This window comes from Terracoccus luteus, from assembly GCF_003635045.1.
GTDB lineage: Bacteria > Actinomycetota > Actinomycetes > Actinomycetales > Dermatophilaceae > Terracoccus > Terracoccus luteus.
Genome location: NZ_RBXT01000001.1, coordinates 2,054,497 through 2,112,167 on the forward strand (window position 1 = coordinate 2,054,497; position 57,671 = coordinate 2,112,167).

Sequence of the window (57,671 nt, forward strand, 5' to 3'; positions counted from 1 at the left end):
TCGACCATGCGCAGGGCGATGCGGTCCTTCACCGACCCGCCGGGGTTGAAGTACTCCACCTTCGCCAAGATGGTCGCCTTGACGCCGGCGTCCTCGACGACCTTCGACAGCTTGACGAGCGGGGTGTTGCCCACGAGGTCGGCCACGTTCTCCACGTACTTCATGGCGCCAGTCTCGCAGACCCCGGACCCCCTCCCGACGCCCCCGGACCTCGGCGGGCGTCGCCCGATGCCCCTGATACCCCGCAGGCGGCCGGATGCCGTGCGGTGGCCGGTCGCCCTCCGTGCACAGGGTGGTCGGTGGCCGGGCACGCACCGTCAGGCGTGCGCGTTACCGTGGTGACGGCAGCACGAGACGCAGGAGGCACGGGGGCATGGGTCGGGCACGACGGGCGAGGCGGATCGCCCAGCGGGCGGCGTACGGCGGCGGGGTCGGCGCGGCCGGCATCGGCGCCCTCGGCCTGCTCGGCTGGGGCCTGCTCAAGGTCGAGGCGCGCATCACGCGCCGCCTCGTGGGCCCGTCCACGGGTGACGCCCCCGACGACGACGGCCTCTACGGCTCGGGCGCCGGCACCCCGCTCCGCCTCCTCGTCCTCGGCGACTCGACGGCGGCCGGGCTCGGGGCCGAGCACCCGCACCAGACCATCGGGGCGACCATCGCGAGCGGGGTCGCCGCGTTCAGCGGTCGCCCCGTCGAGCTGACCAACGTCGCCGTCAGCGGCGCCGAGTCGACCGGTCTCGACGAGCAGGTCGAGCGCGGTCTCGCGGCCGTCACGGCGCCCGACGTCGCGCTCGTGCTCATCGGCGCCAACGACGTCACCCACCGGATCGAGCGCTCGGTCGCGGTGCGTCACCTCGAGATGGCCGTGCGCCGGCTGCGCGAGTCGGGCTCCGAGGTCGTCGTCGGCACCTGCCCCGACCTCGGCGCCATCGAGCCGCTGCAGCAGCCCCTCCGCTCGCTCGCGCGGCGCTGGTCGCGCGACCTCGCGGCGGCCCAGACCGTGGCCGTCGTCGAGGCCGGGGGGCGGGCGGTCTCCATCGGCGACCTGCTCAGCGCCGTCTTCAGCGCCGAACCCAAGGTCATGTTCAGCTCGGACCGGTTCCACCCCAGCCCTGCCGGCTACGCGCGCGTGGCGGCGGCGCTCATGCCGACCGTCAGCGCCGCCCTCGACCTGTTCGGCGAGCGCTCCGCCCCGACCCCGCCCAACGTCCGCCGCGGCGAGGGCGTCGACCCGGTCGCCGTCGCGGCCACCCGGGCGGTCGCCAACCCGGGCACCGAGGTCGCCCCGACCGAGGTCGGCGGCCAGTCGCGCGGCCCGCGCGGACGCTGGGCCATGCTGCTGCACCGGGTGCGCCCCGTCGCGGTGCCGTCGAGCGACCCGAGGCCGAGGCCCGACGACCACGACGAGACCGCCACCGACGAGCGCGGGTCCGTCGACGCCGCGCCTGGCACCGCGACCAGCGACCCGGACCGCGACCCGAACCGCGACTCGGACCGCGACTCGGACCGCGACCCGGAGAGGGACTCGTCCGTCACGAGCGACGCCCGCGTCTGATCCGGCCCCACGCCCGTCCGGCCCGCTCCGGACACGGCAGCGCCCGGCATCCCATCGAGGATGCCGGGCGATGCAGGTCCGTACGGGGCGTCAGCCGCCGAGGGACATGACCTGCGAGGCGGGCGGGGCCTTGATGCCGAGGTCCTCGTTCCACTTCGAGAAGTTGAGCTCGCCCGGCGTCTTCTTCGTGCCGGTGAAGCGGACGACCTCGTTGGCGTCCTTGCTCACGTAGAGCGCGCCGTTCTCCTTGCCGCTGCGGTCGGTGAGCACCCAGCAGTCGATCCCGTCGACGCTCTCCTCGGCCACGTCGGACGCGAGCTGCGAGCTGTTGACCGACCCGAAGGCCTTGTCGGCGAAGGTCTTGAGGCTGAGGCTCTTGACCATCGAGGCGGCGCTCGAGGGCGCCTTGATGAACTTGTCGCCCGCCTTCTGCACCGAGGCGGGGGCGCCCTGGCGCTTCCAGAACGTCGCGTCGGCCTGGATGTAGACGGCGTCGTCGACCGAGATGACCCGGGCCTTGCCCTGCTTGTCGGTCTCGATGCTCACGTCGGCGGTCTTGCCGTCGCTCGTGCCCTTGTAGTCGATCTTCATCGTCTCGCCGTTCTGCTCGATCTCGCCCGAGAAGGCGGCCGAGGTGGCCTTGAGGGCGTTGTCCTTGGCCTTCTCGAGGATCTGCGCGGCCTCCGAGCTGTCGCCGCCCATGTCGCCGGCGTCGGAGCTCGACGACATGGTCTCGCTCGGCGTCGCGCCCGGGTCGCTCGTCATGGTCGGCATGGCCGAGCCGGCGCTCGACGCGGCGGCCGCGGGCGTGCTCGGCGTGTCGGTCTTGCCGCAGGCGGCCGCCCCGAAGGTCAGCGCGACGGCGCCTGCGAGCGCCGCGATGCGCGTGCTGGTGGTTCTCATCTCTCCCCCGTCAGTGTGTGTCGGTGTGCCGGTGGGCACCGCGCCCGGGGGTACCGGGCACCGGGCGGCTGGCCGCCCTCGGCGTCTTACCCTGCCACGACCGACGGCGCACCGTGGGCAGGTTCACCGGGTCGGCGGATGGTCGACCCCACCGGAGACTCGCGTCAGCCGCCGAGCGAGCCTCGCGTCAGCCGCCGAGCGTGATGACCTGCGAGGCGGGAGGTGCAGCCACGGTGAGGGGGGCGTTCCACCCGCTGAAGTCGAGCTGGGTGCCGCCGCGCTCGGTGAAGCGGACGATCTGGTTGCCGTCCTTCGAGACGTAGAGCGCCCCCTGCGCCTCGCCGTCCGGGCCGGTGACGACGAGGCAGTCGACGCCGTTGACCGTCTTCTCGGTGACGTCCGGGGCGAGGTCGTTCGCGTCGAGCCCGTCGAACGCCTTCACCGCGAGCGAGGTGAAGGAGAAGCTGCGGGCGAGCGAGGTCGCGTCACCCGGCGCCTTGACGAACTTGGACCCCGCCTTCTGCACCGAGGCGGGGGCGCCGGACGACTTCCAGAACGCGGCGTCGGCCTGCACGAAGTTGCCCGAGGGCACGATGATGATGCGCGCCTTCCCCTGCTTGGGGGACGACACGGAGATGTCGGCGGTGGAGGCGTCGACGGCGCCCGTCGACGTGATCTCGATGCGGCCCCCGTCATCGGGCACGCCGCCCTTGAAGGTCACCGTCCGGGCCGCCAGGGCGTTGGCCTTGGCCTTCTCGAGCACCTGGGCCGCGGCCGACGTGCTCGACCCGCCGCCGGCGGTCGAGCCCGACGTCGAGGTCGCGCTCGAGGGCGCGGTCGAGGGCGCGGCCGTGCTCGTCGTCGCGCCGGCCGCCGGGTCGCTCGTGCCCGCGCTCGCGCTGCCGACGGCGGGCGACGGCGCGCCCGCGGACGGCGTGGTCTCGCCGCTGCAGGCGGTGAGGGCGACGGCGACGGCGGCCGAGCCGACGGCAGCCACCACCCAGGTCGAGAAAGACGACATTGGTTCTCCACTGTGAGAAGGCGCCGACCGGTCGCGGCAGGGCGGGCGACCGGCCGCGTGTCGCGGCCGGCGTGCACCGGTTGTCGGCCCAGCCTAGGCAGCGCCCCACGCGGCGGCCGGAGCCGGCGGACGTGACCCCGTGACGCCGACCGCGTACGATCCTGCTGACTAAGCGAGCGCTTACCTGCGCTCGACGTGACCCGTGGCCGGCGACGTCGCCGACCGTCCGCAGGAGGACCTGATGCCCGAAGCCGTCATCGTCTCGACCGCCCGCTCCCCCTTCGGTCGGGCCTTCAAGGGCTCGCTCAGGGACGTGCGCCCCGACGACCTCGCCGCCACCGTCGTCCAGGCGGCCCTCGACAAGGTGCCGGCCCTCGACCCGTCGCTCGTCGAGGACGTGTACCTCGGCTGCGCGGAGCCCTCCGGCAAGCACGGGTCGAACATGGCGCGCGTCGTCGCCACCCTGCTGGGGCTCGACCGCACACCGGCGGCGACGGTCAACCGCTTCTGCGCCAGCTCGGCCCAGACCACGCGCATGGCCTTCCACGCCATCAGGGCCGGCGAGGGCGACGTCTTCGTGTCCGCCGGTGTCGAGTGCGTGTCGCAGTACACCGACTGGGCCGGGGCCGGTGGGGCCAAGGCCGATGCGCAGAACCCCCGCTTCGCGGAGGCGCAGGAGCGCACGAAGCGCACCGCCGAGAGCAACGACACCTGGACCGACCCTCGCGAGCGGGGCGAGCTGCCCGACGTCTACATCGCCATGGGCCAGACCGCCGAGAACGTCGCCACGTCGTGCGGCATCGGCCGCGACCGGCAGGACGAGTGGGGCGTCACCTCGCAGAACCGCGCTGAGGCCGCCATCGCCCGCGGCTTCTTCGACTGGGAGATCACGCCCGTCACGACCCCTGACGGGACCGTCGTCACGAAGGACGACGGGCCCCGCGCGGGCGTCACCCTCGAGGGCGTGCAGGGCCTGAACCCCGTCTTCCGCCCGGAGGGCACCGTGACGGCCGGCAACTGCTGCCCCCTCAACGACGGCGCCGCGGCGCTCGTCGTCATGAGCGACACGCGTGCCAAGGAGCTCGGGCTCGACCCGCTCGCGCGGGTCGTCTCGACCGCCGCGACAGGTCTCTCGCCCGAGGTCATGGGGCTCGGCCCCGTCGAGGCCAGCCGCCTGGCCCTGCAGCGGGCGGGCCTGACCATCGGCGACCTCGACCTCTACGAGATCAACGAGGCGTTCGCGGTGCAGGTGCTGGCCTCGGCCGACCGGCTCGGCATGGACTACGACCGACTCAACGTCAACGGCGGCGCCATCGCCATCGGCCACCCGTTCGGGGCGACCGGGGCCCGCATCACGGGCACGATCATCAACGCGCTGCGCGAGCGCGACGGGCAGTTCGGCCTCGAGACGATGTGCGTCGGTGGCGGCCAGGGCATGGCCGTCGTCTTCGAACGACTCTCCTGAGCCCTCGGGGGCTCAGCCCACGGCGTGACGGATGCCGGTCAGCAGGGCGGCCACGTCGGCATCCTCACGTCGTGGCGAGAGCGCGCACACGTCGTGGACCACGACGGTGAGCTGGTCCATGAGGACGGCCGGACCGAGGTCGGGCACGGGAGGTGCACCGTCGGGGTGGCCGCCCGCCACGGCCGCCCGGTCGGCGAGGCGCTGGACCGCCTCGCACACGGCCGGGGAACGCGAGAGCGCGTGGTCGAGCGGCAGCTGCTGCCACCGCTCGACCATGCGCCTCAGCTCGACGGCCACCCCGGGCGGGATCGGCGAGTCGCCCGAGGGGACCGTCACGGGGGTCAGTCGCGCAGGCGGGCGAACAGACGGACGAACTCGATGTAGAGCCACACGAGCGTGACGATGAGCCCGTGGGCCAGCAGCCACGAGTACTTCGACGGGGCACCGACGCGCACGGCGTTGTCGATGGAGTCGAAGTCGATGGCGAGGGAGTAGGCCGCGAGGGCCACACCGACGACCGAGAGGATGACGCCGAAGCCGCTGCTGCCGCCGAAGCCCCAGCCGTCGAGGACGCCGGTCATGAGCAGGACGACCTGGAGCAGCGAGAAGATGCCGTAGCCGACGATGGCGAAGAAGAACATGCGCCGCGTCTTGCTCGTCACCTTGACGAAGCCGGTCGCGTAGCCGGCGTACATGGCCACGAAGGTGCAGGCCGTGGCGAGGACGGCCGTCATGACGACGCCCTCGTACCTCGGGATGGAGTTGATGTACTGGCTGAACGCGCCGACGAAGGCACCCTGCAGCACGGCGTAGACCATGATGAGCGGGACCGACACCTTCTTCATGAAGGCGATGGCGAACCCGAGGGCGAGCGTGCCGAACATGCCGCCCAGCCACAGCGGCAGGGTCAGGCCGGGGCTGCCGCTCGTGAGCACCCACGACGCGGCGGCGACACCGACCGTGACGACGAAGAGCACGAGGCTCTTGACGATGACGTCGTCGAGGGTCACGCGGCCGGTGTCGACCGACCCGGCGGTGTCACGCGCGTACATCTCGTCGAGCTGCTGGGCGCTCATCGCGTCCTGCGCGGCGTAGCCGGCGCTCGCCTGCTGCATGCCCTGCTGGGCGCCCTGGCCCTGCCGGCCCTGCTGCGGCTGGCCGAAGCCGGCGTAGCGCTCCTTCTCGATCTGTTTGTTGAGCCGGTCGAAGACCGGGTTGGTACCTGCCATGAGTGAGTGCCTCCCCGACACTGGTGGCCGCGGGTGCGGCGTCTGTCACCAGACTAAGCGAACGGGGGGTCTCGGTTGGTTCCCGCACGCGCGCGCGAGGCCGCGTGTCCACCACGCCCGACCCCCGGCATCCGGCCTCGGCATACTGTCGGTGCTGCGACACGCCCCCGTGGCCCAACTGGCAGAGGCAGGCGACTTAAAATCGCCACAGGTGAGGGTTCGACCCCCTCCGGGGGTACGACAGGCGCGACCGGAGGGCGGCTCGCGCCACGCACCGACGGTGCCGGGCGGGGCATCGTACCCATCCGTCGCCGCGGTGGGCGGCGTGGGAATCGTCGTTTTCGGGCACTCCCCCGTAGAATCGGGGGGACAGAGGACCACCCGGGGCCTGATGACGTGCCGGCGGGACACTTCCGGTCGCGCCCGCGCGGACGGACGACACCGAAGGAGCCGCGTGCCGAAGCAGCAGGCCGACGCGCTCGGACGGGGTGCGGTGGCGACACCCGCCCTCCCGAGCAGCCGACTCGCCGATCTCGTGCTGCGCTGGTACGCCGTCGTCCTGCGGGTGCTGCGCGACGAGCTGCCGGCCGGTGTGGCCCAGGCCTGGGGCGACCAGCTCGTGCGCCGCGGCATGCTCGGCATGGCCCTCATCGGCGTCGGCTCGCTCACCCCGGCCTTCCTGCCCCCCGACGCCCCGATCGTGCGCACGCTGCACCTGCAGTGGCTCAGCACGGGTGCCGGCCGCTTCTCGGCCACCCTCGTGCTCGTCGCCGGCATGGCCCTGCTCGTCGACGCCTGGCTGCGCATGCGCCCCCGCGAGGGGTCGGCGCGGCTGCACCGCTACACGTGGCTGCTGTGGAGCCTGCCGGTGCTGCTCGCGCCGCCGCTCTTCAGCCGTGACGCCTACAGCTACGCCGCCCAGGGGCGCATCGTCGGGCTGGGCCTGAACCCCTACGAGGTCGGCCCGGTGTACGTCACCGGCGAGTTCCAGCAGTACCGCGACCAGGTCGACCCGATGTGGCTGTTCACGCCGGCGCCGTACGGCCCGCTCGCCCTGCAGCTGCAGCACGCCATCGTCTTCGTCACCGGCGACAACGCCTACCTCGCGGCGCTCGCCATGCGCCTGCCGGCCCTCGCGTCCGTCGCCCTGCTCGCCTTCACCCTGCCGCGCCTCGCCCGCCGCTTCGGCGTCAGCGCCGACCGCGCGCTGTGGCTCGGCGTCTTCAACCCGCTCGTCATGATGCACCTCGTCGGCGGCGCCCACGGCGACGCCATGATGATCGCGCTCGTCTCGCTCGCACTCCTGCTCGCCGCCCGCGGCCAGCTCTTCTGGGCCAGCGCTACCATCGCCCTGTCGGCCAACTTCAAGCAGACCGCCGTACTCGCGCTCATCGGGGTCGTGGGCCTGGCCATGCAGGCCGACACCGGGCCACGCTCGAAGGCGGCCAAGTTCGTCCGGGCCGGCGTCGTGCACGGCGGCGTCGCCGCGGCCACGTTCACCCTGCTCACGGCGGTGTCCGGCCTCGGGTGGGGCTGGATCCCCAACCTCGCGGTGCCGGCGTCGCTGCGCTCCCTGCTCAGCCCGCCCACCCTGCTCGGCACGGCCCTCGAGGGCCTGCTGCGCATCTCCGGCGTGCCCGACTCGTGGGTCGCGGCCGCGGTGCCGCGCGTGCAGACCCTCGGCATGCTCGTGGGCCTCGTCGTCATCGCCCTCATCGCCTGGCGGGTGGGACCCCGCCGGCCGGTGTTCGCCAGCGCGGCCGTGCTGCTCGTCCTCTGCGCCTCCGGGCCGGTCGTGCACCCGTGGTACCTCCTCTGGGGCGGCGTCCTGCTCGCGGCCTGCCGCATCGGCGAGCGCACCGTCGAGGCGATGGTGTGGGTGACGCTGTTCTTCGCGTGCTACGGCACGGTCGACGCGACGGTCTCGAACGGCACGTGGGCCCTCGGGGTCACCGCCGCCGCGTGGTTGCTCGTCAAGATGGTGCGCCGCCACCGCGAGGGTGACACCGGCGACGCCGACGGCGACGGGCCGGGCGAGAACCGAGGCCTGCTCGACGGCTTCGGCCGCCTGTCCGGCCTCGACGACCGCCGCACCCCGAGCCGGTCCCGCACCGCGCACACGATCATCTCCTGACGGTCGGCGACCGCGGTGTCGTCGGTGTCGTCGGCGTCGTCGGTCGGTGACCGCTCGTCCTGCCCGTCGGCGCCCCCGACCTTGCTCTCGCTACGATGCCGCGCGTGGTCAGGGTGAGCAGGGCGGGTCGGATGGACCCGCGCGCAGTCGGTCGGTGGGTGCTGCGCCGGCCACCGGTCGAGTGGGGCACCGCCCTCGTCGTGCTCGTGCTGCTCGCGTCCGGGCTGTTCGGCGGCCTGCGCGAGGTCGACACCGACCCCGTCCGGCCCCTCGTGCTCGGTGCGCCCGTCACCGCCGAACCGGTGCAGCTCACCGTCGAGGCCGTCTACACGGTGACGCAGTTCCCCGGCATCCCCGCCTCCGGCGACACCCCGGAGGCCTACCCCGACGACCCGAGCGGCGGGCGGTTCGTCGTCGTCGAGGGCACGGTGACGAACACGAGCGACGCGACGCTTCGCTCCGACGTGCTCTACCGGCTCATCGGCCTCGACGGCGACGAGGGTGGGGATGGCGACGGGGGCGCCGGCGGGTTCGTCTCGCGCACCCGTCCCGGCGAGCTCGTGCCGGCGGCCGACGCCCGACCCGCCCTCGCCTACACGATGCCCGAGAAGCGCGCCCTCACCTCGGCCCAGCCCGGACTCACCTACCGCGTGGCGTGGCTCTTCGACCAGTCGAGCAGCCGGCCCGCCCCCACCCGTCTACAGGTCGCCGTCAACGAGCACACCTGGCGCCAGGACACCCTCGACTTCAGCTACGGCTGGAAGGACCCCGAGCCGCGTGCCCGGGCCGAGGTGCCGGTCGGGACGGGGAGACCGTCGTGACCGGACGCAGACTGCCCAGACCGCAGCGCTCGACCCTCGGGGTGGGCGCCCTCGTCGTGGCCGGGCTCTCGGTGTCGCAGGCCCTGTCGACCGTCGTCCCCTCCCCCACCGACGGAGGCGCCGGCGAGGGCTCGCAGCGCCCCTTCGTGCGCGAGGCCACCGTCGGGCAGCCGACCTCGCTGCGTACCGGCGAGCTGCTCGTGACCGACGTCGAGGGGGCCACGACGGTGACGGCCCCCTTCGCGCAGCCGGCCACGACGCAGGGGGTCTTCGTCGTGCTGCGCTTCTCGTGGACGCCGACGCACGAGCGCTCGACCGTCACGACCGTCACCCTCACCGACGCCCGTGACCGCACCTACCGCGTCGGGCTGGTCGGCTCGGGCCGCGACGGGGTCGCCTGCCTCGGCCCGCCCCCGGGCGTCACCGCCCTGTGCACCGCCGCCGTCGAGGTGCCACGCGACGCCCTGCCCGGCGCCACCGTGCGCCTCGAGACCAACGGCTTCGACCCCGGCTGGGACGACGTCGCCGAGCTCGCCCTGCCGGTCGACGACGCTAGCGCGGCCACCCTCGGCAGCGGGCGCACCGCCGCCGTCGACTCGACCTACCGGGGGCTCACGTGAGCCAGCCGACGCCGACGTCACCGACCGCGAATGCCGGCCGCCCGGCATCCGTCGCCCCCTCGCGCACGTCGTGGTGGCGGCGCAACGCCGTGGGCCTGGCCCTGCTGCCCGTCGCGGTCGCGGCCGCGCTGGCCGGGAACGGCCAGCGGCTGCAGACCCTGTGGTGGGAGGGTGACCTGCACGCCGTGCAGCGCCCCGGTGACGACGGGATCGTGCGCTTCGTCGACGAGTACGACGACGGGCACCACCGGTGGGCCATCGAGCCCGCCGTGTCACTCGTCGGCGTCGTGCCCGCGACGACGCTCCCGGGCTACGACGGCAGCCCCCAGGAGGTGCAGCTGCCCACGGGGGCCCGCCTCTGGAGGGTGACGCTGCACGTCGACGCACCCAGCGACATGATCCTCAGCGGCTGCCGGCTCGCCCTGGCCGACGCCGACGGCACCCGGTGGGAGGCGGGCTCGAACGCGCTGCAGTCGTCGGCGATCGAGCCGGCCTCACCCTGCACCCCACCGGGGCAGGTCGGCCCGACGTGGCTGCCCGGAGCGCCGCGACCGACGACCGACGACGGCGCCGAGCGGCCGCCCGCCTACGACGTCGACAGCTACGTCGTCACCTCGGGCGACGCCGCGCCGACCGAGGTGTGGCTGTGGTGGAACCCGCCGGAGTTCGCGGCCCTGCCGCTCAGCGGTCCGGGCGGCGCGGGCGGCGAGGTCAGTAGCGGGGGCTGAGGGGGGCGACGGCCGGCTGGGGCGTCACGTCGACGGCGCCGCCGGGCAGCCGGGTGATGATGCGGTCGACCGCGGCGGCGATGAGCCCGACGAGCAGCAGCGTGTAGGCGGCGCCGCTGACGAGGGAGAGCCACGGCGCGAAGGCGAGCCCGGTCGACGGGTCGACGGGCCCACGTACGACCCGGATCAGCTCGCTGACCCCCCACTCGACCGCGCGGGCGACGCTGAAGACGATGCAGAAGAGCAGCATCGGCACGAGCCCGGCGGCCACGAGCAGCCGCACGCCCTGGGCGAAGGTGCCGAAGCGCTCGCGCAGGTCGGCGGTGGCGCCACGACCGAGCCGGCGCACAGGCGCGGGCAGGCGCGTCCGCGCGGTGTGCAGGGCGGCACGGGCGCGGGTGGGTCCGGGTCGCCCCGGCCCGGCCACCGCGAGGGGCACTGCGAGAGGCACCGACCGCAGCGACTGGCCGCGCAGGGCGGCGCTCTGGCCGTAGGCGACGGCGCCGACGGTCAGCCAGGCCACGGGCACGACGACGAGGTCGGTGCCGTCGGCGAGCAGGCCGACGACCCACTCGACGGCCGTCCGCACCGGCACCCCGACCGGGCCGAGCACGTCGACGACGGCGTGCCACCGGTCGAGCACCCAGACGGTGAAGGCCCGCGAGTCGCGCCAGCGCGCGAAGACGTCGACCAGACCGGTCGCCCAGGCGGCGACCGAGAAGATCCAGAAGATCTCGACGTAGGCGGCGAAGAGCCCCATGCCGGTGCTCCTCGACGCGAGGTCGAACCCGTTGATGAGCCGGCGCAGGGCGAAGGTCACGACGACGACGCCGATGATGACGGCGGTGCCGCCGAGGACGAAGCGGTTCGGCCCCGACGAGCCGCCGTAGAAGAAGTCCGCGTTCGACCGGAACTCGGCGAAGGCCGCGCTGTTGACGAACTGGCGCCGGTCGGCCTCGAGCAGCCCCTGGGCCGAGTACACGGTGAGGAACGGGACGAGCATGCTCGCGAGCAGGCCGAGCTGGCGGTTGGTCGCCGTCGCGAGACGCCGGCGCCGTGGTGGGCCAGGCGGGCCGTCGGCGGTGGCGGGCACCCCACCCGGGTCGCGGCCGAAGCCGGCGTGGCGAAGCGAGGGCGAGAGGGCGCGCAGCATGAAGACGATGGCGGCGAGGGTGCCGATCGGGGCGAGCGGCAGCAGCAGCTGGGCGGCGACCGGGTGCTCGTCGCTCAGCTCGACGGCCGCCCAGATGACGGCGCCCCGCACGGCGGCGCCGAGCAGGAAGAGGGTCAGCAGCACCGGCAGGTGGCGCCCGGCGAGACGCAGCCCGTCGACGACGACCGCGAAGGCGTCACCGACCCCCTGCCTCAGCCTGTCCACGGCCGGCAGTCTAGGGCCCACCGCCACGGCGGCGCCGCCGGTGTCGACCCCCTTCGACCGGTGTCGACAGGTGCCGACACCCGTGGCCGCGGGTCAGACCTGGCTCAGGGCGATGCCGTCGAGGATGTCGTGCTCGGAGGTGATGACCTCACCGATGCCGGCCCGATCGCGCAACCGGGTGACGATGCGGCTCCAGACCAGCGCACCGGCCCCGATGACGTCGACGCGGCCGGGGTGCATGTAGGGCAGGGCCGCCCGCCGCTCTCGGGTCATGGCGAGCAGGTCGGCGCAGGCCGCGAGGGTCTCGTCCACCCCTCCCCGGGCGAGGTGGATGCGCTCGGGTTCGTACGTCGGCAGCCGCAGCCGGTGGGCCGTGATCGTCGTGACGCTGCCCGCGAGGCCGACGAGCGCCCGGATGCCGTCGAAGCCGACCTCCGCGGCCGCGGCGTCGATGGCGGCGTCGACGTCGCGCGTGGCGGCCGCGATCTGGTCCGGCGTCGGCGGGTCGCTGAGGAGGTGGCGCTCGGTCATGCGCACGCACCCGACGTCGACCGACCGGGCCGCCTCGACGGCATCCGTGCCGCGGACGAACTCCGTCGAGCCACCGCCGAGGTCGACGACGAGGTAAGGGCCGGGCACCCCGCCGCCGACGAGGTCGCCCGTGGCTCCGGTGAACGAGAGGGAGGCCTCCTCGTCGCCCGACACGACCTCGGGGGTCACGTCGGCGCCCCAGTGCTCGGCGAAGGCCCGGCGCACGCCCTCGACGAACTCGCCGGCGTTGCGGGCGTCGCGGGAGGCGGAGGTGGCCACGAACCGCACCCGCTCGGCGCCGAGCTCGCGGCAGGAGGCGGCGTACTCGGCGGCGACACGCAGGGTGCGCTGCATCGACTCGGGCGCGATGACGCCCGTGCGGTCGACGCCGTGGCCGAGGCGCACGATCTCCATGCGGCGCAGCACGTCCGTGACCGCCCGTGTGCCGCGGTCGATGTCGGCCACGAGCAGGCGGATGCTGTTGGTACCGCAGTCGACCGCGCCGACGCGCACCGTCGTTCCTGAGGCGTCGTGGGTGTCGGGGGTGCTGTCGCTCATCGCTGCGCCTGCTCGTCGGAGGTGTCGTCGCGCCGGTGCTGGTCGGCGCACGAGAACGGCTGCCACCACGGCTCGAGCATCTCGAGCGCCTCGTCGCCGAGGGGGTTGACCCCCGGGCCGGCGGCGAGGGAGTGGGCCACGAGCACGTGCAGGCACTTGACCCGGGTCGGCATGCCCCCGGCCGAGACACCGTGGATCTCGGGGACGTCACCCAGCTCGGCGCGCGAGGCGAGGTAGGCCTCGTGGGCCCGCGCGTAGGCCGCCGCCAGCTGCTCGTCGTCGGCGAGACGCTCCGTCATCGTCCGCATCGTGCCGGCCGTCTCGAGGGTGCTCACGGCGCCGGTGAGGCGCGGGCACGTGGCGTAGTACGTCGTCGGGAAGGGCGTGCCGTCGGGCAGCCGCGGCTGGGTGCGCAGCACGTCGGGCTCCCCGCACGGGCAGCGGTGCGCCACGGCGGCCACGCCACGCGGCGGCCGGCCGAGCTGGCGGTGGACCGCCTCGAGGTCGGCCGGGTCGACGCCGTCGGTGCCGTCGGTGCCGTCGACGGAGAGGTCGGCGGTGCCCGCCGGGTCGGGGTCGGTCATGCCGTCGTCACTTCTTCTGCGGCAGGCCGGCGGTCGGGCGGTCGGCGATCTGGATCGACTGCCACACCTTGCCGTACCAGGGCGCCGCGTCGTTGGCCATGGGCGCGGAGACGACGGGCGCGGCCGCGGCGTCGTCGGGGCGGTCGGTCTGCGACGGGTCGATGACCGAGTAGGCGCGGTCGCCGACGCGCACGAACTTCAGCCGCTCGCGAGCCTGCACCTCGACGTACGACGGGTCCTTCCACAGGGCGGCCTGCCGTTCGAGGGCGGCGACGGTCTCACGCTGCTGCGCGATGCTGGCCCTCGTCTCGGACGTGCCGTGCTGCTGCTGGACGAGCGAGCGGATGGTCGGCACGAGCGTCACGGCGAGCATGACGACGATGCCGATGAGGATCGCCCCTCGCACCCAGGCCTGCGACGGCGGCGGCGCCACCGGAGCGGCGACCTTCGCCCGCGCGGCCGTCGGCGGCCGTGAGCGCGAGGGGGCCGGGCGGGCTCCCCGCGGGGCGCCGGACGCGGAGCGGCCGGAGCCGGCCCCGCCGCCGGCGCGACCCTGCCCGGGACGGGGTCCGGTGCGCGGACCGGTGCGGGTGGGGGCCGTGGACGGGCGTGCCGGACCGCCGGACCGGCTCGTCGAGGACGAGCTGCGGCCCGGGCGGGGGGTCGGCATGCGGTCGGCCACGGCCCGCCCCCGTCAGGCCTGCCCGCCGAAGCGGCTCGCGTCGAAGCGCGGGAAGGCGCCCGTGCCGGCGTAGACCGCGGCGTCGTCGAGCTCCTCCTCGATGCGAAGCAGCTGGTTGTACTTCGCGACGCGCTCGGAGCGGGCCGGGGCACCGGTCTTGATCTGGCCGCAGTTCGTCGCGACGGCGAGGTCGGCGATGGTGACGTCCTCGGTCTCGCCCGAGCGGTGGCTCATCATGCAGCGGTAGCCGTTGGTCTGCGCCAGGGTGACGGCGTCGAGGGTCTCGGTCAGCGTGCCGATCTGGTTGACCTTGACGAGCAGCGCGTTCGCCGTGCCCGACGCGATGCCGCGGCCGAGACGCTCGGGGTTGGTGACGAACAGGTCGTCGCCCACGATCTGCACCTTGTCGCCGAGCAGGTCGGTCATCGACTTCCAGCCGTCCCAGTCGTCCTCGTTGAGGGGGTCCTCGATCGAGACGAGCGGGTAGGCGTCGACGAGCTCGCCGTAGTAGGCGACCATCTCGTCGGCGCTCTTGCTCGCACCCTCGAAGGAGTAGGACCCGTCGTCGAAGAACTCCGAGGCGGCGACGTCGAGCGCGAGGGCGATGTCGCGGCCGGGCTCGTAGCCGGCGGCCTTGATGGCCTCGAGGATGAGGTCGAGGGCGGCGCGGTTCGACTCGAGGTTCGGCGCGAAGCCGCCCTCGTCGCCGAGGCCCGTGGCCAGGCCGCGTTCGTGCAGCACCTTCTTGAGGGCGTGGTAGACCTCGGCGCCCCAGCGCAGGGCCTCGCGGAAGCTCGGCGCGCCGATCGGCGCGATCATGAACTCCTGGATGTCGACGTTGGAGTCGGCGTGCGAGCCCCCGTTGAGGATGTTCATCATCGGCACCGGCAGCACGTGGGCGTTGGGCCCGCCGACGTAGCGGAAGAGCGGCAGCCCGGCGGACTCGGCCGCGGCGTGCGCGACGGCGAGCGAGACGCCGAGGATGGCGTTGGCGCCGAGCGTCTCCTTGTTCTTCGAGCCGTCGAGGGCGAGCATCTCGGCGTCGATGAGGCGCTGCTCGCTCGCGTCGAAGCCGACGAGTCGGGGGTTGATCTCCTCGATGACGGCGTCGACGGCCTGCTGGACGCCCTTGCCGAGGTAACGGCCCTTGTCGCCGTCACGGCGCTCGGAGGCCTCGAACGCGCCGGTGCTGGCGCCCGAGGGCACGGCCGCGCGGGCGAAGGTCCCGTCGTCGAGGCGCAGCTCGACCTCGACGGTGGGGTTGCCTCGCGAGTCAAGGATCTCGCGGGCGCCAATCTCCTCAATGCTGGCCACGTGCTCTCCTGTGCTGGACGTCGCCCGGACGAAAGCGTCCGGGTGGTGGTTCGGTGCGGTGCTGCTGGCACTTCCTGACGGCTCGACGTTGAGCGCTGGGCAGGCCGGCGGATGCCGGTCGGCCGCGCCCCGAGCCTAGCCGTCCGCGTCGACGCGCCGGGCGAGCCACCCCGGCATCCGGTCGACCTTTCCCGATCTCGGGGTGCGCGGCACTCGCCGGCACCGCAGACTGTCCGTGGGACAACCCAATACGTCCATTTTCACCCCGGAGCGAGACGGCGCTGGCATAGTGGCACGGGTGTCGCCTTGGGGGTCGGCACTGCTTGGGGAAATGACACCAACACCGCCGGGGGGTGGGACTCATGGGGCAACCCATGCGTGAGTCGAACGTGCTCACGCTCGACATCGGTTCGCGTCCGATGACGCAACCGCTGACACAGCGCTCGCGCTGGCTGCGCGCGCTGCAGGGCGGCATCGCCGTCGGCGACCTCTTCATCGTCACCGCCGCCGTCGTCATCGCCGGGATCGGGCGCAGGCAGCTGCAGCTCTTCGACACGGCCAACGACCTGACGCTCGTGGCCGACTCGGTCGGGGTCTACATCATCGCGCTCTGGATGCTGGCCAACGTCGGCGTCGGCACGTACGCCAAGACCTTCCTCGGCGTCGGCACCGTGGAGTACGCCCGCATCGGCTCGGCCGCCGGGCTCACCGCCGGCCTCGTCGGCATCGCCAGCTACCTCACGCACTTCAACCTGTCCCGCGGCTACTTCGTCATCATGTTCGCCATCGGCCTGCCGGCCCTGCTGCTGTGGCGCTACCTCGCCCGCCAGCTCGTGCACCGGGCCCACACCCGCGGCCACCTCATGACCCGCGTGCTGCTCACCGGCTCGTCGTCGCACGTCGACGACGTGGCCGCCGTGCTGCGCCGCGAGAAGTGGCTCGGCTACGACATCGTCGGCGCCGTGCTGCCCAAGGGCAGCACCGAGCTCGTCACCGGTCGCGGCATCCACGTCGTCGGGCGCACCGGCGACACGTCGGCGGCCGTGCTCAGCACCAAGGCCGACCTCGTCGTCTTCACCGAGGGCGCGTTCCCGTCGGCGGTCGACTTCCGGCGCATCGCCTGGGACCTCGAAGGTCGCCACGTGCAGATGGCCGTCGTGCCGAGCCTCAGCGACATCAGCTCGGGCCGCATGGCCATGCGCCCGGTCGGCGGGCTGCCGCTCGTGCACGTCGAGCAGCCCCAGAGCATGGGGGCCTCGCGCGGCGCCAAGCGCCTGTTCGACATCGTCGGGGCCAGCCTCATGCTGCTCGTCTCCTCCCCCGTGCTGCTCTTCGTCGCCCTCGCCATCCGGCTCGGCGACAAGGGTCCGGTGCTCTTCCGCCAGACCCGGGTCGGACGTGACGGTGAGCTGTTCGAGTGCCTGAAGTTCCGCAGCATGGTCGTCGACGCCGAGGCCCGCCTCAGCTCGATCACGCACCTCAACGAGAGCAGCGAGGGCGTGCTCTTCAAGATGCAGAGTGACCCGCGCATCACGCCCATCGGCCGGTTCATCCGCCGCTTCTCCATCGACGAGATGCCGCAGCTGCTCAACGTGCTGCGCGGCGACATGAGCCTCGTCGGCCCCCGCCCGGCCCTGCCGGCCGAGGTCCGTCGCTACGACCCCGACGTGCAGCGCCGCCTGCACGTGCGCCCCGGCCTCACCGGCCTGTGGCAGGTCTCCGGCCGCAGCGACCTCTCGTGGGACGACACGGTCCGCCTCGACCTCTACTACGTCGACAACTGGTCGATGGTGCAGGACATCGCCATCATGCTGCGCACGGTCCAGGCCGTCGTCGCCTCCCGCGGAGCGTACTGAGCCGCCCCGCGAAGACACCGCGAACACACCGGGAAAGCGCGAGATCGGCGAGTTGTAGCTCGCTGGTCTCGCGCTTTCCCGGTGTGTTCGCCGGCCGCGACCGGAGGGCGATGCGCGTCAGCGCGGGTCGGCGGCCGTGGTCAGCTCGACCAGCGTCTGCCGCAGAGCGGACTCGGCGTCGACGCCGGCCGCCCGGGCTTCGCGCACGAGGGCGAGCAGGCGCCGCCCGAGGTCGGGCTGTCCGGTACCGGACGCGAGCACGGCGTCGGTGACCTCGCCCCGGCCCGCGCGGTCGAGACGGGTGACCGCCTTCTGGGCCCGGGCCAGCGCGGGCATCGAGACTGGGATGCCGTCGAGCACGTGGGTGCGCCCGGCCTTCTCGGTGGCCTTGATGCTCTCCCAGTTCGCCTCGACGCCGGAGGCACCGTCGACCTCGACGTCGCCGAAGACGTGCGGATGCCGGCGCACGAGCTTCTCCACGAGAGTGCCGGCCACGTCGTCGACGTCGAACGGCGCCTCCGGGTGCTCCTGGGCGACCCGGGCGTGGAAGGCGACCTGCAGCAGCAGGTCCCCGAGCTCCTCCTCCATGTGCACGCGGTCACCGGACTCGATCGCCTCGATGGCCTCGTGCGCCTCCTCGAGCAGGTAGGGCACGAGGGTCTCGTGCGTCTGCTCAGCGTCCCACGGGCAGCCGCCGGGCGAGCGCAGCCGGTCCATGACGGCGACGACGTCGAGCAGCCGGGCCCCCGGGACGTCCCACGAGGCCACGAGCAGCTCGACCTCCGGTGGCTCCGGCAGGCGGGTCACCTCGACGGCCACCGCCTCGTTGAGGCCCGGGTCGCCGTCGGACGAGCCGACCCACACGACGTCGCCCGCGTCGTCGGCGGACGCCGCGGACACGAGCTCACGGGCCAGGGCCGCGGGGTCGTCGGTGCCTTGCACGTCGTCGGCGCCGTCCGCGCCCAGCGACCCGTCGGCGCCGTGCAGCGTCACGGCCAGACCGGCCTCGACCACGGCGGCGGCCTGTGGCTCACCGCGACGGGCGTGCACGGCATCCGCCCGCTCGAGCGCGGACCACGCCTCACGGCTCAGCAGGCCGGGTGCGACCCTCGGGCTGCTGACGAGCACGACGACCCGACCGGGCACGATGTGGGCGTTACTGCTGGGCGGGCGCCGGCGCGGTGGCCGTGGGGCCGCTGCCGGGCTTGATCCAGTTCGGCTGGCTCGCTCCGAGGCTGAAGTAGACCGGCCCCTCGTTGCTCGGCACGACGGTGCCGAACTTCGGGTTGACCGAGATGTCGGCGCTCTTGAGCTCGTTGCGGTACGTCGTCACCTGCTGGGCGCTGAGGGTGCCGGCCTGGATCGACGCGACGGCCTTGACGAACTCCTTCGTCGTGTCCGTGGCGTCGGGGATCGAGGCGATGGTCTGCGCGTAGACCTGGTCGGGCTGGTACGTGGTGCCGCGGGCCGAGTCGAGCAGCGGGGCGGCGATGAGCGCCGTCACGACGATGTTCTCGGAGAAGTCGAGGCGGGCCGACTTCAGCTGCTGGGCCGTCGTGGCGACGTCGTCCTCGTGGATGACGTGACCGTTGACGACGGCCGCCGCCTGCTGCCGGGTCTCGAAACCGCAGCCACCGAGCAGCGGCACGGCCACCGCGGCCGCCACGAGGACCCCCGCGGCCCGGACCCGGGCGGGGCGTCGCCGCGACGGGCGAGCTGACAGACCTGACTGAGCCATCACGACGTTCCTCCTCGAGCGGGTGCGGGTGTCATCCTACGGGGCGGCCCGCGGCCGTCGCGGCCACCCCGGAGGCGGCGGCGATGTCGTCGAGCAGCACCGCCGTGATGAGCTCGCGGGCCCACGTGAGGACCGCGACGTCACGCAGCGGCTTGCCGCCGACGCGGGCCGTCATGGGCGCCGGGACGAGGATGGTGCCGAGCGCCTCCTTGACGATCGTGCCGGGGTAGAGGCGCATGAGGCGCAGCATCTGGCTCTCACGCATGTCGCCCACGGGCCCGAAGCGCACGACCTTGCCCTGCACACCGACGTCGCCGATGCCGGCCTGGCGGGCCACGACCCGCAGCTTGGCCACCTCGAGCAGGTTGCGCACGGGCTCGGGCGGCGCGCCGTACCGGTCGCGCAGCTCGGCCTCGATCTCGTCGACGGCCTCGAACGACTCGACCGTGGCGAGCTTCTTGTACGCCTCGAGGCGCAGCCGCTCCCCCGGCACGTAGTCGTGCGGGAGGTGGGCGTCGACGGGCAGCTCGATCTTGATCTCGGTCGGCGCGTTCGTGCTCTCTCCGCGGAAGTCGGCCACCGCCTCACCGATCAACCTCACGTAGAGGTCGAACCCCACGCCGGCGATGTGGCCCGACTGCTCGCCGCCGAGGAGGTTGCCCGCCCCGCGGATCTCGAGGTCCTTCATCGCCACCGCCATGCCCGAGCCGAGGTCGGTGTGGCTGGCGATCGTGCGCAGCCGGTCGTGCGCCGTCTCGGTCATCGGCTTCTCGGGCGGGTAGAGGAAGTAGGAGTAGGCCCGCTCGCGGCCACGCCCGACGCGACCGCGCAGCTGGTGCAGCTGGCTGAGGCCGAGCATGTCGGCGCGCTCGACGATGAGGGTGTTGGCGTTGCTGATGTCGAGACCGGTCTCGACGATGGTCGTGCAGACGAGCACGTCGAACTTCTTCTCCCAGAAGTCGGCGACGACCGCCTCGAGCTTGTGCTCACCCATCTGGCCGTGGGCGGTCGCGATGCGCGCCTCGGGCACGAGCTCGCGCAGCCGCGCGGCCGCCTTGTCGATGCTGCCGACCTTGTTGTGCACGAAGAAGACCTGGCCCTCGCGCAGCAGCTCGCGGCGGACGGCAGCAGTGATCTGCTTCTCGTCGTAGGCGCCGACGAAGGTGAGGACGGGGTGGCGCTCCTCGGGCGGGGTCGCGAGCGTCGACATCTCGCGGATGCCGGTCACGGCCATCTCGAGCGTGCGCGGGATCGGCGTGGCCGACATCGAGAGCACGTCGACCGCCGTGCGCATGGTCTTGAGCAGCTCCTTGTGCTCCACGCCGAAGCGCTGCTCCTCGTCGATGACGACGAGGCCGAGGTTCTTGAAGGCCACCTCCTTCGAGAGCAGCCGGTGGGTGCCGATGACGAGGTCGATGGACCCGTCGGAGATGCCGGCCAGCACCTCCTTGACCTCCCGGTCGCTCTGGAAGCGCGAGAGGGAGGCGACCCGCACCGGGAACTGCGCGTACCGCTCGGAGAAGGTCTGCTGGTGCTGGCTCACGAGCAGGGTGGTCGGCACGAGCACGGCGACCTGCTTGCCGTCCTGGATGGCCTTGAAGGCCGCCCGCACCGCGATCTCGGTCTTGCCGTAGCCGACGTCGCCGCAGATGAGGCGGTCCATCGGCACCGGCTTCTCCATGTCGGCCTTGACCTCGTCGATGCTCGAGAGCTGGTCGGGGGTCTCGACGTAGGCGAAGGCCTCCTCCAGCTCGCGCTGCCACGGGGTGTCGGGCCCGAAGGCGTGGCCCTTGGTCGCCTGCCGCGCGCTGTAGAGGCGGATCAGGTCGGCGGCGATCTGCTTGACGTAGCGCTTGGCCCGCGACTTCGTCTTGGTCCAGTCGCTGCCGCCCATCTTGTTGAGGCTGGGCTCCTCGCCACCGACGTACTTCGTCACCTGGTCGAGCTGGTCGGTCGGCACGAAGAGCCGGTCGCCGGGCTGGCCGCGGCGGCTGGCGGCGTACTCGATGACGAGGTACTCGCGCGTCGCGCCCTGCACCGTGCGCTGCATCATCTCGACGAACCGGCCGACGCCGTGCTGCTCGTGCACGACGTGGTCGCCGGGACGCAGCTGCAGCGGGTCGACCTGGTTGCGCCGGCGCGACGGCATGCGGCGCATGTCCTTGGTCGTCGTGCCCCCACCGGGCTGCCCGGTGAGGTCGCTCTCGGCCACGACGGCGAGCTTGCGCTCCGGCAGGAGGAAGCCGTGCTCGACCGCGCCCGTGGCCACGTGCACGATGCCCGGCGGCAGGGCGGCATCCGCCACCTCCATCGTGCACGGCACCTCGTTCTCGCCGAGGATCTCCGTGACGCGACGGGCCAGCCCCGGGCCGTCGACGACGACGAGCACCGACCACCCGTCGCGCACCCACCCGTCGAGGGCCGACACGGCGGCCTCGGTGTCGCCGCGGAACGGGTCGACCGGGGTCGTGCCGAGGTCGAAGACCCGGGCGGTCAGCGCGGCCTCCTCGTCGGATGCCGGGTCGTCGGCGAAGTCGGAGAGCTCGGTGTCGCTCGCGAAGCTCGTGAAGGACCACCAGCGCACCCCCCGCTCGAGGGCGTGGGCGCGGGTGTCGGCCAGTGACCAGTACGACGCGGTGCCGAGCAGCGACTCGAGGTCGACCGGCACGTCGTTGCCGGCGGCGGCGTTGCTCCAGCTCGCGTCGAGGAACTCGGCGCTCGTCGCGACGAGGTCGTGCGCGCGGGTGCGGATGCGCTCGGGCTCGCACAGCAGGACGAGGGTGTCGGCCGGGAAGGTGTCGAGCACCGACTCCATGCCGTCGACGAGGGCGGGGGCGAGCGACTCCATGCCCTCGACCGCGATTCCCTCGGCCACCTTCTCGAGCATGTCGGCGACGCCCGGCAGCTGCGTCGAGAGGGCACGGGCGCGGGCCCGTACCGACGGGGTGAGGAGCATCTCACGGCAGGGCGGCGCCCACAGCCCGTGGTCGGCGACCTCGAGGCTGCGCTGGTCGGCCACCTTGAACCAGCGGACCTCCTCGACGGTGTCGCCCCAGAACTCGATGCGCAGGGGGTGCTGCTCGGTCGGCGGGAACACGTCGAGCAGCCCACCGCGGACGGCGAACTCACCACGGCGCTCGACGAGGTCGGTGCGGGTGTAGGCGGCGGCCGCGAGGTCGTCGACGACCTGCTCGAGCGGGTACTCCTGACCGACGCGCAACGACACGGGGACGAGGTCCCCGAGACCGCGGGCGACGGGCTGCAGCAGCGCCCGCACCGGGGCGACGACGACGGCGAGCGGGCCGTAGGCCGTGTCGTCGGGGTCCGGGTGCTGCAGCCGGCGCAGCACCGCGAGCCGACGACCGACGGTGTCGCTGCGCGGGCTCAGGCGCTCGTGGGGCAGGGTCTCCCAGCTCGGGAGGACGACGACGGAGTCGGGGTCGAGGAAGGCGGACAACGCCGCGGCGAGGTCGTCGGCCTCGCGGGTCGTCGCGGTGACGACGAGCACCGGGCGCCCCTTTGGCGGCGCGCCGTCGCGCAGCCGCTCGACGAGCGCGGCGGTGAGCGGGACGCGGGCACCGGGGGCCACCCCGACGTCGGCCACGCGCGTGTCGTCGAGGGCGGCCAGCAGGGACTGGACCCGGTCGTCGAGGCGGAGGGACGCGCAGACAGCGGTCACGGACATGCGGATGGAGTTCCTTGTCGGACGTCGTGGGGTGATCCGGGCACCGGACCGGACACGGGCCGGCGCCGAGGTGCGGCGAGGCGAGACGGAGCGAGGCAGGGCGGAGACGGGCGGTGGGCTCCGGTGGCATCGGTGGGACCCGCGCGTCAAGACTAGAACAGCCCACTGACACCGGATCATGCCCGGATGCGCCGATCGGCTCCCGGGTGCTGGCAAACCGGCGCGAACCGGGGCGGGCGCCGGTACGGTCGGCACTGCCACCGCCTGCCCGACGCCCGAACCCGGCGACCCGCTCCGGCGCACCGCCGACGTCGCGGTCGTCGGGCCAGGTGTCCGGTCGACCCAGGAGAGCGTCATCACCAGCCCGACCCTCAGCCCGCTCGACGAGCACCGCCTCGACCTGCCCGACGCGCGCATCGACGGCCGGGTCGCCCGTGACGTCGACCTCGCCCTGCTCGGGCTGCTGCCCCGCGGCCAGCGCCTCGGTGGGCCGGTCGCCTTCGGCACCACGCGGCCGCCGACGCCGGCCTCCCGCGTGTCGGCGCCGCTCGTCAGCCTCGAGCTCGACGCCGCCGTCGCCGCCGCGGCCCGCCGGGGCGGCGGGGTGGTGCTGCGCGACGAGGAGCTGACCCCGCTCGCCCGGCTCGAGCTCGACGGGGCCGACGCCCACCTCGACGGGGCCGGGACCTCCTCGCGGCCGCCGGCGGCGTCCGGCGCCGCGCGGAGCGGGGCCGACGCCCCGACCGCCCCCACGGGCGGAGCGGACCGCGCCGGGGCGACGCAGGAGGTCGTCGTGGGCCGGCTGCGCCGCGTACGCGAGCGGGAGGCGGGCCAAGGCCGCCGCCTCGTCGTCGACACGGGCTCGCTGTGGCCCGAGACCGGGCGCGCGGTCGTCGTCTTCGGTCGCCCCCCGGTGGCGGGCGACCGCGAGGCGCTCGACCACGCCCTCGCCGGCACCGACGAGGCGCCCGACCACCACGCAGACCACGCCGTCACCGCGGCCGCCCCGACCACGCCGAGCATGCCGAGCACGCCGAGCACGCCGACCACCGACGCGACGCGGCAGCCGGTGCTCGCCCTCGTCTCGGACGACCCCACCGCCGCGGTGCCCACCCAGGTGATGCTCGACGTCGTCCGCCTCTGGTTCGACGACCTCGGCCTCACCGACGCCCAGGTGCGCACCGCCCCGCTCGCGTGGCGCGACCCGGCGAGCAACGCCGCGCTGGCCGCCCGCCTCGGGTCGGCCCTGGGCGGCTCCCCCACCGTCTTCGTCGACCCCGACGACGGGTCGCGACCGGCCCGGGCGTGGGACCGGTCGTGGCGTGCCCTCGAGGCCGGTGACCCGGCGGGCGACCTCGGGGAGCTGTCGCCGCGCATCGCGCACCGCCTGCAGCGGTGGCGCCCCCCGCGTGACCGCCGCGGCCTCGTGCTCATGTTCAGCGGCCTGTCGGGCTCGGGCAAGTCGACCCTCGCCCGCGACGTCGGCGACTGGGTGGCCACCCACTCGGAGCGCACCGTCACCCTGCTCGACGGCGACGTCGTTCGCACGATGCTCTCGTCGGGCCTCGGCTTCAGCAAGGCCGACCGCGAGCTCAACATCCGCCGCATCGGCTACGTCGGCTCGGAGATCGCCCGCCACGGCGGCATCGCCATCTGCGCGCCCATCGCCCCGTACGCCGCCACCCGCGAGGCGGTGCGCGGCATGGTGCGGGCCGTCGGCGACTTCGTCCTCGTGCACGTCTCGACGCCGCTCGAGGCGTGCGAGGCGCGCGACCTCAAGGGCCTCTACGCCAAGGCCCGGGCCGGGCTCATCGCGGAGTTCACCGGCATCTCCGACCCGTACGAGGTGCCCACCGACGCGGCCCTCGCGGTCGACACGTCGGTGCTCTCGCGCGACGAGGCGCTCGCCGCCGTCGTCGACCTGCTGCGCACCGCGGGGTACGTGCCGCCGCGCGACGCCACCCTGCCCCCCGCCGCCCCGCCGTTCGCGGGCCGTGGCGACCGACGCGCCCCCGCCACCCCGGCCACCCCGACCACCCCGACCACCCCGGCCACCCCGACCACCCCGACCACCCCGGCCACCCCGACGAGCACCACCACCCCGGAGGACTGACCCACCGTGACCATCGACTGGATCCTCGTCGCCGCGACGTTCGGCATCGGCATCGTCGTCGGGCTCACCGGCATGGGCGGCGGCGCCCTCATGACACCGGTGCTCGTGCTCTTCTTCAACATCCCGCCGCTGACGGCGGTCTCGAGCGACCTCGTCGCCGCCGCCGTGATGAAGCCCGTCGGCTCGGTCGTGCACCTGCGCCGCGGCACCGTCAACCTGCCGCTCGTGAAGTGGCTCGCGATCGGGTCGGTGCCCGCCGCGTTCTGCGGCGTGCTCGTGGCCCGGGCCATGGGGTCGGGCCAGGCGGTGCAGGACGGCATCCAGGTCGCCCTGGGCGTCGCCCTGCTCGTGGCCGCCGCCGGCCTCACCGTGCGGGCCTTCCTGCGTCTCGTCGAGCGGGCCAAGGTGCGTGACGGACGGGCCGCACCGCTGCCCCAGGACCGCCCCGACGTCACGGTGCGGGTCGTGCCCACCGTCATCGTCGGCGCCGTCGGCGGCATCGTCGTCGGCATCACCTCGGTCGGGTCGGGCTCGCTCATCATCATCGCCCTCATGGCCCTCTACCCCGCCCTCAAGGCGAGCCAGCTCGTCGGCACCGACCTCGTGCAGGCCGTGCCGCTCGTGGCCGCCGCGGCGATCGGGCACATCCTCTTCGGCGACTTCCAGCTCAGCCTCACCCTGTCGCTGCTCATCGGCTGCGTGCCGGGGGCCTGGCTCGGCGCCCGCATCTCGTCGCGGGCCCCCGGCGGCCTCGTGCGCCGCGCGCTCGCCTTCGTCCTGCTCGCCTCGGCGCTCAAGCTGCTCGGTGTGCCGACCCTCACGACGGGCATCGTCCTCGTCGTCGTGCTGCTGGCCGCCCCGCTCGTGTGGTTCGTGGTGCGTCGCCACTACGGCTTCCCGGGATTCGTCGACCGGCAGGCGGCCAAGGCCCGCCGTGCCGCCAAGGCCGAGCGCGAGCGCGAGCCCGCCGGTCAGGATGCCGGGGGGCCGAGCGGGCACTGACCCCGCCGCCACGCCGGGGCCACGGTCCGCGCCACGAGGCCGACCGGCATCCGCCGGTGGTCGCCGTGACCATCGTGACCATGGTGACCATCCGGCCCACCCCGACCGCCCCCACCGACTAGACACGCGAGGACCGCCCCACCGGCGTCAGCGACGAGGGCGGCAGCCACTGCTGCACGGCCGCCTGCTGCGCCTCGACGACGAAGACGACGAGCGCCTCCCACGCGCCGTCGCCCGCCCGTCGCCACTCGAGCACGAGACCCGGGTGCGGCCCCCGCGCGCCGGGCACGCCCGTGACCCAGCAGTGCTGGCGGGCCGGCGGCGTCGGGGGCAGGGGGTGAGAGACCCCTCTGCCCGCGCCGCCTGCCATCACCCCAGTATGCCCACTCGGTCGAACACGTGTTCGGATGATCCACAGAAGTGGAGGCGGACGACGGACGACCCGCCGGGCACGGGGCCCGACGGGTCGTCTCTATGGTGCAGCCGTGGCGCAGCGGACGATCAGCGCCCGCTCAGCGCGTCAGCGCGGACCTCCGGCGCCGTAGGTGCGGACGTAGATCTGGTTGTCCGCCCCGTCGGTGACCGGGTTGACGAGGTCGCACATGCCCGACACGAACACGACCCGGCCGGCGTCCGAGCTGAGGTAGGGCCGCGTCGCGACGTTGCTCTTCCCGGGCCGGGCGAACGGCGTGAGGATCGTGTCGTCGAGCCCGATGCCCGCGGCCCGGGTGACGGGCTGCGCCGTGCGGGCGGCGGCCCCCGCCGGCTCCGCGCAGTTGTCGAGCGCCCCGGCCGTGTCGCCGTTGGGGCGCTGGCTGATGACGTACGTCGTGCCCTTCGTCGGGTCGCTGCGGTCCATGACCCGGATGAAGGCGTCGGGGCGACCGTTCGTGTCACCGCGCACGAGACCGTTGCTCGTCGAGGTGAAGGCCGCGACGTAGCCGGAGCCGTCGAGCTGCGGCCGGCTGCTCTGGCCCTTCGGCACCCCACCGTCGTAGCCGCGCGAGAGCAGCACCGTCTGCCCCGTGCGCATGTTGCGCCAATAGGAGTCGAGCACGCCGTTCTTGTCGTCGGCCACGAGGTTCGTGCTCGACTGGAAGCTGATGATGGAGCCGTCGTCGTTGATGCCGGGTCGCGACGACGGGCGCGGGGCCGCGATGCCGGCCGACGTGACGTCGACGAGCTCGTAGGTGAACGACGTGACGCTCTTGTCGGCCTGCCAGCGGCTGAGGTCGACCCGGTAGATGTTGCGCGAGTCGTTGGTGTCCTTCGGCGAGAGCCGCGCGTCGCTGGCGAAGACGATCGTCGAGCCGTCGCCGCTGATCTCGGGGCGCAGCGACTCGTCGTTGTTCGACACGCTCGCGGCCACCCGCACCGAGCGGCGGTTCGAGGTGTCGGACATGTCGCGGACGTAGATGTTGCCGCTCGTCGTGTTCCACGAGACGTAGCGACCGTCGTCGCTGATGACCGGGCGGGTGCTGACCCCGTCGATGGTCGCGCCGTCGTTGCCGTTGGCCTGGCTGACGACACGGGTCTCACCGCTGCGCATGTTGCGGATGTAGACGTCGCCCACGTGCGTCCAGCCGGGGACGAGGTTCGAGCAGTTCGAGGCGAAGACGACCCACGGGCCGTCGCCACCGCGCTGGTTGCTCACCTCGTTGAAGGTGCTCTGGCCGTTCGTGCCGGCCTTGGTCTTGCACCGTGCTCCCGTCGTCGCGTCGGCGTCGACGAGGCGCGTGTTGTTCCCCCCCGGGAAGAGCGTGCCCGAGACGTCGGTGAGGTAGACGTGCGGGCCGCCGCCGCGGTTGGTCGTGAGGTTCTGCGCTGCCGACTGGTAGACGACGAAGCGCCCGTCGCCGCTGATGCGGGCGCGGGTGCTGGTCTTGTCGCCCCAGGAGCCGTCGGGCGCCTTGCTGACGAGCGTCGTGACACCGTCGTCGGGTGGGCTGACGGCCGCGATGGCAGCCGGCGCCACGAGTCCGACCCCGGCGAGGGCCGCGACCGCGACGCCCGCCCGGCGTCGCTTGCGTGTGCTCATGATGGACATAGAGGTCCTCTCCCCTGGGCGACGGCCGCCCCGCCGCACGGGCCGAGCGTAGGGCGGGGATCCTCGATTCACAGCGGAATCGCAGCAAGAGGTGCAGAACGCAACGAGAGCCGCAGGCCGGATGCCGGATGGCGGCGTCAGCGCCCCCCGTGCCCCCCGCGCAGACCCGGCCGACCGGCATCCCCGCCCTGGGACGGTGCCGGTGACGGCGCGGCGGCCGTCACGTCGTCCTCGTCGCCGTCGGGCGCGGAGAGGGCGGCGGGCGCACGGCCGGCGCGGTGCCGTCCGCCGCCACGCCCGCCACCGCCGCCACGCCCGCCACCGCCGCCACCCCGACCACCGCGGCCACCGCGGCGAGCGACGCTGCGGATCATGACGCGGTCGGCCTCGTCGATGCCGAGGGCCCACACGACGGCGCCGAAGACGAGCACGGCGGCGAGCGCGCCGACGACGAGCTCGAGCAACTCGGGGCCGACGAGCGCCCGGACGAGCACCGCGGCGGCGGCGGCCGCGAGGGCCGCGACGGCCTCCTTGACGGTCGCGATGCCGAAGGGGGTGTGACCGAGCACGCGGCGCACCTGCGCGACGCGGGCGATGTTGACCAGGCCGAGCGAGACGCTCCACGCGACGGCGCTGCCGAGGATGCCCATCGGCGGGATGAGGAGGATGTTGAGCACGACGTTGAGCACGAGCACGACGATGTTGTTGGCCATGTTGAGCCCGACCCGGCCCGACATGTTGAGCACCGTCGCACAGGGCCCGGTGGCGGCGTTGACGAGCTGGCCCAGGGCGAGCGTCACCGTGACGGCCGCGCCGGTCGCGTAGTCGCTGCCGAAGAGGTGCAGCAGCGGCACGGGGAAGACGAGCAGCACGATGAAGGCCGGCAGCGAGAAGCGCATGATCCACGCGGTGGCGGCGGAGTACACCTCGCCGAGCCGGGCGGACTCGCCGCGGTGGTGCAGCCGGGCGATCTGCGGTGCGAAGGCGGCGTTGATGGGGGCCATGACGAACACCGAGAGCGTGACGATGCGGGTGGCGACGGTGTAGACACCGACCTCGTTCGGCCCGGTCATCTGGCCGAGGATGAGGGTGTCGGCCCAGAGCAGGCCGGCGGTCGCGAGGCTGCTGGCCCAGCTCACCATCGAGAAGCTGAAGATCGGGCGGGTCTCGTAGACGGGTCGGGCCCGGTCGGTGCGGCGCAGGAACCCGCGCAGCGACAGGACCGCGAGCACCGTCGCCGACCACGACCCGATGAACAGCGCCCAGAACGCGCCGGTGAGCCCGAACCCCGCGAAGAGCGCTCCGGCGGTGAGCACGAGGCGCAGGCCCGGCTCGAAGATGCGCCCGATGAGGGTGAAGGGGCGCATCGTGCGCCAGCCCTGGGTGGCCGAGAGGGCGGCGTCCGTGATCGTCATGGCCGGGATCGACAGGCCCGAGAGACGGATGCCGGTGACGAGCCCGGGGTCGTCGAAGACCCGCGCGACGGGCTCGGCGAGCAGCGCGAGGCCGACGCCGAGCACGATCGAGCTGACGACGCTGATGCGCATGCCGAGCCGTACCGTGCCGCGGATGCGGGCCGCGTCGTCGTCGGCGACGTACATCGCGACGAAGCGGGTCAGGGCGGCACGGAAGCCGGCGAGCGAGAGCAGGCCGAGCAGCGACACCATGGCGAAGCACAGGGCGTAGCGACCGACGTCGGCCGTCGAGAGCTGCCGGGCGATGAGGGCGGTGATGAGCAGCAGCGACGCCTGGCTGCACAGCGCGCCGACGATGTTGAGCGACCCGCCCCGCGCGAGGCCGGTGAGGTGGTCGCGCGGGGGCGCACCCGCCCCGTCCGCTGGCCCCGGGGTCGTCACGACCTTTCGGTGCCGACGAGGGCACCGCGGGAGCGCCGCTCGTCGTGGCCGTCGTCACCGGCGTCCGAGTCGTCGGCGGCGTGCTCGGCGTTCGCGGTGTCCGACCGCTCCCCCGTCGGTGCCGTCGCCGGCTGCGACGGCGCGGCGGCGGCCGGCTGGGCCTCGGGGGTGGTGGCGGTGGTGGTGGCGGTCGTCGTCGTGGCCCCCGGCCCGCTGTGGCGGCCGCGGCCGCTGCTGCGGCGGCCGGCCGCCCACAGCTCGAGCACGGCGATGAGGGCGAGGGCGAGGAAGATGCCGGCGCCGAGCACCGGCAGCCCGACCGAGACGACCTCGTCGGTGCGCTCGAGCTTGCGCTGGCCGCTCACCCACACGACCTGGCTCGGGTCGGCGGCGGTCTGCTGGGTCTTGGCCTGCGCGAGGTTCTGGCGGGCGGTCGTGAGGTCGGCCTGCGCCGAGTCGCGCGTCGCCGAGAGGTCGTTGAACTCCGCGATCTTCGGGCCGTAGCCCTTGAGGGAGTTGTTCACCTCGGTGATGGTGCCGCTCAGCGCGCTGGCGGCCGCGTCGTTGCCCTGGGCCTTGAGGCTGGCCTGGCTCTGCTGCAGCGAGCTGAGGCGCTCGAGCTGGGCCTGGTAGACGCGGGTCGGGTCGACCATGTTGTTCTTGGCGCCCCACGCGTTGATGGCGGCGTTCGCGGCCGAGACGTCCTTGCGCGCCTGGTCGACACGGGCCTGGCCCAGCGTGACCTGGCTGTCGAACATCTGCTTGAGGGTCGCGCTCGCGACCGTGCTGACGACCTTCGTCGGCTCACCGTTCTTCGTGCCGGTGAAGGTGATCGAGACGGCGCTCGAGCCGCCGATCTGGGTGACGGCGAGACCGTCCTCGATCTGGCCCGGCTGCAGCGTCGTCTGCGCGCGCACGGCGTCGTCGACGGGCGCGCTGGCGGCCGTCGACTGGAACGCCGAGACGAACTGGGTCACGGCCTGGCTGCCGGTGTACTGGCCGCTCGAGCCGCCGACGAGGGCGGGCGCGTTGACCGTCGCGGTCGCGGTGTACTGCACCGGTGCCGTGAAGAGCACGACCCCGGCGATGACCGCGGCGAGCAGCGGCACGCCGATGAGCAGCATCCACCGGCGGCGGGCGATGGCGAGGTAGTCGGTGATCTCCATGGTTACGGCTTCTCCAGGGTGTCAGAGACGGACGGGACGAGGTCGGGGGTGGCGGCCCGTGGTGCACGGGACCGACGGACGGGGCCGGCCACCTCGGGCAGGCGGGTCACGGCGAGGGCGGCGGCGGCGAAGACCGCGAGGTACCAGAGCACGACGACGGACGAGATGACGTTCGCGGCCACGCTCTGCAGCACGAACATGCCGGCGCAGGCGAGGTAGCCCGCCGCGACCGCCCGGCCCCACGTGCCGACGACGGTGCGCCGCACGGCGCGCAGGCCGATGACGACGATCTGCCAGCAGAGGTAGAGGTAGGCCCCGAGCCCGAGGATGCCGGTCTCGACGTAGGCCTTGATGAAGTCGTTGTGCGGCTGCTTGGCCACGTCGGTCTTGTACTGCGTCATGTCGTAGCCGATGCCGTTGACGGGCTGGCGGTCGGCGAGCGGCAGCGTCTCGGCCCAGTAGGACAGGCGCCACTCGAGGGAGTTGGAGGTCGGCGCCTGGCCGACCGCGCGCTCCTGCGTCACGGCGTCGAGGCGCGACCCGAGCCCCGGCACGAGGGTGAGGGCGAGCAGCCCGGCCGCTCCGAGCCCGAGGAGCAGCTTCCAGCGGCGCTGGAGCACGACGACGGCGAGCAGGCCGAGCACCGTCGCGAGCAGGGCGCCCCGGGTGAGCGTGAGCAGCAGGAAGACGCTCGAGAGCGAGAGCCCGCCGACGAGGGCCACCCGGGCGCGACCCTTGACGTACGGAAGGATCGCGACGCCGAAGACGATGAGGAAGGCGAGGTAGCGCGCGAAGGTCGTCGACTGCGTGAACGGCCCGGTGATGCGCACGAACGAGCTCTTGACGTCCGCGGCCGGGTGACCGGAGACGAAGCCGAACGCCGTGTACGTCAGCGGGATGACGAGCGAGCCGAAGGCGACGGCGATGGCGGTGCGCACCGACTTCGCGTCGCGCACCAGCTGCTCGAGCACGAGGAACATGACGGCCACGGCGAGCAGGCGCGTGATGCCGATGAGGCTGACCAACGGGTTCTGCGACCCGAAGAGGCTGAGCACCGCGGCGACGATGAGGGCGATCCAGGCGACGCGCAGGCGGGACGCCGGGGGCCGCCCACCGGGCGACGGGTCGGCCGGCCGCGAGTACTGCGCGATGAGCCACAGGGTGCCCGCGACGATGACGAGCAGGCCGACGAGGGTCGACGGGTCGAGCCCGCGGGCCGCGGCCGTGTTGGTGTTCGTGTTGCCGGCGGCCGGCCCGCTCAGCTTGAGCAGGTCCAGGCCCGTGCGGGTGAGCAGCAGCAGGTAGACGAAGCCGGCGAAGCGCGTCAGGGCGAGCATGCCGAGCGCGACGCCGATGCCGGCGAGCAGCGGCAGGTACACCCACGTCGGGCTCGTGCCGAGGGTGGCGAGGCCGCTCACGGCGGCGGCCGCGGCCGCCACGAGCGCACCGCCGACGGCCGCCACGCGGGACCCGAGGTGTCGCCGGCCGGTGCCGGCGTGCGGACCGGCCCCCACGGCATCCGGGTCGATGGTCGAGACCTCGCGTGGCGTGGGCGTCGGGCCCGGCGGGCGCGTCGTGGTGCTCACGCGTCCACCGTCTGCCAGCGGAAGTCGACGCCCGGCAGGGCGTACAGCTGCTCGTTGAGGGGGGCGAACCAGCGGCGCAGCTCGGCCATCACCTCGGGGGCCTGCTCGGCGGACGTGCTCTCCTTGGCCGGGTAGAGACCGTCGAGCCGCACGTCGTCGACCCCGATGAAGCCCCACACCCGCGACAGCTCACGGGCGGGGTCGGCGAACATGGCCTCACTCTGCACGACGAGCACCCGCTCGGGCCCGACGAGGTCGTGCAGGCGGGTGAGCTGCTGCGCGTAGTGGCCGCGGGCCCGGTAGGTGTGGTGGCGGTGGGCGTAGCTCTCGTAGGCGGGGTCGGCGAGCATGTGCTCGACCTCGCCCCGCAGCCGATCGGGCTCGGCCGCGACAGCCTCCGCGAAGGACAGGGACTCGTGCCCCGTGTCGACCTCGCGGCGGTACTGCGACCACGCGCGCTCGGCCGGCTCGCGCAGCACGACGACGAGGCGCACGTCGGGCAGCTCGTCGGCGATGCGCTGCGGCGCGTGGGGATGGAACATGTAGTACGGGCTCGCCTCACCGGTGACGCGCCAGGGGTCGGCCGGGTGCTCGAAGCGCGAGCGGAACCAGTCGCGGCCGCGGCCAAAGTTGACGTCGAAGTAGTGGGTGCCCTTGCCGACGCGGCACGGGGCCACCTGCGGGTGCCGGCTCATCCACGAGGCGAGCGCTGTCGAGCCCCCGCGCTTGGTGCCGACGACGAGGTAGTCGGGCGTCATCCGGTCGCGGGCCTGCACCTTGTGCACCGGCGCGAGGGCGAGCCGGGCCAGTCGTCGGGAGGCATGGTGCAGCGGTGACGGCAGGCCGATCGGCCCGGCAGTGCTGACACGCACGGCTGCTCCCCTCCCTGGCTTCGCGCGGCTGGTGACGGCGCTCGTGACGGCGCGGTGGCGACCCCCCAGTCGCCGACGTCTGCGTTCTCGCCACATGAGAGCACATCCCGGGCGCCGGCAGGACCGTTTCGCGCGATTTCCCACGGTCGGCGGCGCGTCCCAGCCCACGGTCAGCCCCGCCTCCGGTTGTGGGCAATCAGCCGTGCTAGGGCCCCCGCCGTGCCATACTCCGTCGCGTCGGCATCGACCGGGGGGTCGAAGCCGTGGGGCTCTCGAAGACGTGGCCGTTCCCGGCCACGTCCGGGCGGTCACACGGCACGTCGTTTGTCAGGCCCGCGGCCGCACCAGGTCTCGGCGCAGGGGTTGTTCGGCCAGGGGGTTCCCCGGGCCGGCACGTGAGGGGGCGCGCAGTGACGACCGAACGGTCAGTCGGCACGGGTGACAGCGGTCCGGCACCCATCGAGGCGCAGGTGTCGTGGCGCCCGCTGCACATCGCGATGGTCGGCCAGAAGGGCCTGCCCGCCACGTACGGCGGCATCGAGCACGTCGTGTCCGAGACGGGTCGCCGGCTCGCCGACCGCGGGCACACGGTCACCGTCTTCACCCGCACCTCCTACGCCGCCGTGCCGGAGTCGCCCTACCTCGGCATGAACGTCGTGCCGGCCTTCACCATCGCGTCCAAGCACCTCGACGCCATCGTGCACAGCGCCACCTCGACCGCGAAGACGCTGACCACCCACCGCTGCGACGTCGTGCACTACCACGCCCTCGGGCCGGGCCTCATGGCCCCGCTACCCCGCTACCTCAGCCGCAGCAAGGTCGTGCTCACCGTGCACGGGCTCGACCACGAGCGCAGCAAGTGGGGCAGCCGCGCCCAGTCGGTGCTGCGCCTCGCGCACTGGGTGAGCGGGCACGTGCCCGACCGCACGCTCGTCGTCTCCGAGACGCTGCGCCGGCACTACGCCGACACCTTTGGCCGAGACGCCGAGCACGTCCCCAACGGGGTCGACCTGCCCGAGCACGTGCCGGCGTCGGCCATCGCCGACCTCGGCCTGGAGCCCGGCCGCTACGTGCTCTTCGTCGGGCGCATCGTGCCGGAGAAGTGGCCCGACAAGCTCATCGAGGCGTTCCGCTCGGTCGACCGCGACGTGCGCCTCGCCGTCGTGGGCGACTCCTCGTGGACCGACGAGTTCACGACGTCAGTGCGTGAGCTGGCCGCCCGCGACCCGCGGGTCGTGCTGGCCGGCTACCAGTTCGGCGAGCGGCTGTCCGCCCTCTACGAGCACGCGGGCGGCTTCGTGCAGCCCTCCCTCGTCGAGGGGCTGCCGCTGACGCTGCTCGAGGCCGTGAGCCACGGCCTCCCCGTGCTCGTCAGCGACATCCCACCGCACCTCGAGGTCGTGGCCCCCGAGGGGAGCGACCTCGCGGGCGCCACCGACGACGGCGGGTCGCCCTGCCGCGCCGACCGCCCGGGCGCGACCGACGCGGCCGTCGTCACCTTCGCCGCCGGCGACGTCGACGAACTGGTCCGCGGACTCACCACCCTGGTCGACCGCTTCCCCGTCTCCCGGGTGGCGGCGGCCGCCCTGCGTGAGCGCACCCTGGGCCGCTACGACTGGGATGCCGCGACCGACCGTCTCGAGCAGGTCTACCTCGAGCTCGCGGCGGGCATCCCGCCCACGCTGTCGCGGGAGGCCCAGCTGGCCCGCAGCCTCGCCCCCAGCCGGGCGGGCACCCGCGCGTCACGTCGTGCGGCGCCGACCGGGTCGGCGCTGCGGGCGGTCGACGCCGTCGGCGAGGGAGCGGTGGCCCCGTGACCGGACCCGTCATCAACCGTGTCACCAAACCCGTCACCGACCCCGTCACCGACCTGACCGGGCCGGACGGCATCCGCGCCGCGCGCCGCACCACCCTGCGCCGCACCACCCTGCGGCGGGCCACCGTCGCGCTCACCCTCGCGGCCGCGAGCGTCGGGCTCGCCGGGTGCGCCGGCGACGCCGGAGCCTCGGGCGGCACCGACGTCGGCGCCACGCGGCTCGGCTCCGCAACCCCGGTCCCCTCCGCCTCGACGGCGACGAGCGGCGGGTCCACGGTCGCGACGACGTCGGCCCCGGCCACGGCCGACCCCCGGGCGGCGAAGGTCACGGCGGCCAACACGGCCCTGACGACCTCGCTCTACACCCTCGTCGAGGCGATGAAGAAGGTGCAGACCGACAACACGCTGTCCGACCTCCGGGGGCAGCTCGGCACGGCGGCGACGGGGGCACGCGACGCGCTCGCCCGCGAGCGCAAGGCGGCCTACCCGTCCGAGACCCGCAGCTGCACGTCGGTGCGCACGTACGCCTCCCGGGTGGCCGGGTTCGTCGAGACCGGCACGCGGGTGCGCGGCTCCATCGCCTCGCGCATCGGCCTGCTGGAGTCCGACCTCGCCGCGCTGAAGACGGCGCAGGATGCCGTGACGACCCGACGCGACGCCCTGGCGGCCGCCCTCAAGGGCGTGAGCAACCCACCGTCGACGGTCAGCCCCGCTGACGTCACGGCGGCGCTCGAGCAGGCGACCACGCGCCGCAGCGACGTCGCCGGCACGATCGCCACCGTGGGCGGGGCGAGCAGCGAGGCCCGCACCGCGTTCGCGAAGAACCTGTCGAGCTCGCGCACGATCCTCTACGACGCCTGCTAGGCGTCGACCCGCGGCCCGACGGGCCGTATCGACACCACCACCCACCCCACCGACGAGCAGACGTCCGCCCCGACAAGGGTCAACGGACGGTAAAGCGGAGGCCGACCGGCCACCGCACGAGCAGCGAGACCAGCACGAGGAGCGAGATGAGAACACGTCGAGGCGTCACCGCCGCCACCGCGACGGCCCTGGTGGCCGTGGCCGCGGTGGGGGCCGGCCAGGTGGCCGGGGCCGGGACCTCGGAGGGGGCCGCCCTCGCGGTCGGCCCGTCCTCCCTGTCGACGGTCGCCGCGCCCACGTGGTGGGGCGCGAACGGTCGGGTCACCGACATCAAGGCGGTGGGCTCACGGGTCTACCTCGCCGGCGCCTTCGACTACATCGGCCCGCAGACCGGCTACGGCGTCGCCGTCGACCCGGCCTCGGGCGCGATGCGCGCCGGGGCCCCCCGCGTCGACGGGATCGTCCGCGCCAGCGCCCCCGACGGTGCCGGCGGCTGGTACATCGCCGGCGACTTCACCCGCGTCGGCACCACCTACCGTCGCGGGGCGGCCCAGGTCACCTCGGCCGGCACCCTGACCGCGTGGGACCCGAAGCCGAAGGGCAGCGTCAACGCCATCGCCGTCACCGGCGACCGGGTCGTGCTCGCGGGCGACCTCAGTGCCGTGGGGACGGCCAACACCCCGGTCAGCCGGGTCACGGCCGTGGACCGCGTCAAGGGCGCCCGGCTCACCTCGTGGACGGCCGCCCCCAACGGCACCGTCCGCTCCGTCGTCGCCACGCCGACCGCGGTCTACATCGCCGGCGACTTCACGGCGGTCGGGTCCCAGACCGCGACCCGGCTGGCCCGGCTGTCGCCGACGACGGGCGCCCCCGACCCGGCCTTCCTCGCCACCGCCAACGGCCCGGTCCGGGCGCTGTCGACCTCCCCCGACGGGTCCACCCTCTACGCGGGCGGCACGTTCTCGTGGGCCGGGGGCGCCCAACGGGCCAACCTCGCCGCCTTCGCCGCGGGCACCGGGGCGGTCTCGGCCTGGGCGCCGGCCGCCAACGCCACGGTCTCCGCCCTCGCCGTCGACCCCTCCGGCTCCGTCGCGGCCGGTGGCCAGTTCACGACCGTCGCGGGCGTGGCCCGCACCGCCCTCGCGCAGGTCACCCCGTCCGCCGCCGTCACGGCCTTCGACGCGCGGCTCAGCGGGTGCAACGCCCCGCACACGACGAAGAACACGTACACGATGGCGCCCTGCGTCACCGAGGTCACGGCCCTCGCCACCCGGGCCGACACGGGTGGCACCCAGCTGCTCGTCGGTGGCCGCTTCGGTCGCAGCGGCACGCTCGAGCGCCACAACGCCGCGGCGTTCAGCCTCGGCACCGCCGCCCCGACCGCGTGGAACCCCGTCGCGTCGGGCCTCGTGCTCAGCATCGCCACGACGACGACCGGCACCTTCCTCGGCGGCGACCTCACGAGCGTCGGCGGCCTCGTGCGCACCGGCCTCGCCGCGCTCGACGCCACGACCGGCGTCGGTGACCCCGCCTTCCGGGCCGACACCGACAACATCGCCCTCGACCTCGAGCCGGCTCCCGACGGCAGCCGCCTCTACGTCGCGGGCAGCTTCCTCACCGTCGCCGGCCAGCCCCGAACCAACCTCGCGGCGCTCACCCTGCCCGCCGGCACCCTCGACCCCACCTTCGTGGCCAACGCCAACAACACCGCCATCGTCGTCAAGGCGGCCGGCTCGTCGGTCTACGTCGGCGGCGCGTTCAACCGCGTCGGCAAGACCGTGCGCAACCACCTCGTCAAGCTCGACGGGCGCACCGGGGCCATCGACGCCGGCTTCGTCGTCAACACGACGGGGCCCGACGGCCCCCTCCAGCGCGGTGGCATGGTCCAGGGTCTCGCCGTGCGCCGCGACGGCAGCCGCGTCTACCTCGCCGGCCCCTTCACCGCGGCCAACGGCGTGGCGGTCACCAACGGCATCCTCGTCGTCGACGGGCGCACGGGCGCCCGCACGCCCGGCCAGCTGGGCGGCGTCGCCTCACGCTGCAGCTGGGTCGCCGGCCAGTGGGTCACCAACCTCTACCTCAACCCTGCCGAGACCTCGCTCTACGGCGGTGACACGTGCCCCGACAACATCTACAAGTGGGATGCCGTGTCGCTCGGCACGAGCAGCAACCCGACGGGCCTGCAGTGGCTGACGTGGTGCAACGCGGGCTTCCAGGCCGGCCTCGAGGTCAACGGGCGCTTCTACTACGCCGCCCACGGCGGAGACCGCGACAAGGGCGGCTTCTGCTGGCAGAGCCCGACCCAGCGCACCAACGTCGACCGCCAGCGCCTCGTCGAGTTCGACGCCGGCACCGGCGCCCTCACGACGAACACCTACACCTTCAACTCGCCGATGGGCGTGTGGGCCCTCGAGGCGGTCCCGTCGGGCCTGCTCGTCGGCGGTGACTTCTCGCTCGTCGGCGGCAGCTCGGAGGTGCGGCAGGGCCTGGCCCTGCTCCCCGGCACCCCGTGACCGGGCGCTGAGCGGGCGCTGAGCGGGCGCTGAGCGCGACAGACGGGACGGGCCCCCGGGGAGATCTCCCCGGGGGCCCGTCCTGCTGTGTACGACGGGTCAGCAGCCCTTGGCGGCCGACGTGCGCACCTGGTCACCCGGGGGGCGCGACGAGCCGTCCCAGGTGTTGCCGGCGGACCCGAAGTACGAGCGCAGGTTCGAGCTCAGCTGCACCTCGCCGTCGAACCCGTTGCCGCGCACCGTGCTGTCCATCATCGCGCCGGCCTGGAAGACGACCCGACCGCCCGAGACGACGTTGCACGCGATGACAGCGCCCTTGGGGCTGCTGTTCAGCGACGGCTTCGTCAGCTTGGCGTCCATGGCCCGAAGGCTGATCCCCGCGGTGCGGAAGGTGTCGACCCGGTTGTTCGTCCACTGGTTGCCCCAGCCCGACATCTGGTCGTTGAAGCCGATGGCGACGTTGCGGGCGGTGTTGTCGCTGAACGTGTTCCACGACCCGTCCTCGTCGGTCGTGAAGGCACGGCCGTCGCCGGGCAGGTTGTAGACGGTGTTGCCGGTCACCGTGTTGTAGGCGGACGAGCCGCCCACGCGGATGCCCTCCTGCATGTAGTGCTTCCACGCCGACGGCGCGATGTCGTGCACGGTGTTGTCGGTGACCTGCCAGCCGTCGCTGAACGTGCCGAGCCACAGGCCGGGGCCCGTGCCGCAGGCGATGTCGTGGATCTCGTTGCGAGACACGACGCCGTTCTTGTTCATGGCCGAGTGGACGCCCTTGAGGCTGAGGTCGTTGTTCGTGATGCGGATGCCGATCGACGGGCGCAGCGCGGCACCGGTGGCCCGCTGGAGGTAGTCCGTCGAGGCGAGGATGCCGCTCGGGTCGTAGCTGTCGCGACCCGGCACCGCGCGACGGGCCTGCCAGTTCTCGTCGTTGCGGTTGAGCCACTGGCGCACGTTGCCGGCGTTGCCGCCCATGATCATGATGCCGCCGCGGATCGACAGTCCGTCGATGTTCCAGTAGCTCGCGCCCGCGAGGAACCTGATGGTGCGGTTGGGGTCGGGCGAGGTCGCCCCGCACGACGGCATCCTGAGGTTGGCGGTGAGGCGCACCTCGCCGGTGCCGGCGGACGTGATGGTGATCGGGGCCGACGCGGTGCCCGACGATTTGATCGTGAAGGGACCGGTGTAGGTGCCGCCGGCGAGCCGGATGACGTCGCCGGGCACGGCACCCTTGATGGCGACTTGCAAGCCGGTGGTCGAGGAGACGAGCTGGGTCCGGGGCGCCCGGTGGGCGACGGCGCCCCCGTCGACGGGGGCGGCCCCCGCGCTGGTGGCGGTCGCCGCGACGCCGGCCGCCGTCAGCGCGCCGGTCGTAACCAGCGCCAGGGCCAGACCGCCCGCCACGCGACGCGGTCGACGGCGGCCCGGTCGGGCGGGGGCGCCCGGGGGGTCGGAGGGCAGGGTGGGGTGCAGGAAGGGGTGCACGGAGGTCCGTTTCCACGGCGCAGACCACCGACCGCAGGGCGGCGTCGCACCCGTGGCCGCGACCACCGCAGGGGTGGCCGGGGTCGGTCGGCACGCCCCTGCATGCCCCTGTCCCACACCGTGTGTGATGGTTCCGTGGAGGGACCCGGCCGTTCGAGACAGGTACCCCGGCCGGGTGTGCGCGCGGGCTGGGCCCGCGCGGACGCGTGCAACCTATACGCGGCCTTCTGGGTGCGCCAACTCAGGCCGCGTCGCGAAATCGCCTCTCATTCGGTCGAACCGGGGCGTTCTCGAACAGACCAACCCTCGCGAACCGGGATCAAAGCGACGAGAGACGACGGCTGTGAATTCCCTGACAGACCGGCGCGTCTCACTGTCCGGTGAGCACGACCGTGGCGGACAGCGGTGACGAGCCGATGGCGTTCACGGCCTTGACCCGGTAGCCGTACGCCGTGCCGCGCACGACCGCCGTTTCGGTCCACGTGCGGGTGGTCGCGGGCAGGACGGCGACGCGGATGCTGTCGCGCAGCACGACGTACTGCGTGACCGGCGAGCCGCCGTCCTTCGCCGGCTCGGTCCACGTCAGGTCGTTCGCCCCGATACGGGCGGTGCCGCTCAGCACCGGCGGGCTCGGGAGACCGTTCGTGGGCACCGCCCACTCCTCGGGGCTCAGCACGCTCTCGCCGACGGCGTTCACCGCGCTGACGCGGTAGTAGTACCGGGTGCCCACGGTGACGGCCGTGTCGGTGAAGCTCGTCCCGGTGCCCGACGTCGAGGCGTAGAGCGTCGTCGCCCCGCTCGTCGTGCCGCGGTAGACGCGGTAGCCGGTGATGGCCGAGCCGCCGGACGCCGGCGTGCTCCACGTCAGCCGGTCGGCGTTGTACGTGCCGGTCGCGACGAGGCCGCCGGGGACACCGGGGGCGGTCGCGGCCGCCGCGGACGGGCGGGCGGCCACCTCGGCCGAGGACGCGCTCTCGCCGACCGCGTTGAGGGCGGTGACCCGGTAGCGGTAGGTCGTCTCGTTGACGGCGGTCGTGTCGGTGAGGTCCGGCCCCGTCGTGGTGCCGACGAGCGCCCAGGTCGTGGCGGCGTCGTCGGTGCGGTAGACGCGGTAGCGCTGCAGCGGGCTGCCGCCGTCGGTCGACGGGACGTCCCAGTGCAGGATGACGGCGGCGTCGCCCGGCGCGGCCACGAGCGCGGAGGGCGCAGCGGTCACCGTGCGCGCCGCGTCGTCGCCGAAGACGGCGAGACCGGTCTGCGGCGTGGCGTCGATCTGCGTGAAGTCGCCGCCGATGTAGACCCGCCCCGAGTCGGCCGCCATCGACCACACGCCGAGGGCGCTGTTGACGACCGGGGCGTAGGGCAGCGTCGTGCCGGTGGCCGTGTCGACCGCGGCGAGCTTGTACCGGGTGAGGTTGTCGAAGCCCCCCGCCCCGGTGAAGTGCCCCCCGCAGTAGGCGACCCCGCCGACGACCTGCACCCCCTGGAGGTTGCCGTTCGTGTGCTTCGACCACGCGACGGCACCGGTGACGGCATCCATCGCGGTGCACGCTCCCCCGCTGCCCGCGACGGCGAGGTAGAGGCGCGACCCGCTCTGGGTGATGTCGTAGACCGGGGGCTTGCTTGTCTGGTTGGTGTTGCCGGGCACGAAGCCGGCCGTCACGGCGCCCGTGGTGGCCGACACGCGCGAGATGCCGCGCTGCGTCGTCGCGCCGCCCACGGTGGTGAAGGTGCCGCCGAGGTAGACGGAGGCGCCGTCGTCGGCGGGTCGCACGCTGAGCACGCGGTCGTTGGGCGTCGGGCTCCACGTCGTGTCGAGGGAGCCCGAGGTGGCGTCGAACCGCGCCACCCAGGGCTTCACGGCGAGGCCGCCGCCGCTGCCGGCCGCCTGGGCGAACGGGCCACCGACGTAGACCCGGCTGCCCGAGACCGCGACGGTGTCCGGCGGGCGGTCGACGACCGGCGACCACGTCGGGTCGATGGCCCCGGTGGTGGCGACGAGCTTGGCCAGCTTCTTGCGCTTGGCGCCGGCGATCGTCGTGAACGCCCCGCCGACGAAGAGCGAGGACCCGCTCACTGCGAGGGTCGTCACCGACGCGTCGGGGGCCGGGGCGAAGGTGAGGTCGAAGCTGCCCGTCGACGGTACGAAGACCGCGAGGCGCGTGGCCGGGTAGGAGCGGCCCGACGGGTCGGTGACCGCGGTGAAGTCGCCGGCGACGTAGACGCGGTCGCCGACGGGCGCGATGGCCAGCACGCGGCCGTTCGTGCCCCACGTGCGTGAGGGGGTGGCCGTGACCGCGGCGGCGGCGGGACCGCCGGCCAGGGTGAGCCCGACGACGGCGGCGATCGCCGCTGCCAGCAGGGTGGTGAGGGGTCGGTTCGACCTCGTCATGCGTTGTCCTTTGCCTGCCGGGCGCGTCCCGGTCGTGACGCTCGTGACGGGCGGGCGCAGGGCGCGCCGCTGCCGCCGGGCCAGCCTAGGGCCGGCCACCGACCGTGGTGGCGGAACCGCGGAACCCCGCCCACCGGCATCCGGATGCCGGCCCGTGGCCCGGGTGCCCCGGGCTCGTCGGGCTCGCCGCGGGCGGTGCGTCAGCCCGGGTTCGACGTCGAGGTGGGGGTGCTCAGCTCGGCGGGCCAGCTGCTCGACCACCCGAGCAGGTTCGCGAGCCGGTCGTTGTGCGGCCCGAACCGGCGCTCGAGCTCGGCGAGCGTGCTGTCGGCCGGGGCGTCGATGCGCGGCTTGGGGCGGCTGAAGACGCCGAACCGATCGGGCGTGTGCGGCGCCAGCCCGAGGAAGTCGAGGACGCGGTCGTAGACCGGGGCGGGGTCGGCGTACATCTCCTCGCTCTTGAGCACGAGGACCTGCTCGCGGGGCACGTGCTCGAACCAGCGCTCGAGCTGGTCGGCGTACAGGCCGCGCGAGGCGTACGAGAACGAGCGCAGGGCGGCGTGGGCCTCGCGGCTCGTCACGTCGTGACCGAGGTAGGGGGCGAGGCGCTCGTCCTCGGCGGCGAGGGCGTCGGCGAACGACAGCGGCTCCACGCCCCGCTCGACGGAGTGCCGGTAGTGCGAGACGGCCCGGGCGGCCGGGTCGCGCAGCAGCGCGACGAACCGCCCCTCGGGCATGGCGGCGGCGATGCGCTGCGGCGCGAGCGGGTGGTAGAGGTAGTACGGGCTGGCCTCGAACGTATGACGGCCGGGCGTGGCCGGGGGGAAGTGCCCCCGGTACCAGCGCTCCCCGCGGTCGTGGAAGACCGTGAAGTACTGCAGCTCCTTGCCGATGGCGGGCTCGACGTCGGGGTGCTGCGCGAGATAGCTGTAGAGCGACGTCGTCCCGCAGCGCATGCCGCCGATGACGAGGAAGTCGGGCATCGACCCGGGGCCGTGGCGACGGGCCCGCACGCTCGCGCGGGCGCTGCGCACCGTCTCGCGCAGCCGCTGCTCGCCCTTGAGCCAGGCGGCGCGGCGACGGGAGGGCGGGGCGAGCGGGCTCACGCGGGCACCACCTCAGGCGGGTGCGAGCAGCTGGGACGCATCGCACACCTCCAGGTCGTCGACGTCGTATCCGAATCGGGCGATCTGTCCACCGTACCTGCGGCTGATGAGACGCCGCTGGACGCCCCCCGGTCGCAGGGGGTTCTCGTAGTCGCGCCACGCCTGCTCATAGCGCGAGCTGCGGTCCGGCCGGATGCCGTCGGCGGGGATCGGCTCGACGAGGCCGAGGAAGCGCTGGATGCGCTCCAGCTCGCGCTCGGGCTCACGGACGAGGTCCTCGTAGCAGAGCACGTGCAGGCGCCGCAGGTGCGGCGCGTCGGCGCGCAGCGTCTCGTGGGCGCGGACCCAGTTGTCGACGAGGGTGGAGAGCGTCGTCTGGCGGGTGAGGTCGCGGCTGAGCAGGCTGCGCCACTTCTTGTTCGACAGGGCGACGACGACCGGGTGGCGCACGACGACGATGAGGGCCGAGCCCGGGAAGGCGGCCTGCAGGAACCGGCCCATGACGAGGTTCGGCGGCGACTTCTCGAGCAGCACCCGCCGGCTCGTGTCCCAGTACGGGTCCCACGCGGAGCGCAGGCGGTGGGCGGTGTCGGGCGCGAGCAGCGGCGAGTGCTCGGTGAGGTGCGAGCGGGGGTCGCGGGCGAAGCGCCCGGACCCGCCGTAGACCTTGGCCTTGGGGTACACCGGCTGCAGGTGCTGCCCCTCGTCCTCGGGCACGCCCGTGCCCTCGAGACCGGCGATCTCCGGATGCCGGGCGAGGCTGCGGGCGAGCGGCGTCGTGCCGCTGCGGTGCAGCCCACCGATGAAGACGAGCTCGTGGTGGTCGCGCCCGCCGGCCGGTGGCTGGGGCAGCGCCTCGGCCGACGGGGCCCCACCCGAGGGGGCGCCGGCGCTCACTTGAGGGCCCCGGTGAACGACGAGAGCGGGCCGGGCAGGTCGATCTGCACCGGCGAGGTGGCGTCGACGGTGCCGGAGGCCCCGGTGGGGTCGTCGCCCGCCACGGCCGCGCTGGCGCCGGCCGGCACCGGCGCCTGGCCGCCCCACACGAAGACGGTCGAGCCGCTGCTGCCGGACGCGCCCTCGAAGCCGATGCCGGTCAGCCCCTTGCCGGAGATCGGCACCGCCTTCGCCCCGCGGCTGGCGGCCGCGAGCGCCGAGACGACGTCGCCCGCCGGGCGCACGCCCCCGGCGGGGTCGATGAGACCGAAGCGGGGCTCGTCGGAGTTGCGGCCCGACGGGTTCACCGCGAGCGGCAGCCAGATGGTGATGGTGATGCCCGCGGCCATGAGCTGCGACAGCGTCTGCACGACCTCGCCGGTGGCGGCGTCACCGCCGTCGCCGGCGCCCTCGCCGCCCTCGCCGCGCAGGAACCGGCCGACCTCCCACGCCTCGATGGGCGTGCCGGCGGGCGTCGTGGCCTTGAGGTAGGTCACGAGGGCGGGCACGACGCTCCACTTCTCGTAGAAGTGGATCTGGCGCACGTCGACGGTCTTGTCCTGCGCCAGCCGGGTCGCCATGGCGAGGTAGGTGAGGTTGCGCTTGCCCTGGTCGCTGTCGAGGACGGCCTGGAGCGAGGCGGCGTCGGTGACCTGCGGGATCTTGTCGCCGCGCGTGCCAATGCGTCGCTCGAAGTAGCTGTTCCACGCGTCGACGGCGCCCTGGACGTCGCCCGCCTTGAGCAGCCGGTCGGCGATGCCGTAGCCGTACGTCGTGCTGGCCAGGCCGAAGTCGACGACCTTGGCGGTGCGGCTGCCCGCCCGCACGGCCTCGGCGCCGGAGGTCATGAGCTGCTGCAGCTGATCGGGCGTGCCACCCCAGTAGCTCGGGCTGTTGACCTCGTTCTCGAGGGCGAACTCGGTGACCCCCTGCGGGGCGTAGCGCTGCACGGCGCTCGTGATGAACGCCTGGTAGGTCGCGAGGTCCTTGGGCATGCCCGACTCGGTCTTGTCGGTCTGGCCGCGGGTGAACTGCGGCTCGCCGTCGGTCGCCCAGCACATGCCGGTGCGGATCTTGAGCAGCAGCGTCATGCCGAGCGAGCGGGTGCGCTCGACGACCCGGTCGACCGTCGACCAGTCGACCTGGCCCTGGGTGGGCTCGATGTCGCACCAGACGAACTCGTAGTACGTGTAGCCACCCTTGAGGGTCGACAGGTACGGCTGGTAGCTGGCGAACCGGGCCCAGTCCCACTTGGCCCCGAGCGGGGTGACCCCACCGGCGACGGGCGCCGACGTGCCACCGGGCTGCGTGGAACCCGGCGTGGAACCCGGCGTGGACCCGGGTGTGCCGCCACCGGGCCCGGCGGACGACGAGCTCGAGCCGAGCTGCGACGCGGGGGGCGGGGCCGGCTCGCTGCCGGTGCAGGCCGTCAGCAGCGTGAGCGTGAGGGCCACACCGGCGGCGAGGAGGGCGCGCGGCATCCGCCGAACAGCCGGTCGTGCTGCACTCATGCCGCGCCCTCGCTCACGGGGCGCGACGCCGCGGTGGCGGCCACGAGACGGGCGGTCAGCGCGTCGGCGAGCGCGTCGACGGCGGGGTCGATCTCCAGCGGGCTGCGACCGTGCGACTGACGCGCGTCGATGTGCGCGTGCAGCGACGCGCGGTACGGGAAGTCGAGGAAGCGGCACAGGCTGCGCATCTGCCCCTCGGGGTCGCGCACGAGGTCATCGTACGACATGAGGAGCACGTCGTCCCGCGTGTCGAGGCCGAGGTCGAAGAAGAGCTCGTTGCGCACGCACCAGAAGAGCACGGCGGCCGTGTCGGCCGTCATGGATGCCGTGTCGAACGACCGCACGAGGTCGCGGGAGCGCTGGGGCAGCCGCTGCGCCTGCCACATCCCCTCGTCACGGCCCTCGGCGATGGCCCGCAGGGCCTCGAGGTTGCTCGTGCCGAACTTGCTGACCTCCGAGCGGGCGCGGTCGTGCGCGTCGCGCCACTGCCACACGGCGCGCCCGGGGCGGGTGCCGGGCAGCTCGAGCAGCTCGTCGACGCGCTGCGAGTCGCACAGCGGCTTGACGAGCACGATGCGGTGGCGCGACCGGGCGACGGTGCGCTGGAGGACGTGGTCGCCGCGCAGCCGGAACCGCTCGAAGACCGTGCGGTCGTTCTCGCCGCGCACCTCCACCTCGGGCGCCTCGTCGAGTCCGCGCAGCAGCATGTTCGTCCCCGACCGCTGCAGGCCCACGACGTAGACCGGCACGGCGTCACCTCGGCGCACCCCGTGCGCCGAGCGCCATTGGTGCTTGGCCCACGCCGTGCGGGCGCGGGTCACCGGGTTGAGCTGGTCCTCCTCGACGAGTCGACGCACCCCCTCGGTGCGGGCCCAGTGGACGTGACGGGCGACCCGGCCCGCCGTGTACCGGACGCGCTCGGTCGTCGTGCTGACGCGGCTCATGGGACGCGGACTCGCTCTCGGGTGGTCGGTTCGTGGGGCGTGCTCGGGTTCGAGCCTAAACGCCCCCGTGGGGGTCGCCTCCCGGAGCCGGACAGCGAGACGGCTTGTGCCTGCGGGTCGTTCACGCCTCACACCCCCAGGCGCACTGGTCGACCGTGCGAGGCCACGACCTGCTCCAGCTCGTCGGCGCGGGCGGGGTCGGTGCCCGCGAGGTGGGAGTGCAGGGCGGCGACGGTGTCGAAGCGGCGCTCGCCGTAGCCGGCCGACACGAAGCGCGCGTACGTCTGCTCGTCGAGGTCGAGGGCCGGGGCGAGGATGGCGGTGTTGTCGATGACGGCCGGGTAGCGGCGCGGGTCGACGCGGTACTGGCCGGGCTCGAGGCAGCCGCCCGACCGCAGCAGCAGGCCCAGCCGGTGGCCCCCGTCGCCGACGTGCAGGCGGGCCGCCACGGTGACGCCGCGGTCGGTGACGGGCACCCCGCGCACCCAGCGCAGCGTGACCGGGGGCAGGCCCGCGAACCCGTCGCGCCGGAAGGTGCGCATCATGTCGAGCGAGCGGGTGACCCGCTCGTCGAAGTGGTCCTCCAGCGACGTCGGCGTCTTCATGGCCCAAGGGCGGAACCGGGGCACCGCGACCTTCTCGAACCACAGGCGGTAGGGCTCGTCACGGGCGGCCGCGAGGAGCCGCTCCCGCGGCAGGTGCTCGTTCGCCTCGAGGAAGTCGTAGAAGCGGGCGCGGACGACGACGTCGTAGCGCAGAGGGCTGACGAGCGACTCGATGGCGATCGGCTCGCGGCCGACCGTCTTGGGCCGCCAGGTGAGGCCACGGCGAGCAGTGCGATGCAGAGTCGCCACCGCCGAACGCTTCATGGCCGCGAGTGTTCCAGACCCCGTGCGGCCGGGAGGGGGTTTCGGCCGATTGCCGTGGAAAGGCGGGCTTGCCCGCGGATCGCCTGTCGCCGGGCGGGCCTCCCCCTAGACTGCCGACGTCGTGCGGGGTCGATGTGGCCGCGCAGCGCCGTCCCGCGAGCACCAGTGAAGGCCTCCCGTGAGAATCCTGCACGTCAACAAGTACCTCTACCGCCGCGGCGGCGCGGAGGGCTACATGCTCGACGTGGCGCGGCTGCAGCGCGAGGCCGGCCACGAGGTCGAGCTCTTCGGCATGCAGCACCCCGAGAACCCGGCCGGCCTGCCCCTCGCGGACACCTTCCCCGGGCTCGTCGAGCTCGAGCCCGCCCCGGAGGGGCTGCGGGCCAAGGCCGCCGCCGCGGCGCGGATGCTGTGGTCGACCTCGAGCCGGTCGGGCCTGTCCGAGGCCATCCGCCGCTTCCGGCCCGACGTCGTGCACCTGCACAACGTCTACCACCAGCTCTCGCCGTCGGTGCTGCACGCGGTGCGTGACGCGGGGCTCCCGAGCGTCATGACCCTGCACGACTACAAGCTCGCCTGCCCCAGCTACCAGATGCTCGACCACGGCAAGCCGTGCGACGCGTGCGTCACGGGCTCCCCCGTCCAGGCGGCCCGCCGCCGGTGCAAGGACGGCTCGCTCACCGCGAGCACCCTGCTCGCCGTCGAGTCGACGCTGCACCGCGCCACCCGCGCCTACGCCCCTGTCACCGCCCTGGTCTGCCCCAGCGAGTTCCTCGCCGGCGTCATGCGGCAGGCCGGGGTGTTCCCCGAGCGCCTGCACGTCGTCCCGCACTTCGTGGCCCCGTCGGATGCCGCCCTGCCGGCCTCGCCGGGTCTCGGCTTCGTCTTCGGCGGGCGCCTCAGCCACGAGAAGGGCGTCGACACCCTCGTGCGGGCCGTGGGTCTGGCCCCGGACGTGCACCTCGACGTCGCGGGCGACGGACCGGAGCGCGCAGCGCTCGAAGCGCTGGCCGCCCAGTGCGCGCCGGGCCGGGTCCGCTTCCACGGCCGCATCGCCCGCGACGAGCTCGAGACCCTCATGCGCGGCTCGCTGGCCGGTGTCGTGCCGTCCCGCTGGTACGAGAACCAGCCCATGACGGTGCTCGAGTCGATGGGTGCCGGGGTGCCCGTCGTGGCGACGACGCTCGGCGGCCTCCCCGAGCTCGTGCGCGACGGCGTCGACGGGTGGACCGTCCCACCCGACGACCCGCAGGCCCTCGCGACCATCCTGCAGGCGGTCGCGGCCGACCCCGCCGAGGCCCGCCGCCGCGGTGCCGTCGGCCGAGAGCGCATGCTGCGCGACTTCTCCGCCGACGTGCACGTCGAGCGGCTCGACGAGCTCTACCGCGAGTGCCGGGCCGTCGTGGCACGCACCTCGACCACGACGGCGGTGACGGCGTGAGCGCGCTCGGTTCGGCACCGGCATCCGACCCCCTCGGCGACGGGCACGGTGACCCGGGCGAGGCTCCGGTGCGCGTGCTGTACTTCACCGGCAGCGGGCGCAGCGGCACGACCGTCATCAACAACATCCTCGGCCAGCTGCCCGGCGCGTTCGCGTGCGGCGAGCTGCGCTACCTCTGGCGACGGGGGGTGGTCGAGGACCACCTCTGCGCGTGCGGCGAGACGTTCGCCGAGTGCCCGGTGTGGAGCGCGGTCATGGCCTCGCCCGGTCGCCCGGGTTCCGTTGCGGGCGAGCCGATCTCGGCCGACGAGGCGGCGGGTGTCGCGGCACGGCTGCTGAACCGGCTCGCCAGCCGACGAGTGCCGGCGATGCTGGCCCGCCGCGTGGTGGGGCGCACCCCCGTTCCACCGCACCCCGACGACGCGACCGTCCACTGGCTCTACCGGTCGGTGGCCCGGCACACCGGCGGCGCGCTCGTCGTCGACAGCAGCAAGCTGCCGCCGTACGGTCTGCTGCTGCACCAGCTGCCCGGTGTCGAGGTGCTGCACCTGCACGTCGTGCGCGACTCCCGTGCCACCGCGTTCTCGTGGCAGCGCACCAAGCCGACACTCGACCACGCCGGCGGCGACCAGGTCATGCCCAAGCTGATGTTCTGGAAGAGCTCGCTGCTCTGGGCCTGGTGGAACACCCTGACGGTCGCGCTGTGGGGCCGCTCCCCCGGCTACCTCCGCGTCCGGTACGAGGACTTCGTCGCCGACCCGAGAGGTGTCATGCAGACCATCGCCGAGTGGGCCGGCCTGCCGGCCGACGACCTCCCCTTCGAGACGCCGACGAGCGTGCGCATGGCGCCGACCCACTCGGTCGCGGGCAACCCGTCGCGCCACTCGCGCGGGGCGGTCGAGATCCGCTCCGACGACGAGTGGACGCGGGCCATGCCCACCCGCGACCGTCGCCTCGTGACGGCGATGACGGCCGCCGTGCTGCTCGGCTTCGGCTACTCCCTGCGCGCCGGGGCCGTCGCCGCCGTGCGCGGCGGTGGCTCGTCGACGCGAGAGCGCCTGAGCGGCAAGGGGGTCCGCTGATGTTCGCCCTCGTCACCGGCACCGGCCGCTGCGGCTCCACCCTCGTGCACGAGCTCATCGCCCGGCACCCGCAGACCGGGTTCGTCACCAACGTCGACGACCTCGGCGTGCAGCGAACGACCCGCCGGCAGGTCGACCTGTGGCGGCGGATGCCGGCCGCGGTGACCCAGAAGGGGCGGGCGCGGTTCGCGCCCTCCGAGGCCTACCGCGTGCTGGGCCGGGAGGTGTCGCCGCTCGTGGTCGACCCCGCCGCCGACCTGCGCGAGGACGACCTCACGCCGTGGCTCGAGGAGCGGCTGCGCCGCTTCGTCCGCGAGCGTGACGAGCGCATCGGCCTGCCCGTGTTCCTGCACAAGCTGACCGGGTGGCCCCGGGCCGGCCTGCTCTCGGCCGCGTTCCCCGACGCCCGTTTCGTCCACGTCGTGCGAGACGGGCGGGCGGTCGCGAACTCGTGGCTGCAGATGCCCTGGTGGAAGGGTCACCTCGGCCCGCAGGGCTGGCACTTCGGACCGTTGCCGGCCGAGCTCGACGAGCTGTGGTCGCAGCACGGCCGCACCCAGCCGGTGCTCGCGGGCCTGGCCTGGCGGATGCTCGTCGACGCCCACGACGACGCCGCCGCGGGCCTCGGTGACCGGTGGATCACCGTGCGGCACGAGGACGTCCTGCGCGACCCGCGCACCGAGCTGACCCGCATCCTGCAGCACTTCGGCCTCGGCTGGAACGACGAGTTCGCCTCGGGCGTGGACAGGTACGCCCTGCACGAGGAGCGCACGCAGGCCTACCGCGACGACCTCGGCGGGCGTCACGTCGCCGCGCTCGAGGCCGTCATGGCGCAGCAGCTGACGCGCCACGGCTACGACCTGTCGTCGGTGGCCGCGGGCACCTGAGAGCCCAGCCAGACGCACGGATGCCGGTCCGCTCGGTGCGAGCGGACCGGCATCCGGTCTCGTCGGGGTGGCCCCGAGGGGCTCAGCTGACGGTGGTGATCATGCCCGCGGCGACGGTGCGGTTGGTGGCCTCGTCGACGAGCACGAAGCCGCCGGTGTTGCGGTTGCGGGTGTAGTCGTCGGCCATGAGCGGCACCGTCGTGCGCAGGCGCACGCGGCCGATCTCGTTGAGCGACAACGCCGTCGCCTCCTCGTCGCGGTGCAGCGAGTTGACGTCGAGGCGGTACTGCAGCTGCTTGACGATGGTGCGCGCCGAGCGGGTGGTGTGCTTGATGGCGTACTTGCCACCGAGGCGCATCGGGCTCGACTCGTCCATCCAGCAGATCATCGCGTCGATGTCCTGCGCGACGGCCGGCTGGTTGTGCGGGCGGCAGATCATGTCGCCGCGCGAGACGTCGATCTCGTCCTCGAGGCGCACCGTCACCGACATGGGCGGGAAGGCCTCGTCGACCTCGCCGTCGGCGGTCTCGACGGCGAGGATGCGGCTGGTGAAGCCCGAGGGCAGCACCATGACCTCGTCGCCCTTCTTGAGCACGCCGCCCATGACCTGGCCCGCGTAGCCGCGGTAGTCGTGCCAGTCGTCGGACTGCGGGCGGATGACGTACTGCACCGGGAAGCGGACGTCGATGAGGTTGCGGTCGCTCGCGACGTGCACGTTCTCGAGGTGGTGCAGCAGGCTCGGCCCGTCGTACCACGGCATGTTGTCGGAGCGGCTGACGACGTTGTCGCCGGCGAGCGCCGAGACGGGCATGACGGTGAGGTCGGGGACGCGCAGCTTGGCCGCGAACTGGGTGAACTCGTCGCGGATGCTCTCGTAGACCTCCTGCGAGTAGTCGACGAGGTCCATCTTGTTGACGACGAGCACGAGGTGCGGCACCTGCAGCAGGGTGGCGAGGAAGGCGTGCCGGCGGCTCTGCTCGACGAGACCCTTGCGGGCGTCGACGAGGATGAGCGCGAGGTCGGCCGTCGAGGCCCCCGTCACCATGTTGCGGGTGTACTGGATGTGCCCCGGGGTGTCGGCGATGATGAACTTGCGGTTGGGCGTGGCGAAGTAGCGGTAGGCCACGTCGATCGTGATGCCCTGCTCGCGCTCGGCGCGGAGGCCGTCGGTGAGCAGCGCGAGGTTGACGTGCTCGTCGCCGCGGTCCTTGCTCGCCCGCTCGACGGCGTCGATCTGGTCCTGGAAGACCGTCTTGGTGTCGTACAGCAGGCGCCCGATGAGCGTGCTCTTGCCGTCGTCGACCGAGCCGGCGGTCGCGAACCTCAGGATGTCCATCATGTTTAGAAGTACCCCTCACGCTTGCGGTCTTCCATGGCCGCCTCGCTGAACTTGTCGTCTCCGCGGGTGGCGCCCCGCTCGGTCACGCGGGTGGAGGCGACCTCGTCGATGACGAGGTCGACCGTGTCGGCCTGCGAGCGCACCGCGGCGGTGAGGCTCGCGTCGCCGACGGTGCGGTAGCGCACGATCTCGGTGAAGACCGTCTCCTGCGGGCGCGGCTGCTTGTGCTCGTGCACGGCGAACAGCATGCCGTCGCGCTCGAAGACGTCGCGCTCGTGGGCGTAGTAGATCGAGGGCAGCTCGATCTCCTCGCGCTTGATGTAGTGCCAGATGTCGAGCTCGGTCCAGTTCGAGAGCGGGAAGACGCGGATGCTCTCCCCCGCGTGGATGCGCCCGTTGTAGAGGCTCCACAGCTCGGGGCGCTGGTTCTTGGGGTCCCACTGGCCGAACTCGTCGCGGAAGGAGTACATGCGCTCCTTGGCCCGCGCCTTGTCCTCGTCGCGCCGCGCGCCGCCAAAGATGGCGGTGAAGCGGTGCTTGTCGAGGGCGTCGAGCAGCACCGGCGTCTGGATGCGGTTGCGGGTGCCGTCGGGCGGCTCGACGACCTGGCCGGCGTCGATGGCCTCCTGCACGCTCGCGACGATGAGCTGCACCTTGAGCTCGGCGACGCGCTGGTCGCGGAAGGCGAGCACCTCGTCGAAGTTGTGGCCCGTGTCGACGTGCATGACGGCGAACGGGATGCGCGCCGGGTAGAAGGCCTTCTCGGCCAGGCGCAGCATGACGATGGAGTCCTTGCCGCCGGAGAAGAGCAGCACGGGCCGCTCGAACTCGGCGACGACCTCGCGCATGACGAAGATGGACTCCGCCTCGAGCACGTCGAGCTGGCTCAGCTGGTAGTCGTGCGTTGGGGATGTGGTCACGGTGTGGCGTCCTCGTGGATCAGGGATGAGACGGTGTCGAGCAGCAGCCCGGCGTGCTGGGGCCGACAGATGAGCAGGTCGGGCAACAGCGGGTCGGGCTGGTTGTACCGCAGGGGGGAGCCGTCGATGCGGCTCGCGTGCAGGCCGGAGGCGAGCGCGACGGCGACGGGCGCGGCGGAGTCCCACTCGTACTGGCCACCGGCGTGCACGTAGGCGTCGACGACGCCGTCGAGCAGGGCGGTCGCCTTGATGCCGGCCGAGCCCATCGGCACGAGCTCGGCGCCGAGCCTCTCGGCCAGGCTGTTGACGAAGGCGGGCGGCCGCGAACGGCTCACCGCCAGGCGCAGGGGGCCCTCCCCGGCATCCGGTACCGGCGCGGGCTCACCCGTCGTGAAGCTGCGCCCCCGTGCGGGTCGCGCCACGGCGCCGGCCACGAGCTCGCCGCGCTCCCAGAGGGCGACGTGCACCGCCCAGTCGTCGCGGGGCTTCTCGGAGTACTCACGGGTGCCGTCGAGCGGGTCGACGATCCACACGCGGTCGGCCGTCAGCCGGACGGGGTCGTCCTTGCCCTCCTCGCTGAGCACCGCGTCGTCGGGGCGCAGCCGCGCCAGCTCGCGCACGAGGTACTCGTGCGCGCCGCGGTCACCCTCCGCCTTCAGGGATGCCGGGTCGTCGAGCCGGGTGCGCAGGCGCAGCAACACCTGCCCCGCACCCTCGGCCAACGTCCGAGCGACGTCGTGGTCGTCCATGCTGTCGTCCATCGCTCTCCTCAGGGCTAGACGCGCACACCGTACCGGGCGCCCCGCACGCTCTGCAGGGGATCACCGGAACGTGGCCAAACGGCCGATTTCGGTGGTGAGATACCGCGGTTGCGCCGCAAGCGCCCCGATTTCGTCGTTTCGCAAACGTTCAACCACTCGCCACGTACGATCTGCAGCGGGGAATCAACGAGGGCGGTGGGACGCCCCCGTACGGAGCGGCGCGAGCTGCACAGACTTTGGGGGAAACGTTTACATGCTGGGGGAAAGCACGATCGACGACGGCCTGCTCTCGATCGCGATGCTCGGCACGCGCGGCGTGCCGGCACGCTACGGGGGCTTCGAGACCGCGGTCGAGGAGGTGGGCAAGCGGCTCGCCGCCCGCGGCCACCGCGTCCGGGTCTACTGCCGCGAGGGCAACGTCGAGGAGGAGATGACCTCCTACCTCGGCATGGAGCTCGTCACCCTGCCGACGCTGAAGAAGCGCACGCTCGACACGCTCGCGCACACCGGCGTCTCGACGATGCACCTGCTCGGTCACCGCACCGACGTCGCCTTCGTCTTCAACGCGGCCAACGCGCCGTTCCTGCCGGTGCTGCGCGCCGCCCGCATCCCGGTCGCGACGCACGTCGACGGCCTCGAGTGGAAGCGCGCCAAGTGGGGCCCGGCCGGCCAGAAGTACTACCGCCGTGCCGAGGAGGCGAGCGTGCGCCTGTCGGACGCCCTCATCGCCGACGCCCAGGGCATCGCCGACTACTACGACCGCGAGTTCGGCGCCGAGACCGAGCTCATCGCCTACGGCGCGCCCATCCTCGAGAACATCGGCCACGACCGGCTCGCCGAGATGGACGTCCGCCCCGGCGAGTACCACCTCGTCGTCGCCCGCTTCGAGCCGGAGAACCACGTCGACGTCATCGTCGACGGCTACGTGCGCAGCTCGGCGCAGAAGCCGCTCGTCGTCGTCGGGTCGGCCCCGTACGCCGACGAGTACATCGCCAAGGTGCAGGCCATGGCCGGCGACGACCCCCGGGTGCGCCTCGTCGGCGGCGTCTACGACCAGGAGCTGCTCGACCAGCTCTACGGCAACGCGGCGACCTACCTGCACGGCCACTCGGTGGGCGGCACCAACCCGTCGCTGCTGCGCGCCATCGGCGCCGGCACGGCGACCATCGCCTACGACGTCGACTTCAACCGCGAGGTGCTGCAGCACCACGGTCGCTACTTCGCCACGGCGGCCGACCTGCCGGAGATCCTCGCCGACGCCGAGTTCTTCGACGACCTCACCGCCTACCGCGGCGCCCGTCTGCGCCAGCGCGCCCACGACTACGACTGGGACCGCGTCGCCGACGAGTACGAGGCCCTCGCCCGCAAGCTCGCCGTTCGCGCCACGCCCGGCCCGCAGCGCGGCCGTCGCCGTCGTGACGGCGGCAGCCGCACCGCGACCGTGGCCGCGCCCGCCTCGGTGGCGTCGGTGCCCGACCCGGCGGTCGCGCCCGTCGCCGCCGTCGCGCCCGCCGTCATGGTCAACGCCCCGGTCGTCGGGGTCGATGCCTCGGAGCCCGCTCTATACCTGGACCGCGAGCTCGCCGAGCTCGAGACGGACCTGTCCGCCAGCAGCGAGTCTCCCGACCGTGCAGACGGCGACGCCGTCGCCCTCGACGCCAACGTCGGCGAGCGCTGAGCCCGCTCTCCCCCACCGTGCCCGGTCGTCGACGCCCGCTCACGTCCGCATCGAATCGACGACCGGCCGAGGAGGCCTGCCATGACTGAGACCTTTCAGGACACGCGTCCCGAGACCTTCCGTGAGACCCTGGCCCGACTGCAGGGCGCCCAGAAGGGCGCCGCCCGCAGCGCGCCGGCCTACTCGCGCTTCGTCAACCGCCGACTGGGCCGCTATCTCGCCGCCTGGGCCTACGGGCGGGGCCTGACCCCCAACCAGGTGACCGGCGTCAGCGCCGCCTTCACCTTCACGGGCATCGCCCTGCTCGCCCTGGTCAGCCCGTCCTGGTGGCTCGGCGTGCTCGTCTGCCTGCTCTTCGTCGTCGGCTACGCGTTCGACTCAGCGGACGGGCAGGTGGCCCGCCTCACCGGGACCGGCAGCCCGGCCGGCGAGTGGCTCGACCACGTCGTCGACGCCACCAAGATCTCGGCCCAGCCCCTGGCCCTCGCCGTCGGCTTCTTCCGGTTCGACGCCGCACCGACGTGGTGGCTGCTCGTGCCGCTGCTCAACGCCGTGGTCGGGGCCGTGCTCTTCTTCGCCATGATCCTCACCGAACAGCTGCGTCGCGCCCACGGCGTCACGTCGGCCGCGCCCGTCGACGGCCGGATGCCGTGGCTGCGCTCGCTCCTCGTCCTGCCCACCGACTACGGCGTGCTGTGCCTGTCGTTCCTGCTGCTCGGTGCGACCACCCTGTTCGCCACCGTCTACGCCCTGCTCACCCTCGCCATGCTCGGGTTCGTGCTTCTCGCGGCGCGCAAGTGGTTCGGCGAAATCGCTGCCCTCGGCCGCCGGGTGCCCTGACATGAGCATCTGGCACACCGTCGGGCGCAGCGCCGGCATTCAGATCGCTGTCAGCGGCGGGTCGGGGCTTCTCGGCATCGTCACGAGCCGGCTCATCATCAGCCACTTCGGCGTGGCGGCCTACGGGCAGTACGGCCTGCTCGCCTCCCTTCCGGCTCTCATCCCCTTTGCCGACCTCGGGATCGCCGCCGTCATAGTCAACAACATCGCCGGTTCCAAGCACCCTGCGACCGACGACACCGTCCGCCGTACCATCACGAGCGCCTTCCGGGTCATGCTGACGTCCGGCCTTGTCATCGCGGCGGTCAGCCTTCTGCTCTACGTCAGCGGTCTGTGGCCGGTCGTGCTCGGCGAAGGTCTGCTGCCCGGCGGCGAGGTCGCCGCCACGCTCTGCCTCATCGTCTTCGGCCTCGGCCTCCCGCTCGGGGTCGGGTCACGAGTCCTCGTGGGTCTCGGTCGCAACCCGCTGCAGACGGCCATCCAGGGACTCACAGCGCCGCTGGTCTTCCTGTGGGTGCTCGCGATGGTGGCGGTGGGGTCGGCGGCGGCCAATTACCTCGCCATCGCTAGTTACCTCGCCCTGGCCTGTGTGCTCGGCACCATGCTCCTTGTCGCCTCGCGGCTGCTGCGCCCGCAGATCGGGGCCGCCTTACGTGACGTCCCGCGCGTGCGCCGCCGGCCGGGGGTCCCCGTGCTGCACCTTGCCTGGCCGATGCTCGTGCAGATGATTGCCCTGCCAATCGCGATGCAGACCGGGCGCATCCAGCTCAGCCACCGAGGCACGACGGCCGAGCTGGCCAGCTACAACCTCGCCTCGCAGCTGTTCGGCATCGTCCTGCAGGCGAT

General features: G+C 73.4%; 47 protein-coding genes and 1 tRNA gene (2 of these 48 only partly in view). 19 read left to right on the top strand and 29 right to left on the bottom strand.

The features are described 5' to 3' along the window. Positions 1–164, bottom strand: the 5' portion of a protein-coding gene (locus DFJ68_RS09345; RefSeq protein WP_121032633.1) for a cystathionine beta-synthase. Its footprint begins 1,207 nt before the window's first position; 164 of the gene's 1,371 nt are visible here — the first part of the coding sequence; its start codon is at positions 162–164; its stop codon lies off the left edge, out of view. A gap of 209 nt (positions 165–373) precedes the next feature. Between DFJ68_RS09345 and DFJ68_RS09350 the strand changes: the two genes are divergently transcribed. Beyond that, positions 374–1,555 (top strand): SGNH/GDSL hydrolase family protein, encoded by a 1,182-nt coding sequence (locus DFJ68_RS09350; protein ID WP_121032635.1) that lies wholly within the window; start codon positions 374–376, stop codon positions 1,553–1,555. A 90-nt stretch (positions 1,556–1,645) separates the two neighbouring features. Here DFJ68_RS09350 and DFJ68_RS09355 read toward each other — a convergent pair whose 3' ends face one another. Continuing rightward, on the bottom strand, positions 1,646–2,458 hold the full coding sequence (locus DFJ68_RS09355) for a hypothetical protein (protein ID WP_121032637.1): 813 nt from the start codon (positions 2,456–2,458) through the stop codon (positions 1,646–1,648). A 187-nt stretch (positions 2,459–2,645) separates the two neighbouring features. Next, entirely contained in the window at positions 2,646–3,479 is an 834-nt protein-coding gene (locus DFJ68_RS09360; RefSeq protein WP_147431541.1) for a hypothetical protein, read from the bottom strand. 241 nt (positions 3,480–3,720) lie between these two features. Here DFJ68_RS09360 and DFJ68_RS09365 point away from each other — a divergent pair, with 241 nt between their 5' ends. Continuing rightward, positions 3,721–4,944 carry an acetyl-CoA C-acetyltransferase gene (locus tag DFJ68_RS09365; protein WP_121035251.1) on the top strand — a complete coding sequence of 408 codons (1,224 nt, stop codon included), beginning with the start codon at positions 3,721–3,723 and terminating at the stop codon, positions 4,942–4,944. Between the two features lie 12 nt (positions 4,945–4,956). Here DFJ68_RS09365 and DFJ68_RS09370 read toward each other — a convergent pair whose 3' ends face one another. Continuing rightward, positions 4,957–5,280 (bottom strand): hypothetical protein, encoded by a 324-nt coding sequence (locus DFJ68_RS09370; RefSeq protein WP_245963561.1) that lies wholly within the window; start codon positions 5,278–5,280, stop codon positions 4,957–4,959. Between the two features lie 5 nt (positions 5,281–5,285). Further along, positions 5,286–6,173 carry a Bax inhibitor-1/YccA family protein gene (locus DFJ68_RS09375; RefSeq protein WP_121032641.1) on the bottom strand — a complete coding sequence of 296 codons (888 nt, stop codon included), beginning with the start codon at positions 6,171–6,173 and terminating at the stop codon, positions 5,286–5,288. A gap of 163 nt (positions 6,174–6,336) precedes the next feature. Between DFJ68_RS09375 and DFJ68_RS09380 the strand changes: the two genes are divergently transcribed. The 5 genes from DFJ68_RS09380 to DFJ68_RS09400 all read left to right on the top strand — a co-directional run bounded on the left by DFJ68_RS09380 (position 6,337) and on the right by DFJ68_RS09400 (position 10,476). Further along, positions 6,337–6,411 (top strand) — tRNA-Leu (locus tag DFJ68_RS09380). A gap of 216 nt (positions 6,412–6,627) precedes the next feature. Beyond that, positions 6,628–8,307 (top strand): polyprenol phosphomannose-dependent alpha 1,6 mannosyltransferase MptB, encoded by a 1,680-nt coding sequence (gene mptB / locus DFJ68_RS09385; RefSeq protein WP_121032643.1) that lies wholly within the window; start codon positions 6,628–6,630, stop codon positions 8,305–8,307. 131 nt (positions 8,308–8,438) lie between these two features. Continuing rightward, positions 8,439–9,128 carry a hypothetical protein gene (locus DFJ68_RS09390; protein ID WP_121032645.1) on the top strand — a complete coding sequence of 230 codons (690 nt, stop codon included), beginning with the start codon at positions 8,439–8,441 and terminating at the stop codon, positions 9,126–9,128. Then, positions 9,125–9,748, top strand: a complete 624-nt coding sequence (locus DFJ68_RS09395) for a hypothetical protein (protein ID WP_147431542.1) — start codon at positions 9,125–9,127, stop codon at positions 9,746–9,748. Before DFJ68_RS09390 ends, DFJ68_RS09395 begins: the two co-directional genes overlap by 4 nt. After that, positions 9,745–10,476 carry a hypothetical protein gene (locus tag DFJ68_RS09400; RefSeq protein WP_121032649.1) on the top strand — a complete coding sequence of 244 codons (732 nt, stop codon included), beginning with the start codon at positions 9,745–9,747 and terminating at the stop codon, positions 10,474–10,476. The genes DFJ68_RS09395 and DFJ68_RS09400 overlap by 4 nt, the downstream gene beginning before the upstream one ends. Here DFJ68_RS09400 and DFJ68_RS09405 read toward each other — a convergent pair. The 5 genes from DFJ68_RS09405 to eno all read right to left on the bottom strand — a co-directional run bounded on the left by DFJ68_RS09405 (position 10,460) and on the right by eno (position 15,523). Continuing rightward, a complete protein-coding gene (locus DFJ68_RS09405) occupies positions 10,460–11,854 on the bottom strand; it encodes a hypothetical protein (protein WP_121032651.1) in 1,395 nt (464 codons plus the stop codon). The two genes, DFJ68_RS09400 and DFJ68_RS09405, sit on opposite strands and share 17 nt — an antisense overlap. Positions 11,855–11,947: 93 nt before the next feature. Next, positions 11,948–12,943 (bottom strand): Ppx/GppA phosphatase family protein, encoded by a 996-nt coding sequence (locus tag DFJ68_RS09410; RefSeq protein WP_121032653.1) that lies wholly within the window; start codon positions 12,941–12,943, stop codon positions 11,948–11,950. Further along, positions 12,940–13,527, bottom strand: a complete 588-nt coding sequence (locus DFJ68_RS09415; protein ID WP_121032655.1) for a DUF501 domain-containing protein — start codon at positions 13,525–13,527, stop codon at positions 12,940–12,942. Before DFJ68_RS09415 ends, DFJ68_RS09410 begins: the two co-directional genes overlap by 4 nt. 7 nt (positions 13,528–13,534) lie before the next feature. Beyond that, on the bottom strand, positions 13,535–13,960 hold the full coding sequence (locus DFJ68_RS18695) for an FtsB family cell division protein (protein ID WP_245963562.1): 426 nt from the start codon (positions 13,958–13,960) through the stop codon (positions 13,535–13,537). A 261-nt stretch (positions 13,961–14,221) separates the two neighbouring features. Next, positions 14,222–15,523, bottom strand: coding sequence for a phosphopyruvate hydratase (gene eno / locus DFJ68_RS09425; protein WP_121032659.1), 1,302 nt, complete (start codon positions 15,521–15,523; stop codon positions 14,222–14,224). Positions 15,524–15,897: 374 nt separating this feature from the next. On the opposite strand from eno, the gene DFJ68_RS09430 reads away from it, so the two are divergent. After that, positions 15,898–17,379 (top strand): sugar transferase, encoded by a 1,482-nt coding sequence (locus DFJ68_RS09430; protein WP_245963563.1) that lies wholly within the window; start codon positions 15,898–15,900, stop codon positions 17,377–17,379. A gap of 117 nt (positions 17,380–17,496) precedes the next feature. Here the strand turns inward: DFJ68_RS09430 and mazG are convergent, their stop codons facing one another. The 3 genes from mazG to mfd are packed head-to-tail and all read right to left on the bottom strand — an operon-like array spanning position 17,497 to position 22,802. Then, positions 17,497–18,525 carry a nucleoside triphosphate pyrophosphohydrolase gene (gene mazG, locus DFJ68_RS09435; protein ID WP_121032661.1) on the bottom strand — a complete coding sequence of 343 codons (1,029 nt, stop codon included), beginning with the start codon at positions 18,523–18,525 and terminating at the stop codon, positions 17,497–17,499. A 10-nt stretch (positions 18,526–18,535) separates the two neighbouring features. Next, positions 18,536–19,117: a hypothetical protein gene (locus tag DFJ68_RS09440; protein ID WP_121032663.1), complete on the bottom strand. Its 582-nt coding sequence runs from the start codon at positions 19,115–19,117 to the stop codon at positions 18,536–18,538. A 31-nt stretch (positions 19,118–19,148) separates the two neighbouring features. Continuing rightward, entirely contained in the window at positions 19,149–22,802 is a 3,654-nt protein-coding gene (gene mfd / locus DFJ68_RS09445; RefSeq protein WP_121032665.1) for a transcription-repair coupling factor, read from the bottom strand. A 178-nt stretch (positions 22,803–22,980) separates the two neighbouring features. On the opposite strand from mfd, the gene cysC reads away from it, so the two are divergent. Continuing rightward, complete coding sequence (gene cysC, locus DFJ68_RS18700) at positions 22,981–24,915, top strand: adenylyl-sulfate kinase (RefSeq protein WP_245963564.1); 1,935 nt, start codon at positions 22,981–22,983, stop codon at positions 24,913–24,915. 6 nt (positions 24,916–24,921) lie between these two features. Next, positions 24,922–25,917: a sulfite exporter TauE/SafE family protein gene (locus DFJ68_RS09455; protein WP_170165730.1), complete on the top strand. Its 996-nt coding sequence runs from the start codon at positions 24,922–24,924 to the stop codon at positions 25,915–25,917. Positions 25,918–26,035: 118 nt separating this feature from the next. Here DFJ68_RS09455 and DFJ68_RS18100 read toward each other — a convergent pair whose 3' ends face one another. From DFJ68_RS18100 to DFJ68_RS09480, 6 genes are all read right to left on the bottom strand, one after another. Further along, entirely contained in the window at positions 26,036–26,206 is a 171-nt protein-coding gene (locus DFJ68_RS18100; RefSeq protein WP_211333318.1) for a hypothetical protein, read from the bottom strand. Between the two features lie 231 nt (positions 26,207–26,437). Next, a complete protein-coding gene (locus DFJ68_RS09460) occupies positions 26,438–27,964 on the bottom strand; it encodes a TolB family protein (RefSeq protein ID WP_121032667.1) in 1,527 nt (508 codons plus the stop codon). A 137-nt stretch (positions 27,965–28,101) separates the two neighbouring features. Continuing rightward, positions 28,102–29,820 (bottom strand): flippase, encoded by a 1,719-nt coding sequence (locus tag DFJ68_RS09465; protein ID WP_121032669.1) that lies wholly within the window; start codon positions 29,818–29,820, stop codon positions 28,102–28,104. Beyond that, complete coding sequence (locus DFJ68_RS09470; protein ID WP_121032671.1) at positions 29,817–30,986, bottom strand: Wzz/FepE/Etk N-terminal domain-containing protein; 1,170 nt, start codon at positions 30,984–30,986, stop codon at positions 29,817–29,819. The genes DFJ68_RS09465 and DFJ68_RS09470 overlap by 4 nt, the downstream gene beginning before the upstream one ends. 2 nt (positions 30,987–30,988) lie before the next feature. Continuing rightward, complete coding sequence (locus DFJ68_RS09475) at positions 30,989–32,572, bottom strand: O-antigen ligase family protein (protein WP_121032673.1); 1,584 nt, start codon at positions 32,570–32,572, stop codon at positions 30,989–30,991. After that, on the bottom strand, positions 32,569–33,444 hold the full coding sequence (locus DFJ68_RS09480) for a sulfotransferase family protein (RefSeq protein ID WP_170165731.1): 876 nt from the start codon (positions 33,442–33,444) through the stop codon (positions 32,569–32,571). The genes DFJ68_RS09475 and DFJ68_RS09480 overlap by 4 nt, the downstream gene beginning before the upstream one ends. A 410-nt stretch (positions 33,445–33,854) precedes the next feature. Here DFJ68_RS09480 and DFJ68_RS09485 point away from each other — a divergent pair, with 410 nt between their 5' ends. The 3 genes from DFJ68_RS09485 to DFJ68_RS09500 all read left to right on the top strand — a co-directional run bounded on the left by DFJ68_RS09485 (position 33,855) and on the right by DFJ68_RS09500 (position 38,637). Continuing rightward, positions 33,855–35,261, top strand: coding sequence for a glycosyltransferase family 4 protein (locus DFJ68_RS09485; RefSeq protein WP_121032677.1), 1,407 nt, complete (start codon positions 33,855–33,857; stop codon positions 35,259–35,261). Then, positions 35,258–36,124: a hypothetical protein gene (locus DFJ68_RS09490; protein ID WP_121032679.1), complete on the top strand. Its 867-nt coding sequence runs from the start codon at positions 35,258–35,260 to the stop codon at positions 36,122–36,124. Before DFJ68_RS09485 ends, DFJ68_RS09490 begins: the two co-directional genes overlap by 4 nt. A 146-nt stretch (positions 36,125–36,270) precedes the next feature. Further along, on the top strand, positions 36,271–38,637 hold the full coding sequence (locus DFJ68_RS09500) for a delta-60 repeat domain-containing protein (RefSeq protein ID WP_147431545.1): 2,367 nt from the start codon (positions 36,271–36,273) through the stop codon (positions 38,635–38,637). Between the two features lie 99 nt (positions 38,638–38,736). On the opposite strand, the gene DFJ68_RS09505 is transcribed toward DFJ68_RS09500, so the two are convergent. The 7 genes from DFJ68_RS09505 to DFJ68_RS09530 form a co-directional block, all read right to left on the bottom strand. Beyond that, positions 38,737–40,119 (bottom strand): right-handed parallel beta-helix repeat-containing protein, encoded by a 1,383-nt coding sequence (locus DFJ68_RS09505; protein ID WP_211333320.1) that lies wholly within the window; start codon positions 40,117–40,119, stop codon positions 38,737–38,739. A gap of 370 nt (positions 40,120–40,489) precedes the next feature. After that, positions 40,490–42,511, bottom strand: coding sequence for a fibronectin type III domain-containing protein (locus tag DFJ68_RS09510; protein WP_121032687.1), 2,022 nt, complete (start codon positions 42,509–42,511; stop codon positions 40,490–40,492). Positions 42,512–42,711: 200 nt separating this feature from the next. Continuing rightward, positions 42,712–43,617, bottom strand: coding sequence for a sulfotransferase family protein (locus DFJ68_RS09515; RefSeq protein ID WP_121032689.1), 906 nt, complete (start codon positions 43,615–43,617; stop codon positions 42,712–42,714). 12 nt (positions 43,618–43,629) lie between these two features. Next, positions 43,630–44,514 carry a sulfotransferase family protein gene (locus DFJ68_RS09520; protein ID WP_170165732.1) on the bottom strand — a complete coding sequence of 295 codons (885 nt, stop codon included), beginning with the start codon at positions 44,512–44,514 and terminating at the stop codon, positions 43,630–43,632. Then, on the bottom strand, positions 44,511–46,064 hold the full coding sequence (locus DFJ68_RS18265; RefSeq protein WP_170165733.1) for a glycoside hydrolase family protein: 1,554 nt from the start codon (positions 46,062–46,064) through the stop codon (positions 44,511–44,513). Before DFJ68_RS18265 ends, DFJ68_RS09520 begins: the two co-directional genes overlap by 4 nt. Next, positions 46,061–47,008 (bottom strand): sulfotransferase, encoded by a 948-nt coding sequence (locus DFJ68_RS09525; RefSeq protein ID WP_121032693.1) that lies wholly within the window; start codon positions 47,006–47,008, stop codon positions 46,061–46,063. The genes DFJ68_RS18265 and DFJ68_RS09525 overlap by 4 nt, the downstream gene beginning before the upstream one ends. Positions 47,009–47,136: 128 nt before the next feature. Beyond that, on the bottom strand, positions 47,137–47,862 hold the full coding sequence (locus DFJ68_RS09530) for a hypothetical protein (RefSeq protein WP_147431547.1): 726 nt from the start codon (positions 47,860–47,862) through the stop codon (positions 47,137–47,139). 193 nt (positions 47,863–48,055) lie between these two features. On the opposite strand from DFJ68_RS09530, the gene DFJ68_RS09535 reads away from it, so the two are divergent. From DFJ68_RS09535 to DFJ68_RS09545, 3 genes are read left to right on the top strand one after another with little or no spacing between them, the layout of a single operon-like run. Continuing rightward, entirely contained in the window at positions 48,056–49,318 is a 1,263-nt protein-coding gene (locus DFJ68_RS09535; RefSeq protein ID WP_121032697.1) for a glycosyltransferase family 4 protein, read from the top strand. Continuing rightward, on the top strand, positions 49,315–50,400 hold the full coding sequence (locus DFJ68_RS09540; protein WP_170165734.1) for a sulfotransferase domain-containing protein: 1,086 nt from the start codon (positions 49,315–49,317) through the stop codon (positions 50,398–50,400). The genes DFJ68_RS09535 and DFJ68_RS09540 overlap by 4 nt, the downstream gene beginning before the upstream one ends. Next, positions 50,400–51,287, top strand: coding sequence for a sulfotransferase family protein (locus tag DFJ68_RS09545; protein WP_121032701.1), 888 nt, complete (start codon positions 50,400–50,402; stop codon positions 51,285–51,287). Before DFJ68_RS09540 ends, DFJ68_RS09545 begins: the two co-directional genes overlap by 1 nt. A gap of 82 nt (positions 51,288–51,369) precedes the next feature. Here the strand turns inward: DFJ68_RS09545 and DFJ68_RS09550 are convergent, their stop codons facing one another. The 3 genes from DFJ68_RS09550 to DFJ68_RS09560 are packed head-to-tail and all read right to left on the bottom strand — an operon-like array spanning position 51,370 to position 54,307. Then, positions 51,370–52,623 carry a sulfate adenylyltransferase subunit 1 gene (locus DFJ68_RS09550; RefSeq protein ID WP_121035256.1) on the bottom strand — a complete coding sequence of 418 codons (1,254 nt, stop codon included), beginning with the start codon at positions 52,621–52,623 and terminating at the stop codon, positions 51,370–51,372. A gap of 5 nt (positions 52,624–52,628) precedes the next feature. Then, a complete protein-coding gene (gene cysD, locus DFJ68_RS09555) occupies positions 52,629–53,546 on the bottom strand; it encodes a sulfate adenylyltransferase subunit CysD (RefSeq protein ID WP_121032703.1) in 918 nt (305 codons plus the stop codon). After that, positions 53,543–54,307: a 3'(2'),5'-bisphosphate nucleotidase CysQ gene (locus DFJ68_RS09560; RefSeq protein ID WP_245963565.1), complete on the bottom strand. Its 765-nt coding sequence runs from the start codon at positions 54,305–54,307 to the stop codon at positions 53,543–53,545. Before DFJ68_RS09560 ends, cysD begins: the two co-directional genes overlap by 4 nt. 253 nt (positions 54,308–54,560) lie before the next feature. Here DFJ68_RS09560 and DFJ68_RS09565 point away from each other — a divergent pair, with 253 nt between their 5' ends. The 3 genes from DFJ68_RS09565 to DFJ68_RS09575 form a co-directional block, all read left to right on the top strand. Beyond that, a complete protein-coding gene (locus tag DFJ68_RS09565) occupies positions 54,561–55,985 on the top strand; it encodes a DUF1972 domain-containing protein (protein ID WP_121032705.1) in 1,425 nt (474 codons plus the stop codon). An 81-nt stretch (positions 55,986–56,066) separates the two neighbouring features. Continuing rightward, positions 56,067–56,825: a CDP-alcohol phosphatidyltransferase family protein gene (locus DFJ68_RS09570; RefSeq protein WP_121032707.1), complete on the top strand. Its 759-nt coding sequence runs from the start codon at positions 56,067–56,069 to the stop codon at positions 56,823–56,825. Position 56,826: 1 nt separating this feature from the next. Continuing rightward, positions 56,827–57,671, top strand: the 5' portion of a protein-coding gene (locus tag DFJ68_RS09575) for a lipopolysaccharide biosynthesis protein (RefSeq protein WP_121032709.1). It continues 448 nt past the right edge of the window; only the first 845 of its 1,293 coding nucleotides appear in the window; it begins with the start codon at positions 56,827–56,829; its stop codon lies off the right edge, out of view.

Excerpts from the sequence above, each read along its gene's own strand:
- DFJ68_RS09350 (WP_121032635.1), top strand. The coding sequence starts at position 374 with ATGGGTCGGGCACGACGGGCGAGGCGGATCGCCCAGCGGGCGGCGTAC.
- DFJ68_RS09355 (WP_121032637.1), bottom strand. The coding sequence starts at position 2,458 with ATGAGAACCACCAGCACGCGCATCGCGGCGCTCGCAGGCGCCGTCGCG.
- DFJ68_RS09360 (WP_147431541.1), bottom strand. The coding sequence starts at position 3,479 with ATGTCGTCTTTCTCGACCTGGGTGGTGGCTGCCGTCGGCTCGGCCGCC.
- DFJ68_RS09365 (WP_121035251.1), top strand. The coding sequence starts at position 3,721 with ATGCCCGAAGCCGTCATCGTCTCGACCGCCCGCTCCCCCTTCGGTCGG.
- DFJ68_RS09375 (WP_121032641.1), bottom strand. The coding sequence starts at position 6,173 with ATGGCAGGTACCAACCCGGTCTTCGACCGGCTCAACAAACAGATCGAG.
- DFJ68_RS09390 (WP_121032645.1), top strand. The coding sequence starts at position 8,439 with ATGGACCCGCGCGCAGTCGGTCGGTGGGTGCTGCGCCGGCCACCGGTC.
- DFJ68_RS09410 (WP_121032653.1), bottom strand. The coding sequence starts at position 12,943 with ATGAGCGACAGCACCCCCGACACCCACGACGCCTCAGGAACGACGGTG.
- DFJ68_RS09415 (WP_121032655.1), bottom strand. The coding sequence starts at position 13,527 with ATGACCGACCCCGACCCGGCGGGCACCGCCGACCTCTCCGTCGACGGC.
- DFJ68_RS09430 (WP_245963563.1), top strand. The coding sequence starts at position 15,898 with ATGCGTGAGTCGAACGTGCTCACGCTCGACATCGGTTCGCGTCCGATG.
- DFJ68_RS09440 (WP_121032663.1), bottom strand. The coding sequence starts at position 19,117 with ATGGCTCAGTCAGGTCTGTCAGCTCGCCCGTCGCGGCGACGCCCCGCC.
- mfd (WP_121032665.1), bottom strand. The coding sequence starts at position 22,802 with ATGTCCGTGACCGCTGTCTGCGCGTCCCTCCGCCTCGACGACCGGGTC.
- cysC (WP_245963564.1), top strand. The coding sequence starts at position 22,981 with ATGCCCGGATGCGCCGATCGGCTCCCGGGTGCTGGCAAACCGGCGCGA.
- DFJ68_RS09460 (WP_121032667.1), bottom strand. The coding sequence starts at position 27,964 with ATGTCCATCATGAGCACACGCAAGCGACGCCGGGCGGGCGTCGCGGTC.
- DFJ68_RS09470 (WP_121032671.1), bottom strand. The coding sequence starts at position 30,986 with ATGGAGATCACCGACTACCTCGCCATCGCCCGCCGCCGGTGGATGCTG.
- DFJ68_RS09500 (WP_147431545.1), top strand. The coding sequence starts at position 36,271 with ATGAGAACACGTCGAGGCGTCACCGCCGCCACCGCGACGGCCCTGGTG.
- DFJ68_RS09510 (WP_121032687.1), bottom strand. The coding sequence starts at position 42,511 with ATGACGAGGTCGAACCGACCCCTCACCACCCTGCTGGCAGCGGCGATC.
- DFJ68_RS18265 (WP_170165733.1), bottom strand. The coding sequence starts at position 46,064 with ATGAGTGCAGCACGACCGGCTGTTCGGCGGATGCCGCGCGCCCTCCTC.
- DFJ68_RS09525 (WP_121032693.1), bottom strand. The coding sequence starts at position 47,008 with ATGAGCCGCGTCAGCACGACGACCGAGCGCGTCCGGTACACGGCGGGC.
- DFJ68_RS09545 (WP_121032701.1), top strand. The coding sequence starts at position 50,400 with ATGTTCGCCCTCGTCACCGGCACCGGCCGCTGCGGCTCCACCCTCGTG.
- DFJ68_RS09550 (WP_121035256.1), bottom strand. The coding sequence starts at position 52,623 with ATGGACATCCTGAGGTTCGCGACCGCCGGCTCGGTCGACGACGGCAAG.
- DFJ68_RS09560 (WP_245963565.1), bottom strand. The coding sequence starts at position 54,307 with ATGGACGACAGCATGGACGACCACGACGTCGCTCGGACGTTGGCCGAG.
- DFJ68_RS09565 (WP_121032705.1), top strand. The coding sequence starts at position 54,561 with ATGCTGGGGGAAAGCACGATCGACGACGGCCTGCTCTCGATCGCGATG.
- DFJ68_RS09570 (WP_121032707.1), top strand. The coding sequence starts at position 56,067 with ATGACTGAGACCTTTCAGGACACGCGTCCCGAGACCTTCCGTGAGACC.